The following is a 57,671-nucleotide window of genomic DNA, read 5'->3' on the forward strand; positions in this document are numbered from 1 at the left end:
ACGAACCAAATTTTCTATGACTTCCTTCTTTGAAGAGCGCTTCTGCTACTCGATCTCGAAACGATAAAATCACAATTCAGCGTACCACGTTCAACGCTGCACGTTGAACGTGGCGCGGATAGCTAGTTCCAGACATGCTGAATCGGCATAGGCTCAATCGTCAACACCAGATCCGGCGCAACCCCATTCAACTTCGACGCAAACTCCCGGGCCTGCACCTCCGTAAAGAACAACTTGCGCTCCTGCATCTGTCCGGCAAACCACTGCTCGCACTTCCAAACCATTGTGTCCGTCATAACCCCACCTCGCAATGCGTAACTACTGTTAATACAAACACCATTCCCAGAAAAGGACGCGGTATACAGAAGGGCGCTCCATCAAATCTCCGGAGCGCCCTTCCTTGCTACTTGCTACCGTCCAGCCAACTTACTCTTTGACGTCGACATACTCGGCATCGATTACGCCCTCGTCCTTCTTGGGCTCCTCATGATGCTCAGCCGAAGCCGCACCATCTGCCGGAGGAGTGGCCGCAGCCGCCTTGTACATCGCCTCCGCCAGCTTGTGGCTCGCCGCCGTCAGCTTCTCCTTCGAAGCATTCAGCTCAGCCGCACTCGGAGTGCCAACCAGGGTCGACTTCGCCTCGGCAAGCGCGCTCTCAACCTCAGACTTGTCACCCTCGGCAACCTTATCGCCCGAGTCCTTCAGCATCTTCTCGACGTTGTAGACCAGCGAGTCCAGACCGTTGCGCGCCTCAACCGCGTCGCGCTGCTCCTTGTCCTCGGAAGCATGGGCTTCGGCATCCTTCGCCATCCGCTCCACCTCTTCCTTGCTCAGACCTGAAGAGCTCGTAATCGTGATCTTCTGGTCCTTGCCCGTCGCATTGTCCTTCGCCGTCACGTTCAGAATGCCGTTCGCGTCGATGTCGAAGGTGACCTCGATCTGCGGTACGCCACGCGGTGCCGTCGGAATTCCCGAGAGCTTGAACTTGCCAAGCGTCCGGTTCTGCGCCGCCATCGGCCGCTCACCCTGCAACACATGCACCTCAACCTCGGTCTGGTTATCCGCCGCCGTCGAGAACGTCTCCGTCTTCTTCGTCGGAATCGTCGTGTTGCGCGTGATCATGCCCGTAGCTACTCCACCCATTGTTTCAATGGATAGGGTAAGCGGGGTCACATCGAGCAGCAGCAGGTCCTTCACCTCGCCAGCAAGTACGCCAGCCTGGACCGCAGCACCGATCGCCACAACCTCGTCCGGGTTCACACCCTTGTTAGGCTCCTTACCGAAAAGCTCCTTCACCAGCTGCTGGATCTTCGGCATACGCGTCTGACCACCAACCAGTACGACCTCGTCGATCTTGCTTGCATCGATCCCGGCATCCTTCAGCGCCTGCTTCGACGGTCCAATCGACCGCTGCAGCAGATCGTCCACGAGGCTCTCGAGCTTGGCCCGCGTCAGGTTGCGAACCAGGTGCTTCGGTCCGCTCGCATCGGCAGTAATGAAGGGAAGGTTGATCTCCGACTCCTGCGCCGTCGACAACTCGATCTTTGCCTTCTCAGCAGCATCCTTCAGCCGCTGCAGCGCCATCTCGTTACCCTTCGAATGGAGGTCCAGTCCGGTCTCGTTCTTGAACTCCGAGATCAGCCACTCCACAATTCGCTGGTCGAGATTGTCGCCGCCAAGGTGCGTATCGCCATTGGTCGACTTCACCTCGATCACGCCCTCACCCACCTCAAGAATCGAGATATCGAAGGTACCGCCGCCGAAGTCGTAGACCGCAATCGTCTCGTCCTTCTTCTTGTCGAGTCCGTAAGCCAGTGCAGCAGCCGTCGGCTCGTTCACAATACGCTTCACATCCAGACCGGCAATCTTGCCCGCATCCTTGGTCGCCTGGCGCTGAGCGTCGTTGAAGTACGCCGGAACCGTGATAACCGCCTCGGTCACCGACTGGCCGAGATAATCCTCAGCAGCCTTCTTCAGCTTCTGCAGGATCATCGCCGAAACCTCAGGCGCCGTGTACTCCTTGCCCTGCGCCATCACGCCAACGTTGTCGCCTTTGGCCACAACCTTGTACGGCACCATCTTCATCTCGTCGCCTACTTCATTCAAGCGACGGCCCATAAAGCGCTTTACCGAGAAAACAGTGTTCTCCGGATTTGTAATCGCCTGACGCTTCGCTACCTGACCCACCAGGCGTTCGCCGCTCTTCGTAAAGGCAACGATCGATGGCGTAGTCCGGCCACCCTCTTCATTCGCAATGACCTTCGGCTCGCCGCCTTCCATCACGGCTACGCACGAATTCGTCGTGCCGAGGTCAATTCCAATAATCTTACCCATGTGCTATCCCCTGTCCGGGTTCTTCCCGGGTCATACTCTTGACTCACTCATCATCACATGTGAGTGACTTACTGTCAACCTATCTGATGCACGAAACAACAATGACGATTCCTGTCTTGCCAATCGCCACCGTTGACATCGGATTGTCGCCTTCGTTACCCTGAACCTACCTTCTCGGCTGGACCGGATCGTCATCTCAGCACGATCGGGGAGATTCCTATTACGCAACCTGGAAGCGGCCGTCACCACACCAACGCTTCGGTCCTGCTCGATCTCATCCGGGCTCTCGCAGCCCTCGTCGTCCTCTTCGAGCATTGGCGGAACTTCTTTTTCGTCGACTTCCACGAGGTCGTCACCCATCGCCTGCTTCTCTTCGTCCCCTACGTACTTAGTGCTGCCGGACACCAGGCAGTCATTATCTTCTTTGTTCTCAGCGGTTATCTCGTCGGTGGCAGCGTCTTCCGCATGCTCGAACGCGGCACTTGGACATGGACCACGTATCTCACCCACCGCCTGATCCGCCTCTGGGTCGTTCTCCTTCCGGGGCTCCTTCTCTGTTATTTCTGGGACTCTTTTGGAGTCCACCTCCACCTCGCGCCCGCCCTCTACGCCGGGGACGTGCCCAACCACATGCTTCCCCACACTCCCACCATCAAGTCTTTCTTCGAGAACCTCTTCTTCCTGCAAGGCATTCTCGGACCCCAGTTCGGCTCTGACGGCGCCCTCTGGAGTCTCGCCAACGAATTCTGGTACTACATCCTCTTCCCGCTGGGAGCGTTGGTCGTCTACCGTTCCTCCAAGATCCGAACCAGCACGGTAATGCGCGCCTCTTTCGCACTTGCCTTCGTCGCCATTGCCTGGCTCTTACGCGACACAGTTCTCTCCGGCTTTCCGATCTGGATGACGGGAGCGCTGCTCTACCGCCTGCCCACCCTCAAGCTGAGCACGCGTTATCGGGTTCTGGCTGCTGTCGTCTATGTACCGATCTTCTTCGCCCTGGCACACGTCAGCTTCATCACCGGCATTTCCTCCGACTACCTTCTCACCGTATTCACCTTCTTCTTTTTCTGGATCATCCTTTCCGCCACCGGACCAGCTACCCCCTCCCTCGCGGAACGAGCCACGCGAACCGTCGCCGGCTTCTCCTACACGCTCTACGTCGTACACATGCCATTTCTCCTGATCCTCACCGCCCTCGCCGCAGGTACGCAACGATGGGTCCCGGACCCACGACATGTAGGGATCGCCTCCAGCTTCCTGGTCCTCGCAATGGTCTATGCCTACACCATCGCCACACTGACCGAATTCCGCACCGACACATGGCGGCGAAAGTTCGAAACCTGGCTGAAGCGCCCAGCCCACCCAGCTTCTTTGCCCAGCCAATCCAGCTCCCCCACAGGTACATCCCGACTCCCATAGGCTGCCTCTAAGAGGGAAGCCCCTCGAGAGAGCCCTCCTCATGCCCGCAACCGCAACCGCGCCACCCGACCAGACCGCCGAAGTCACCAAGGGTGTAAACCCCTGGCTCATCGCCGCCGCCGTCATGCTCGCCACCTTCATGGAGGTTCTCGACACCTCCATCGCCGCCGTAGCCCTCCCCTACATCGCCGGCTCGCTCTCCGCCTCAAACGACGAGGCCACCTGGGTCCTCACCTCATACCTCGTCTCCAACGCCATCGTCCTGCCCATGTCGAACTGGATGTCCCTCCGCTTCGGCCGCAAGAAATACCTGATGTCCTGCGTAGCGGTCTTTACCGTAGCCTCCTTCGCCTGCGGTGCGGCACCCACCCTCGCCTTCATGCTCCTCGCCCGCGTCATCCAGGGAGCAGGCGGCGGAGCCCTCCAGCCCATCTCGCAAGCCATCCTTTTAGAGTCCTTCCCACCCGCCAAACGCGGAGCCGCCATGGCCGTCTTCGCCCTCGGAGTCGTCGTCGCCCCCGTCCTCGGCCCCACCCTCGGCGGCTGGCTCACCGACACCTACTCCTGGCGCTACGCCTTCTACATCAACATTCCCATCGGGATCATGGCGCTCTTCATGATCAACACCTTCATCCACGATCCCGGCTACATCAAGAACGCCAAGGTGCCGAAGTTCGACAACATCGGCCTCGGCACCCTCGTCGTCTGGACCGGCTGCCTCCAGGTCGTTCTCGACAAAGGTCAGGAGGACGACTGGTTCGGAGCCGTCTGGATCCGTTGGGCCGTCTTCTTCCTCGTCACCAGCTTCATCTGGTTCGTCTATCACTCGTGGACCAAGAAAGACCCGCTCGTCGACCTCAAGGTCTTCAAAGACCGCAACTTCCTCGTCGGCGCGAGCCTTATCTTCCTCTTCGGCGTAGCCATCTACTCCACCACCACCGTCCTGCCCCTCTTCTACCAGGAACTCCTCGGCTATACCGCCTTCACCGCCGGCATCGCCGTAGCTCCCCGCGGCCTTGGAGCCATCTGCGGCATGCCCGTCATCGGCTTCCTGTCGAACAAAGTCGATCCCCGCTACCTCCTCACCTTTGGCTTCGGCCTCTTTGGCTTCACCACTCTTTACTTCGGCAACATCACCCTCAATATCTCCCCCACCACCCTCCTCCTGCCCATCCTCCTCACCGGCTTCGCCCTCTCCTTCGTCTTCGTTCCCATCAGCACCGCCGCCTACGGAACCCTCGACAACAAGCAGATCGGCAACGCCTCTGGCGTCTTCAACCTCATGCGCAACGTAGGTGGATCCATCGGCATCTCCATCGCCCAGACCCTCCTTACCCGCCGTGCCGCCGTCCACCAGAACGAGATCATCAACTCCGTCCCCGTCACCGGCCAGCAGTTCCAAAGCGCCCTCCAGGCCACCCAGCAATCCCTCGCCAGCTACTACGGCAAAGTCAACACCATGGCCCCAGCCCAGGGCTCCCTCTACCAGCAACTGGGCCGACAAGCCTCGAACTGGGCCTTCGTCGATGTCTTCCGCTGGCTCTCACTCCTCTGCTTCCTCTGCGTCGCCGTAGTCTGGGCCTTCAAGAAAGTAAAGCCCGGCAAAGCCCCCGAAGGCGCCCACTGAGCTGACTGCCCTCCGTTAGCCACCCGAAACGTCCGGGTGCCCCATCTCCCGACTCCGGGAGGTGGGAAGGTACAAAGCTGCCCGCCCGCCTTGCCGTTCTTTGCCCTGCACAAAAGGAACCCGCGTCTGCCGTAAGCCCTTCCCCAAATTTCTCAAGACAAACCCCACTCCATCCAGTACCGTATTCGCGAAGCAAATTCCGGAGGAACCACCATGGCAAACCCCTTCGTTCACCTCGAACTCAACACGCCCGACGCCCCCGCAGCCAAAGACTTCTACACTAAACTCTTCGGCTGGACCTTCCAGGAGCACAACATGGGCGACGGCATGACCTACAACTCCTTCTCCACCGACAAAGGACCCGGAGGAGGCATCTTCACCGTGCCCGAAGCCCCCACCGACTGGCTCCCCTACGTCGGTGTTGAAGACATTAAAGTCGCCACCGACAAAGCCGTCTCTCTCGGCGCAACCCTCATCAAAGGCCCCCATCAGGTCCCCAACATGGGTTGGTTCAGCATCCTCGCCGACCCCACAGGAGCCACCATCGCCATCTGGGAACCAACCTCCCAGGCCTGATCGAAAAAGGCCACCAGACTCGCCACCACCAAAGAGCACCCCACTCCCTTACCGTCTGACCGCGAAGGAGTGGGGCTCTCCGCAAGCCCCGCCGCTCTCCCTCGCCAATCCAGCACACTCTTTGAAAACAACGATGGCCGTCCCCCTCTTTGTAGCCCAGCTCGTCACCACTCTCTTTATGACCGGCCTTATCTGGTTCGTCCAGATCGTCCACTACCCCCTCTTCGCCGAGATAGGCCCCTACCAACTCACCCGCTACGAAAATCTGCACGCCACGCGAACCTCCTGGGTCGTCTTTCCACCCATGCTCATCGAACTCCTCACCACCTTCGCCGCCCTCTACCCTCCACTGCGCCCCGCTTTCCTCACCTCGCACCAGGCGATCGCCCTGGCCGCGCTCATCCTCATCATCTGGATCACCACCGCCATCGGCCATGTCCCCCTCCACACCAAAATAGGTCACTCCGAAGCCATCCGCTCCAGGCAATCCGATGTCCCGCTCATCAGCCTCCTCGTCCGCCTCAACTGGCTCCGCACCCTCGCCTGGACCACCCGCACCATCATCCTCACCACTGCCCTGCTGCATACGCTGTAAGCCAACCCCTTTCTTTGTCATTCCTAAAGGGAATCTGCGTTTTGCACGCCATCCATCAAACAACACCAGTAGCAAATCGCGCTGTCTTCAAATCCGTAGCATCCACCTGATCGGTGTTAAGCCTCCGTACTGCCCAGATCGGTGTCATCCGCACGGATCGGTGTTAAGCCTCTCCTCCAACCCGCCTCAACACCCCGCTACACTAACCTCATGCGCCTCCTCGGTCTCCTCCTGCTAGCCGTAACCGCCACCGCCCAGGCTCAATGGGATATCGAAGACCAGCCAACCACCGCCGACCTGCGCGGCGTCATCAACACCGGCGGCGGAGCCGTCTGGGCCAGCGGCACCCACGGCACCGTAGTCCGCTCCGAGGACGGCGGCTACCTCTGGCAAGCCTGCTCCATCCCACCCGGAGCCGAGAAACTCGACTTCCGCGGCATCCAGGCATGGGACGAGAACACCGCCATCGTCATGTCCTCCGGCAAAGGCGACCTCTCCCGCCTCTACAAAACCACCGACGGCTGCAAATCATGGAAGCTCGTCTTCACCAACCCAGACAAAGAAGGTTTTTGGGACGCCATCCTGAAGGTGACCAGCAAACAGCTATACCTTATGGGCGACCCAGTAGACGGAAAGTTTGCCATGTTCTACTCCGACGACACAGGAAACATCTGGTCCATCGCCGACGACCCCGGCCTCGACGCGCCCAAAGATGCCGGAGCCTTCGCCGCCAGCAACAGCTCCCTCACCATCTCAGTCCCCTACCTTTTCTTTGGAACCGGCGGCGCCGATGCACCCCGTGTCTTCCACAGCGCTGCAAAATGCACCGTCGGCCAGACCGATGGAAGCTGCCCCATAGCCTGGACCAGCACCCCTGTACCTCTCGCCTCAGGCAGTGCGGCCGCAGGTGTCTTCTCCCTCGCGACCCGCACCACCACCAACATGGCTGGTAAGAGCAAATCCATCATCATCGCCGTAGGAGGAATCTACGACAAACCTGACGCCACAGCTGGCACGTCCGCAACCTCAACTGACGGGGGCCTCACATGGATTCCGGCGACTACACCACCCCACGGCTACCGATCTGCCGTCGCCTACAACGCAAATCGCCAAATCCTCATCACCGTAGGCCCCAACGGCACCGACATCTCCACCGACGACGGCAAAAACTGGCGCCCCCTCAAACCCCTCCCCGGCCAGGAACCCGACTGCGACCAGCACTGGAACGCCCTCTCCTACCCCTTCGTCGTAGGCCCCAAAGGTCGCATAGGCCGACTCAACACCAACGCCCTCCCCAAGTAGCCCCGGCAACCCACCCATAATTGTCATCCTGAGCGAAGTCGAAGGACCTGCGACGGCACTTGCCTCTGCCTCTCTAACTCACATCCCCAAAAGAACCCGCATGCCTTTTCAGCCTAGGGAAACCCTGATTCAGTCCCGTCTCGTTAAGGGCACGGCTTCAGCCGTGCCACACGCTCAGTCATTAAAGCGCGGCTTTAGCCGCTGAGGTACGTCTTCCGTTCCCTATCCGAATGATCGCCAACCGCGTCTGGTCAGAACTTCGTAACCTCGAAAAATGCGGCGTCTCCCTGAGGGCCGCAGGCCCGCTCGATACTAGCCTGGGGGCAACTCCCCAAGTACCAGATTAGCAATCACGCAAGCACTGAAAGCCCGCTCCATAGAAACAGCCCAAGCATCCAGACGGCCCAAGAGAAAGTCGAACAATTTGACAATTTCGTACTCCCGGATGGATGCAAGTCAACGAATAACCCGAAGAGGTCCAGACTCCACCCAGACAAGTCCAGATCTAAGTACATTGTTTACAAGACTTTGGACTTGGAATGAAAAAATAAATGCAACTCTACACCGCCAGAGCCGCAAAATGTGAACCTCGCACGCTCTGCCAAAAACAAAAGTCGAACAACTTGACAATCTAAGACCTCACAGAGGCCCACTAACCCAAAAAGGTCTGGACCTGCGATAAGCAGGTCCAGACCTAAGTCCATTGTTTTGTTAGACCTTACACTCTAGACGAAAAAATCAAGCGACCACATCCGCCCCAAGCTGCTGCAAAATCCCCAACTGGTCCGAACTTCCCCACCGCTCCACAATCTTTCCATCCACAAAGCGAGCAATCTGCATGCCACGCGCCGAAATCTCCCGACCGGTAGGCGGAATTCCCATGAACACCCCGCGATGAGTCCCCGTTACCGTGTAGGCAATCGAGATATTATCCTCATCGGCAACAGCATGTTCAACATCGATCTTAAGGTCCGGAAAGGCCTCGCGGAACTCCGTAAAGAAGGCAATGAAACCCTCAGGTCCCGGCCCCTGCGTAGGGGCTGGATCGTGGTCAATCACATCCGCTGACATCAACTGCTTGATTGCACCCAGGTTGCCGCTGTTCACAGCTGCACCGAACTTCTCTTGCGTCTCCATATTCACTTGCTGGCTCATGTTCTCTCCTGGCCAGTAAGATGCGCTTACTGAGGCGTCGGAGTAGGCGTCGAGCTCCCAAAACTTCCCGGCCCGGACGAGCTCCCCGACCCAAATCCGGAGGTCGAACCAGCACCGGTCCCGTTGATTCCAGGCGTCGTCGACCCGCCAATCCCAGGACTCGTAGCACTCGACCCAAACCCCGAAGCGCTCGACGAAGCAGGCCCCCCACCCAGCAGACTGGCCTTGGCCTTCAAAGCCTCGATCCGAGGATCGTAGATGAACTCCCACGTTGGGTAGGTCGTCTGCTCATTCAAAGTCACGATCGAGGTCCCCGTAGCAGCACTGCCAACCCCCATGATCGGCGCTCCAGTCCCTGTAAAGCTTGTGGCCGACTGGCTGCTGATCCCGCTCGCCCCACCCGTCCCGGAACCAATCCCAGACCCCGTCCCACCCGTCCCCGACTGCCCCGAAGACCCAAACGAAGACGACCCGAACGAAGACCCCGAGGACCCTGAAGAAGATCCAAACGAGGATCCTGAACTCCCCGACGAGCCTCCAAACGAAGACCCGGAGCTTCCCGAAGAAGACCCGAACGACGAGCCCCCAAACGAAGAGCCCGATCCCGCAGTCGATCCAGCCGCCCCAGCCCCGACACTCCCGCTTGAAGCCATTCCAGCAGCGCTTCCCAACCCGCCGCTCGAACCAGCAAGCCCGCCCAGCGGCTGGCCGAAGAAGCCCTTCACCGTCGTCTTCGCCTCACCCACATGGATCAGCTTCCAGTCAGGCTTTCCAGTCATCGGATCGACAAAGCGCTGCCGGAGGAAGCGGACGTTATTCGACTTCTCAAGCTGCTCAATGGACCCCGGATAGTGTTGATTCTTCTTGTAATACCGGCGCACTGCCTGCACATATTCGTTCCCGCGATGGATCGACTCGACCTCCCGATCACGCCGCAACTGCTTCGCCATACGCGGTGCAGCAATGCCAAGCACCAGCAGGATGAGGAAGATCGCCACAATCAGGCCGACGAGCATAAAGCCCTCCTCCTGCTTTCGCGAACCCGACTTGATCATCATTACGGTCATAGAGACTCAGTTCATCTGAAGAGGAAGTGTCTGGCGATTACTGTTCGCTATGTCTTCAACCACAATCGAGCGAGCATCCATGCTGATCACCCGGTACTTCCGTTGCACAATGTCGCCCGGCGAGACAAGGAACACGTCCTCGCCATGCAGCAGAAAGGCAAGCTTGACACCCTTTGAATTCGTCTCGACCCCAAAGAACTTCAGGTCAATCGGCGCCGGGGGCGGAGGCCCAACAGGCCCCGTCCGAACCGGAGCGATCAGGTCAGGCGTCCTAACCTTCGCCAGCAGCTTCGCAGCCGCGACCGTGGGAGCCGAATTCGCCGAGAAGATATTGCGGCCATTTCCCGAATACACAAGCGACTCCGTCACCAGCATCGCCTCCATGTGCAAGGTCGGGTCGAGCTGAGCCTCTGTCGTTAGGGGAGCCTTGGACGAGACCCCAACCGTGTTGCCAGTCGAGGGTACCTTTCGGGCTGCCGCAGCACCCGTCACTGGCGCAGAGGTCGCTACGACCGGAGCAGCCGGTGCATTTGCCGGCACATCCGGCGTGCTCAATTGCGAGTACAGAAAGTATCCGGCAATCAGCACAAATACCGCAAGAATGCTGTAGTTCCGTCGATCCTGTGGACTGAGGTTCATTGCGGCACCTCGCTTCCATCAGTCACAGCGGCAGCAGCGTCGTCGATCGAAACCACCTTCGCACTGGTCTCATTTCCAACTGGAGCCCGCAAATACGTCGTCAGCTTGATACGCAGATTGACCGTCCCGCTTTGCTGCCCATTCAGCGTAACGCCGCTGATCAGAAAGAACAGGCGATCCCGCTCCAGGCTATTCATAAAGACGACCAGCGGGCGATACTCACCAACCAGGCTGGCATCGATGCGCCGCTGCGTCACGGCTCCCACAGCCCCAGCAAGCACCGGCGCTTCTCCGTATTGGACCCGGCTCAGCTTCACACCCTGCTTCTTGGCAAGCGCGCCAAGCTCTGCAATCACCTGCGAATCAGCGAAAGGCAACCGCTGCTGGTAGAAGCTGTCCGCATTTGCAGTAGCCCGCACAAGCTTTCCATCCAGACCACGAAGTGGTTGAGCAGCCTGTTCTGCCGTGTTCATCTGTTTAGTCTGCTGAGCAATCGCGGCAGCGTCCTGGGTGCGCGCCGACTGCCACGCGAACGCCATGTGCACCAGCAGGTAGAGATTGACCAGCGCCAGCAAAGCTACTCCGGCAAAGTGCAGGTTGAGAATGGTGACGAATGTCTGCATCCGCTTGGTCACACGCTGGTGCGTTCCCGCGATGGCCTGGCTCATCATCGCCCTCCCCTTCGCAGAGACGGGTTGGTCACAGCACTTCCGCGCGGGGTGGTCACCGTCCCCGCTACAGATCCTGGCTTTACGGTAGTCACAGCCAGAGTGGGCAGCGGGTTGTAGCCGCTGATGATGTCGAACTCGACGCCAGGAGGACCAACAGGTGCCGTCACGGTCGTCGCCACTCCTCGCGGGCCGCCAGCCAATCCGCCACCGGAATCCTGCGTCTGCGCCGCCTCGTTGCTCAACCGAGGTGCCAGGAAACGGTGCGAGGTTTCGAGATTTCTGACCAATTGAACGGCCCGGTCACGCTCGCCGCTCACACGAAGTCGAATCAGCACCTCGCCCTCCGGCGTAATCGAAGGGTCGATACTCGTGACCTGCACACCCGCTGGCAGAACCTTTTCGAGGTCCATCATCACCGCTGTCCAGCTAAAGCTCTTTTTTACGAACAACTCGTTCAAAAACTGTGACCGTTCCAGCACGGACATATTTTGAGGCTGGTGCATGCGTCCTTCGTTCGAGCGCCGCTCCTGCTCAAAAGCAGCGGTCCTCGCACGGAGCGCATCCATGCGAACCTGCGCGTCATGCGCTTTGGCGTTCAGCAGGTGCAGCCCTAGACCGAGTCCGACTGCAAGGAGAGCCAGCGCGCCCATTGCGAGTCGAAGCCGCGCAAAGAGCGGCCGAAGTTCCACAAAGGGACGTGTTGCAAGATTGATTGCTATCCGCATCAGCTCTTCAACGCTCCCCGAATGCCGGCGAGCCAGCCTCGCGGGACACTTCCCGTTACGGTTGAATCGATCATCTCCGGGCTGACTATCTCGCGCACGCGCATCTCCTGTCCGCCAAATCCAGCCTCACGCAACATATACCCAAGCCGCTCCGCATCTGTAACGCCGGCAGAGACGATGGTGCCCGGCGGTAGTCCAAGGGTGTCTTCAAAATAGGCAGCGGCTACACTGACCGCCTGTGTCACCTCGCGCGAACCAGAGGTGTGTGCCAACTCGCGAAGCTCCTCACGAACACCCTGCAGCACTGCATTCGATTCCGATTGCACCGCCTCGCGTGCCGCTTCGGCAGAAACACCCACGCCCACCGGCTGCTGCAATGCCCACTCCTCGATCGAATTGTCATGGTCAACCAGGGGAAGCGAAACCATCGGCTCGACATAAGTCTCTTCTGTCGTCATATCGACGGAGCGATGCAGCAACAACACGCCACCCTGAACGATCGCGGTCGTCACGCCCTTGGGCCCGGCATTGACGACCAGTGTTGCAGATTCAGAAACATCCAGGCCGGCCAGCACAGCAAGCGTGCTCGGAATCACAGCGCCAGGCTCAAATCCTGCTTCCCGGACAACTGCCTCATACTCGCGAAGGACCTCGCGAGGCATCGCCACCGCAACAACGCGGACGATGGCCTTGCCCGTAGACATAACCTGGTAGCTGATCGCAGCGTCTTCTGCGTCAAACGGCAGCATCTTCTTCAATCGAAAACGGACGACCGGTAAAGCCTCTGCAAGTTTGCCTGGAAGCGAGTCAAAGTCCAGAAGGAGAACCCGAACTGAGGCATCTGGAACGATGAGCGTTACCTCGCGCCCGCGGCCATTCGTCTTATCCGCCACAGCTTCAAGCGCCTTCCGGAGAGCCGCAGCCACCACACTGCTGCTGGCCACGTTGCCGGGCTTCAATCCTGCGACAATTGCCCCATCAGCGAAGTTGGCCCGTGACACGGCTAGAAGGATCGCGGCGGCATCAGCAGCGCGAGCCGCTACTACACCTTCCGCGCGAATCTCTACAGCGAGACGGGGGCGTGTCCCCAGGGTTGTCGGTAAAAATTCCATGCCGTCCTAGACTAACCGTTCCCCTTCATTTCCTATCGCCCAGCCTCGATGAATGTAACCTTGTTAATCTCTTTCAGGGTAGTCACGCCCTCGCGAACCCGGTCGATCGCAGAATCGCGCAGGAACGCCATGCCTTTGTCCTTTGCCTTCTTGCGGATCTCACTTCCAGGCTTTTTAGCCAGAAGCATCTCGCGGATCTCGTCGTCCAACTCCAACAATTCATGAATCGCCGATCTCCCCCGAAAGCCCGTTCCGCCGCACTCCATACAGCCGGTCCCCTCGCGAAAGGCAAAACCCTGCCACTCTGACGGGTCCAGCCCATTCAACTCCAACTCAGCATCGGTGTAGTGAACCTCGCGCACGCAAAACTCACATACCGTTCGAACCAGCCGCTGGGCAAGGATGCAATTCAAAGCGGAGACGAAGTTGTAGGGCTCGACACCCATGTTCAGGAAGCGGCCCAAAACGTCGACGACGTTATTGGCATGCACCGTGGTAAAGACCAGGTGGCCTGTGAGCGCGGAGTTGATGGCGATCTGTGCGGTCTCAGCGTCACGGATCTCACCGACGAGAATCTTGTCCGGGTCGTGGCGCAGAATTGAGCGCAAACCACGCGCGAAGGTCAGCCCTTTTTTTTCGTTTACGGGAATCTGGGTAATGCCGCGGATCTGGTATTCGACCGGATCCTCGATCGTGATGATCTTGTCTTCCTCGCTCTTTATCTCATTCAGCGCGGCGTAGAGGGTCGTCGTCTTGCCGGAGCCAGTCGGGCCTGTAACAAGCACCATCCCATAGGGCTCCTTGATGTAACGGCGGAAACGGACAAGGTCTTTTTCCGCGAAGCCAACCACATCAAGCGATAGCTTGGTGAACTTCTCCGACATTGACTCTTTATCAAGGACGCGGAGCACAGCGTTCTCCCCATGCACGGTAGGCATAATAGACACGCGGAAGTCGATCAGCCGGCCTTTGTAGCGAACACGGAAACGACCGTCCTGCGGGACTCGACGCTCGGCAATGTCGAGTTCGCTCATAACCTTGATGCGAGAGATGATCGTCTGATGATGCTCGCGGGCGATGGGTGCCATAGCCTGCTGGAGCACACCGTCGATGCGGTACTTGACCAGGAGCGAGTCGTCAAACGTTTCCAAATGAATATCCGACGCGCGACGCTCCAGAGCAGTAAAAATCGTCGTGTCCACGAGCCGGATGATTGGTGAAATGTCATCTTCGCCGGTGAGGCGCTCGATCGAGATGTTCTCATCTGGATTGTCTTCGCTCGAAAGCACGTCAAAGGCAAGCCCCTCGCTTGCCTCGTCCAAGACCCGCTGGGACTGTTCGGTCTTCTTCAGGAGGTCCGTAATTTGCGAGAGGGTCGCGACGCGCGTTACCAGTCGCTGGCCCAGCAGTCCCGATATCTCGTCCAACACCATTAGCTTCGAAGGATCTGAGACGGCGATCGCAAGCCGGCCTTCGAACTGTTCCAGTGGAACAAAGTTGTACCGGAACATCATGTCGACCGGAACGCTCTTGAAGAGATCGTGCTGAATTTTGAAGTTCTTCAAGTCGACAAACTCCGCATGGTAGCGTCGCGCTAATCCCTGCGCACGCTCAATCTCGTCCGTGCCCATTTCACTTAGCGGTATCGCCATCGGAACATTTGCCATGCCTGTAAGACTCCCCTCTTTCCAACTCGTCACAATGAAAATCCGGACACTTCCACGTCAAATCGAAACCAGGACACCGACCTTAGTTGTAGTCCATCAGCCAGCCATGCGGAGTGGAAAGCTTCCAATGTGCGGGAAACATTGCCCCAATGTGGTCATCATACTGTCAGGAGTTCTGGACGCCATCTGGGCAACGAATCTATTCTCCCGCCTATGAGAGCTACTTTGCTACCGCCGCACCTTCGATGCTGGTGGGAAGACGCCCAGCCCACTTCGACCGAGCCAACCTTCGTTCATTTATTCTGGCACCTGTTGGTGCCCTTTTTGAGAGGGACGACTCAAGTAGAGTGCGGTCATCCATGAGAGCGAAGGAGTTAAGTGCTGCGCTGGAAGGAGTGATGGTAGATCACTGGCTGGTTCCACCTGCACTCAGGCTGAAGATCGGCAGATACAAGGCAATCAGAATCGTGACCACCACGCCGCCCATAACGATGAGTATCAGCGGTTCGATGAGACTCATTGCGGCGGTGAGATTTGTCTGCACGTCCTCCTCAAAGAACTCCGCTACGGAGTTCAACATCTGCGGCAGGGCACCCGTGCTCTCGCCAACCTCAATCATTTCAATGGCTAGTTCTGGAAATACCTTTGTAGCCTGAAGGCTGACCGAAAGCCCTTTACCCTCGCGAACCGTTTCAACGGAGCGATAGACCGCATTGCTGATTTGTTTGGAATCAATCGATCGAGCCGCTGTTTCCAGTGAAGGAACCAGGGGAAGCCCGCCGGTCAGGAGTGTTGAGAGGGTTCGGGAAAAGAGTCCTACCTGATACTTGAGCCAGACATTTCCAAAGATCGGAAGCGCGATCCTGATGCGGTCCAGCGTGGTCGATCCTGCGTCCGTCTTCGACCAGCGGTATAACAGATACCCCGCGATGATAAGAACAATACCCACATAGATCCCATCTTTCTGCGCATAACGTCCCAGATCCAGCAGGAAGACGGTCAATCCAGGTAGCTTCGTCCCGAGCTGATCATAAAGCTGGGCAAATCGCGGCACTACGAACGTGATCAGGAAGATGAAGAGCGCGATCACCATTACGACCAGCAGTGCAGGGTAGATTAGGCTGGCTTTAAGTTTTTTCCTGAAGGTAAGTGAGACCCGTTGGAAGTCGAGGAAGCGCTGCAAAACCTCCTCGAGATTTCCTGACCGTTCCCCTGCGAGCAGAGTTGTCGTGTACACAACCGGGAAGCCCCCTTGCGCTTCAAAAGCTGAAGATATCGACTCTCCTGTCTTAACGCGAGAGCTGACATTCTCAAGTTGGGCACGAAATTCGGGCGCTTTTTGGCGCCGAGCCAGCAGTTCGAGCGAGCCAAGGATCGGCAACCCTGCGCGGATCAATGTCAGAAATTGCTGATTGAAGATAAGAAAATTCTCGAGTTTGACCTTCTTTTTACCCGTTCCTCCGAGAGATCCCTTGGATTTGACTGAATAGACGTAATAGCCAGCCTGAATAAATCGTGCCCGCAGTTCGTCTGCCGTCGCCGCGGCATGAGATTGCTCCTGAACTCGTCCACGTTCGTCCGCCAGCTTGATTACAAACTCTGCCATAGCTTCCTAGTCGATCGACTTCGCCCTGCTTCTGTTCATCTTAGACGTTTGTGCGTACATTTTGCCGCAGACGCAGAAACGCCCCGCGTACCCGCGGGGCGTCCTAACATCGATTCGGAATCTCGGACTATACGCTAAAAGACGAACCGCACCCACAGGTACTCTTAACCGCTGCATTTTCAAACTTGAAGCCCGCCGCTTCAAGTGTTTCCACGTAATCGACAGTGCAATTGCTGAGGTACATTGCGGATGTTGCGTCTACAAACACCTTGAGATCGTCAAACTTGATCACTTTATCCATCATGCCACTCTGATTCTCGAATGACATGGAGTACTGAAAGCCGGAGCATCCGCCGCCTACCACACCAATCCGAAGACCAGCCGGTTTGGGATCCTGTGTGGACATGATCTCCCTCACCTTGACGATCGCAGCAGGGGTGAGTGTCACTGGAGTCGAAGCTGAAGCGGCTGTCACGACTTCAGCAGTGGGGGTAACAGTGGCGGTGGCCATGGTAAATCTCCTTATCAACCGTGCTTTGTCTAGTGTATGCCCACCAAACGGTGACAGCAAGACCATTAGGGAATAGATGCGGTCCCCCACCCTCACGATGCAGCAGTTAACTTGAGACTGGTTACTCGATTCGGCCGCAAGCATGATGAAGGTAAAAAAATCCTAGTTATCGGCAGAAAATTCCAGCTTTAGTAACTTTATTTACCAAAAAGTTTGATCTTTGGTAACTTTTGGCATTAGAAACTTCTAATCTAATGCAACCCCATTTAGCTTTCTCGCATACACGTTTCCGCAAACTCGCTGCTCTCCAGTGAGTTGTGCGTGTAGCTAATTGGAGTTCGACATGACGATGCTTCCTATCCTCTACGCAGCTTGGGCTACATTCGCTGTACTGCTGTTCACGCTTCTCGTCTACCGCAGCACATTAACACGGTACGAAGACGATAAGTTGTTTCTGGATGGCCTCGATACGTACGGCCAAAACTTGCAAACTGAGATAGTCCGTAAAGTTAACCGCATGGCTCCTATCGTTCATACCATTGGCATCGCTACAGGGGCCGTAACCGTCGGCATTGTCGGCGTGCATGTATACAGAGCAATCCTCGTTTTGCAATCCTAGATCGGGCTTGCAAAGTTGTTCGACCTCCGGGGCGGCGAGTGACCTCAGCGCTCGCTGTCAAGATGTGCCATGGAATGCTTGTCATAGCGAGCGCCAGCAACCTGTTCTCCGGGAATTGCTGCTTCCAGCTTTTTCATTTCTTCAGGTGCCAGATGAATGGTCGCCGCCTCAATGGCTTCCGTTACCTGAGCTACCGTGCGGCAGCCGAGCACCGGTACGATGTCTGAACCTTGTGCGAGCACCCATGCGATCGCCATCTTCACTACAGTAGAACCGCGTTCTTCCGCTATCTCCCTCAATGCACTAACGAGAGCCTCATTTTTGCTGAGGTTGGTTCCGGTAAAACGTGGCAGAAACTTTCTGAAATCTCCTCTTGCTTGAGGTTTCGACCCGCTGAGCAGGCCGCGTGAGAGCACCCCGTAGGCGGTCACTCCGACGGCGAGTTCACGAAGACCTGGAAGGATCGATGCTTCGATACCACGTGTGGCAATGCCATACTCGATCTGCATGTCACAAATAGGAGTGACCCCCAAGGCGCGGCGCACTGTGGAAATGCTCACCTCAGAGAGTCCGACGTATCGGACGTACCCCTGCTTTACCATCTCTGCGATCGCGCCAACCGTATCTTCTATGGGGACAGAGTCGTCCAGCCGAGCGGGTCTATATATATCGATATGATCCACGCCGAGCTTACTTAAGCTTTGCGCCAGAGCGTTTTTGACCGTGATCGGACGGCAGTCCGCGCCAAGCCACGTACCATTTGGGGCGCGCATCGCTCCGAACTTGACGGACAGCTGCACCCTCTCGCGGCTCGATGGCGCCATCTCACTGAGAGCCCTCTGAAGAAGCAATTCGTTCTGGCCCATACCGTAGAAATCGCCTGTGTCGAAGAGCGTTATCCCAAAATCTACGGCAGCATGGATCGCTCGAATGCTTTCAGCCTCATCGCTCTCACCATAAAGTGCCGCCTTCCCCATACCCATGCAGCCAATCGCTAAGGGGAAGACCTTGAGCCCGGCACTGCCGAGTCGGCGATCTGGTATTCCGTTGATACTCTGAATGGTCATGGCACTCTCACCTGCCATCCTATTCTGCGAACACCCCAGGAAAGAAGCCGAGTAAGTGCCCTCGAGCCAGATTCCAATCGCGCCAACAATCTCAACCAGATTCGTTGATTCGAGTTGGATACCTGATCAAGTGCTCGAGCTAAGGTGCAACATGCCTCCGCCTGCGAAATGCATTGAGCACGGCATCAGTCGCTACACGCGATACGCTAAGAGTCACGACACAAGACAAGTGGGCATCGCTGCCGAACCGGCAGCGATGCCCACTGTCTGTCAATACTCTTCTTAGAACGTCAGTCTACCGCCAAGCTGTACGAGCCGCGGGAAGCCAAGCGTGCCGGTGATCTGGCCAGCACTCGAGCTGTCAACGGCCAGGTTAGGCCCATTGAACTGCGGTGTATTGAAGGCGTTCAGAGCCTCGGCCCGGAACTCGGCATTCACTCTCTCCGTCACTCTGAAGTTCTTGTTGAGGGATAGATCCGAGTTCAGGTAACCAGGTCCATAGCAGTTGACGGTACGTGGTGTGTTGCCATACGAGTACTGTGGAGTTGCCGTGAATGCTGCCGGATTGAAGTAAGGAGTGTTGCCGCTCCCGCCAAGGCGACTTTCAGGTGATCCGCTGTGGCAAGCGGAAGCTCCTGCAACGAGGGTTGGGCGAGTTGTAGCGTTGCCATAAGCCGAGTTGACGTTGGTCGACTGAGTAAGCGGGAGCGGGGCGCCATCCTGAATTACCATGATGTCGTTGAAGCGCCAGCCACCTACAGCAAGATCGAGCCAGCGGCTGGATCCACCAAGGAACTGCTTTCCATGACCGAAAGGCAACTCATAGGTTGCAGCAATGGTAGTCCGCTTGGGAATATCGTTGATCGCGCGTGAGTACTCAGTCTTCAGGTTGTAGCTGTCCTGTGGACCATTATTGCCGGGATTGAGCGTGCTGCCTGCGCCCCACAAATTGTCCCAATTGGAAGACCATGTGAAAGCAGCCAGCAAGGTGAACCCTTGGCTGAAACGCTTCTGTACCTTGATATCCAACGCGTTGTATTGCGTCTTGCCATCGCTCACAGAATCAGTGATTCCTTGGTACTGTGGGAACGGCCGGATCGTCTGGTTATAGGACTGTGTTCCCGTCCCCCAGAAGCCAAGACCCGCATACTTATTGGCTACCTTGGTGTCGAGTGCCGAAGCGCGCGCATAGTTGGCATCTGCAAGTTGGTTGATATTCAAACTATTTGGCTGATTCCGACCGTGTCCGCCTACATAGCCGAGCTTGACTGCGAAGCCGTAGGGTAGTTCTCTTTGGATATCAGCCGAGTAGGAGTCGTAGAACGGCGCCTTGCGGTTCTGGTCGATTACAGATAGCGTACTGCCGATGCTGGTGCTCAATCCAAACGTGTTTCCGGAAGCAGCGGTGCTCAAGGTCGGGAATGGATTGCTCAAACTAATTGAAGGGACTCCGCTCTGACCAGGGATGCTGTTAGTCACAACGTAACCCGGTGCAAGTGAAGCTGATCCGCTGTATACGAACGGTTGATAGAAGAGCCCGTAACCTCCGCGTATGACGGTCTTATCGTCAATGGCGTATGCAAAGCCGGCTCTTGGCGAATACTTGTTTGTCGTATTGCCGGTAGATGTGCGGTATCCGTTCTGACCAGCGAATTCAACACCACCCACCGCTCCGACCGAGCTGCCAAAAGCGTTGTAGCTTGCCGTCTGGTCAAAGCCGACTGCATAGTGATTGTTCCGCTCGTTTACACCAGGCTCATGCTCATAACGCATGCCAAGGTTGAGCGTCAGCTTTGGCATCACCCGCCAGTCGTCTTGCACAAAGACAGCGTTGTACTGCGTCGTGATCGCCAGCTTTGCCGGAATAATCAAAGTGCCCGATGTTGGATAGCCAAGCAACATATCCGCCGCTGTGGCACCAGTGCTTCCTGATGGATGAGCATCAGTTTTACCCGTACCTGAATTCGTCAGCGTACTGTCGAAGGTGAATGCACCGTCGGCACTGCTCAGACTGGTAAACGTGAGGCTAATCGCGCGAAAGACATAGCCTGCCTTGACATTGTGCTTGCCGAGGCTTTTTGAAACGCCAGCAACGAAATTACGTGAAAAATATACAGCCGGACCTGAGTTCGAAGTACCTTCGCTCGAAAGACCAGAATCACCTGTGATGGCTGGAAAGCCGGTTTTCGAAAGCGCGGAGAGATAGTTGCTCGGGAAGCCCAGCGTGCTCTGATTGAATCCTTTGCTGATGTCCTGAGTATCATTCGGGAAACGATTGAACCCAAAGCCGACAGTGACCACTGTCGTCGGGTTTACCGTAATCGTATTTTGAATACCTACTGCGTCGACCTTCCGGTAAAGCAAATAGGAAGATGAGCTTCCAGGTGCTGTCGTGAGCGAGTTGCCGCCGGGCTCCTTACTGCCGTAGTGCATGTAATAGAAGTCCGAGGCCCACTTGCTACCAAACTGATGGTCCAGCTTGCCGACGAACTCATCGGCGCGATCTCCAAGCGTATCTTGACCGGTGAAGTTAGGCGACCCATAAGCAGCCACAGCGCTGTTTGGCGCAGGGTAGTAGCTCAGAATTGCATAGCCAACCGGGTTGATCCTGCTTGCAGGAATTGTGTTGTTCGGGAAAGGTGTGCGGGCAGTTGCAGGAGAGAGTGGGTCGTAGATGCAGCGACCTGTAACGCACACGCCGCCCGCAACCGTACCTATATCGGAAAAGTTTCCAGCGGTACCAATTGAGGTGCCTCTCTGAAGCGCGGTCGGCACCTCATATGAGTTCGATGCAGTTAGCGGAGAACGCTGCCGATATCCTTCTTCCGTCAACCAGAAAAAGGTCTTATCTTTACCTCCGAGAACCTTGGGCAATGGTACTGGGCCGCCGATTGCGCCTACGTAGCTATAAAATTCAGCGGCACCGCGTGGTGTAGTCGGCTGCGTAATACCCGTTACGGGATCTTTATAAGCGGTGCGGTTGTTGAAGAATAGATTGGCTCCCCAATTGGTTTGCCGTGTTTCACCTTGAAGCACCCCATGCAACGAACTGGAACCGGAATGCAACGTCGTGTTGAACATTCCACCGCTCGTTCGCCCAATCTCAGCATCGTAGGTGTTGGCTTGAACCTTGACTTCTTGCACTGCTTCGATCGAAGGAATTATCACGGCACGATTGCTAAAGTCTGTGATCGGAATACCATCGACTGAATAATTATTCGAGCTTAGCGGTGCACCGGCAATCGAGATAGTTGAAGATCCGCTTTGGTCTTGAAAACGCACAAAACGCGGATCGCCCACGGCTGTCACGTTATTGTCCAACTTCGAGAACAGGAATGGATTGCGACCAGGATTAGGAAGATTCTGTAGTTTCTGTGAATCGATCAACTGGCCGTTATACGATGTTCCACTGTTGACCAGCGGTTCAGCCGCCGTAACTTCGACTGTCTGACTTGCAGAACCAATCTGAAGCGCAATGTCCACCGGAATAGTATTGCCCGAATCCACAACAATTCCACGGTGGCTTAGCTTACTGAATCCATCAGTTTCCGCAGAGATCGTATAAGTCCCTGGATCAACGGCGCTAAAGGTGTACTCACCTGAACCATTGCTGGTGGTCGTTCGTGTAATGTGCGTGGACTCTGAGGTCAATTCAACATTTGCCTTGGCGATAGAAGCGCCCTGAGAGTCAGCAACGATGCCGCGAATTGCACCGTAGTTAGACTGGGCCAGTCCCACAGGAACTATCAAGAGGGAGATTCCAAGAACAACGAGAAGCATATGAAACTTCTTCGACAAGATCACCAAGTAACGCCTCCAAATGTTGAACCATCGTTGTCAGCAAAACACGATTCCAAGCCACGCCTGCCCTAGATGCGAGAGGTCGCTGTCAAGATCGGAAATATTCTGTCTTCAGATACAGTTCTGCTGAAGCTGCTAATTGTGTCGCTACCGAACGGTAGATAGAGGTCAGCGTGTGCCGGTACAACTCTTCGGCTTCTACTACATTTGTGCGAGAAACTCTCCAGCGTAAAACATGCCGGAGGCACTACAGGTAAATTGACTTACTAGACTACTGGCACATAGAAAATCAATGTACCAATGCTGCGAGTTACCTGCTACGGAAGGAGCTAAATACACTTCGGGGTAAAGATCCTTAAGTAGAGGATCTACTGATGTGAGAGATAGCCTTTTGGTGATGTATTTGAGATTAGCGAACTACAATGAGGCTGTCAATAAAGAAAGTTAAACGTCTCACTTTCTGCAAGCTGCATTGACATTTACAACCTGGGACTTCACCACGACGACGTTCGAGGAGATCGCAACATAGATCGACGACGTACGTTACAGTAAGGAATCAAGATCCTGCAACGCTCCTACAGAAGCTTTCACCTTTGCACCAGAATCCGTCGCGAGACGACAGACATTGAGCAACTCTCTTTTATGAAAGGAAGCAAAGTGTCAAAGCTTCTTCGCACTGCATTCGCATTCAGCACACTATTGACGATATCTCTCACTGCCCAGCGGCCCCGAACAACTCACATCACCGATGCTGAGGTCGCGCGCATCACGAGCGAAGCCATATTGATCGACACCCATGATGACATTACTTCCAAGACAGTCGCGGGGTACGACATTGCCACGGCTAACAAGAGCGGTCAGACCGACCTGCCTCGCATGAAAGGTTTTCTAGGCGCCGAGTTCTTCGCTGTCTATGTAGGTGCGGAGTACACAAAAGACAATCATTCAGCTAATCGTGCACTCCAAATGATCGATACGGTTCGCACGGATGTCATCGCTGCTCATCCTAATGAATTCGTGTACGCAACTACCGCGGACGACATTATCCGCGCTCATGCGCAGCATAAAATTGCTGCCTTGATGGGTATTGAAGGCGGTCACGCAATCGAGGATTCACTCCGCCTCCTCCGGGATTACTATGCGCTCGGCGTGCGTTACATGACGCTTACTCACTTCAACACCAACAATTGGGCTGATTCACAAGGCGACTTTGATGACCCCAAGGTTACACACCATAACGGCCTGACACCCTTCGGCAAAGATGTAGTCCGTGAGATGAATCGACTGGGCATGATGGTCGACATCTCTCATACTGCTGACAAGACGTTTTTCGATGCACTGGAAGTGTCGACCGCACCCATCATCGCCTCACACTCGAGCTGCCGTGCTGTCTCAGATCACACTCGCAACATGACTGACGAGATGATCAAGGCGCTAGCAGCAAAGGGGGGCACCATGCAGATCAACTTCGACTGCGCCTATCTCTCTCAGCGTTACTCGGATGCTTCAAAACCCATCATGGCTGAGCTACGCCCCCGCTTTATGGAAGCCCAGAAGATTGAGGATCCCGTCGCACGCGAGGCTGCCATAGAGAAGCTTGAAGAAGAATCGACAGCGAAGCTGCCACCAGCGACCCTCGATGACGTAGTCGCTCAGATCGATCACGCAGTCAAAATAGGCGGTATCGATCATGTCGGAATCGGCACTGACTTTGATGGGGTTGGGTGCGTTCCTGCTGAACTCAGTTCCTACGATAAGTTCCCTGCCCTGACCCGGGCATTACTTGAGAAAGGTTATACAGCCACCGACATCAAGAAGATTTACGGCGGAAATCTCATCCGCGTCATGCGCGCAGTCGAGCAACGTGCCCGAGAACTAAAAACAACTCCGGCTCTTGAAACAACCATCGCAACCGCGAAGTAGTCGCCGCGATCGCGAGGCAAGAGGGGCTCACGGGGAGCCCCTCTTGCTGGATCAAAGATCTACTTGCCTCGTACGGCAATCACTTCAATTTCTAACAAAGCCCAAGGGGCCGCCAAGGCGGCAACCTGGAAAGCGGAACGAGCTACCTTGTTTGGCTGCTCCTTGGTGCCGAAGTATTTGACATACTCCGATTGCATCCCAGCAAAGTCCAGCTTGCCTGTCTTGGGATCAGGTCCCAGAAAGACGGTCATCTTTACGACGTCCTTCATATCAAGTCCCTGTTCCTTTAGGAGCGTCTGAATTTTTGAGAAGATACTCGCCGCTTGTGCTTTTGTGTCTCCATAATCAGCGGCAGTACCCTTAGCCGTGTCCGCTGCTGTGATGGGCGACGCAAGCTGTCCGCTCAAATAATAGGTATCACCAGCCCAGACGCCAGTCGCGATCGGCGATTTATCCGTTTGGATGTGCTTCACGATAACTTGCGCCTGCACTATGCCTGAGAACATCACCAGTGCAGCAGTCATTAAGATGTATTTACGTTTCATTCAAATCTCCATTTCAGCAAAACTACCAGGTTAGGTAAGTGCATCTACTTCTAAACTTCAAGCTGAAATTACCGAGGGCAGGCCCGCGAGCTTTGCGGATTTCACCTTCTCGCTGATCATCGATACGGCTCTTCGACCGCTCAGAGCCGCACCCTCCTGCCAGCCAACTATGTGGCTGATGGTATCCCCCGCGAAGTAGATTGGCCCATCCGCTTGGATCACGACATCATAGCCGCTTAGGCCGCCGCCGTAGCTCCGAATCCACGAGCCTTCGTTCCACTCGATGTGCTTCCAGCCACAGAAGATCGGGTTCGTCAGTTCCTTGCCATGGCCAGGATGCAGCTTCTCGATGGTGCCGCGGCTCGCGGCGAACTTCTCCTGCATCGTCATCTTCAAGAAGGCCGGATCTGCTCCCTCATCGGTATAACCAGCCACTACGATACCGGTCGGGTGCATCAGCCGCGAGCTTGGATACCAGACTGGACTTGGCCCCTGCGACACGAAGGATAGACCCCCGTAAATGTTATAGTCCTGCTCCCAGAAACGCCGTGATTCCCAAGCAACCTTATAGCTGCTCGCCATGGTGCTTTCGTCAATTACCTTTGCGAATGCTGGAGAGAAGTCATGTGGAATCTTCTTGATCATCGAGAACGGCATAGCACAGACACAGTAAGCTGCCTCCAGTTGCTTCGCAGATCCGTTTTGCGTGTAGGAAATCTGCACACCTTTTGCCGTCTTTTTAATAGCAGTTACAGGTGAGCTGAATTGAATTACCGGGCCTAAAGCAGCAGCAAACGCAAACGCAATTCTGTCCATGCCGCCAACTGGCTGCATCATTGTTGCCTGCCAGTCCCACGTCTCTTCATACAGCATGCTGTTCCAGAAATTCTCATCGAGCAGCATGTGCATATCCATCGGATCATCAACAACGGGAAGCTGCGAACCGGCTCCGGGAGGCGTTTTCAGCCCCGCCCGATCTGATCCAATATATTTGCCTGTTTTATCCAGCGGTCCATAGACCTTCAGAAACGCCGTCATGCGATCACGATCTTCCTTCGTAATCTCCGAATCAAGAGCGCCCTGCGCGATACACTTCGACAGCAACTCAGACACATGGCCGCGCGTATCGTTGATCGCCTTCCGCTGGGGCACCGCCGCTCCGCCGTTCGCCTTATCGTTCTGGAGGAGCGACGATCGCGAGGTGTTTATCTCTACTTCCATCGGGACCTTCAACTCGCGCGCGTACCCGAGCATCGTCCAGTGGGTGCTCGGAAGTCGTGCCGGCCCTAGATTCTGATAGTTCCCGTCCTCCCACGCAATGGTCTGCTCCGTGCCATCAACAAACTTGACCTTGGCGCCCTTGCGGCCCGTCCAGGCACGCCCACCCGGACGTTCCCGCGCTTCAAGCAGCGTTACATCGTACCCAAGCTTCTTCAACTCGTATGCAGAGACCAGGCCTCCAATCCCCCCGCCCAGTACCACTACCTTCACGCCCTTGCCAACCCCTGCCGGAGCGGCGATCTCCTGTGCCTGTATACCTTTCATTGGCATCAGCCCGAGAGACTGCATGGTTGCAAACGCAGCGCTGTACCCACCAGCCTGCCCGACTCGCATCAAAAAATCACGCCTGGAAATTCCCATACGATAGATCACCTTGTCTTTACAAAATTCACATAACCACTAGAAATGCAGAAAATGGAAGTCTGAATCGAGCTGCGGGATAACGAATGATGGAGTGCTTCCCGGGACATCGCAGGACGAATCCTGCAAGCCGGGGGCGAAGGTGAAAGAGGCACCCATATTGAATCGTGATAACTACACTTTATCGCAAATCGTGAGAATCCGCGCAAGAGACCAGTAGCAGGCGCTATGTTGTGTCAAGGCCAGATTGCGTTCGTCTTGAAAGTGGAAGCCTCCTCCAGCGAAGATTGAGGCTGAAGAAGACTCTTACGGGGAGGCAACGAATGCTACTTTGTTGCTTTGTTAGCATCTCCCAGATGGTCGTAGTTCATGATCGCGTTGAAGACAAGTGGGTAGGTGCCGACAGTTTCTCCGCGGTAAACGGGATTGTTCGCAAATAGGAGAACATTTCCCTTACCTAAGTGAGCATTGACCACGATAGCTCGTTCAGCGATCGAAGCCTGCTTATCGAGCAGACCCGAGAGAAGCATGGTCTTAGAGTCACTAAAGCGCAGAATCACCTCAGGTCTGTACTCCTTGGGAATGACCAGCAAATTGTTTCGCATCTGGTCTTCGTTGAGGACCTTGGCTTCCCATGGCTGTTGTTTGATAAGTGGTTCAGGGTCTATGTTGTTCTTCCGCCCTTGTGGAGCGTCACTATCGTCGACCGTCCCCCTACCGGTAGGCCTTTGCGTATAAGGATCCATAAGAACGCGACCGTTGGCGCGACCGAGGGTGTTGCTGATATTGAAGGCAAGACCGTTTGCGCTCATCACAGGGACAGTGGGTCCAAAGCCAGATGCGACGGGGCTACCGACCGAAACGAAGATGCTGTCGAGCACCGTTCCGGTAACCCGGGCATCGCCGCGTGGAACGACACTGACGCCGGGCGCAAGGCCAGTATCGATGGCAAACTCCGCAGTGTCCTCACACGTGATTAAGAGACCACCCTTCTCTATAAACGTTCGAAGATGCTGAAGGCCGCTATAGCCCATCCCTGGTCTGGTGTCAGGCGTCGAATCGAGCAGGCCTAAGTTGGGCGTAAGTTCCGTCTTCTGCCACGGAAGAGCATTGCCGTACATGGGACTTCCATCAATGATGTCGTGAGTTGAAGCGCGGCCGATGGGAGCGAAGACAATCACATCGTACTTACCGCGGAGATCGTCCATGCCGGTGATCGTCTGGGTGCTGATGTAGTCGAAGGGAACGCCAGCTTTATCGAAGGCGTACCGCCACCAACCTTCCGTCTGGGTCGCCTGCCAGGAGTGCATGAAAGCGATGCGAGGCGCTGCTGCAGGGTGAGTCGAGATGGTCGGCTTGGCGCTCAATCTAGATCCATCCAGTGACAGTTCCTTCAGGATCGGCGTGACAGCCGATTCTAAAGCGTCTTCAATGAGCAGGGATCCTGCAGGGAAATGCTGTCCTTCGGAATCAAAGGCTTTCTGGGTGACGGAGATATGGGCATTCTTCAGTTTATAAAGCAGCGCCAGCAAGGAACTCTGACCTGTGTTCGCTACGGCGAAGACTGTTCCACCGCCATTGAGTTTGCCTAAAGCGGTGGAAAGATCTGTCGCTAGAGTCATAGTCGCGTTGAGGAAAGCCGGATCGGTCACGCGCAAGACTTTGACATTGAAGAGTTGGCTGAAGGACCATCCGGTGTCGTCGTACGGGTGCTTCTGCGGATCGTCCGGCGCCCAGTACTGTCGATCGAGCAGCGCGTCAGCTACGCGGGAGTACGGCTGATCGAGTCGAACAACAAAACTTCCCGCAGGAATGATCTCCTGCGTCGGCTTGTCGCCTCGCTTGGCCGCGGGAATCGAGGTAGTGACCGCGCTAGAAAGTTGGCTGATTTCGAGATGTTGCCGTTTCAGCACTTCGAGCAATTGGACCTGACGATTAGCTTCCGACTCGTTCACTGGAAAAACGTAAGCCGCCGGACCATCGGTCGAAGGCTTCTGTTCGGCGCGCTTGCTCTTGATGTAATAGTTCTCAAGGAAGTGATGCGCATGCTGTGAAAAATAAGAGAGCGTCGTCAGCAGTGCCGTCTCTTCATAATTATTGTTATCTCGTTGCGACCAGGTGACGACCGGCAAGGGAGGGTTTTGGCGATACCAAGTGCGAGAGTATTCTTCAGGCTGCAGAATGCGCTTTTCCGTATCGGCGCCACCGTTCCCGAAGGTCTCGTACAGGCGACTGATGCCGTTGTGCAATCCTGCAAGAAACATTAGATAGCCGGGACTCCATGTGTCGAAGTCACCATGAGTAAACACCCCGGGCATCTTCAAGCCCTGCATCTGCGCGACGTTGTTCCAGCCAAGCTCAGCCCATTCATCGGCAAGCGTCGGATCTATCCATGCATTGTAAGGACCGTCCCCGACGGTATTGTCATAAAGGAATGGCACAGATTCGTGTAGATCATGAAGTACCTGGGCATGAAAATCAAGATAGGTATTGAGGACGTTCTGTGTGAGGTTCAGCGTCATGCCCATGGCGTCACGATTGTTGTCATGGGCAACGTAGTGGCCCCAGTATGTCAGTCTGGGCCACTGCTTTCCAGGGTTAGCTTTGTGCCACTTATAGATGTCAACCATGCGATCCCGACCGTCTACCTCGACTACAGGTGTGATCAGAACGATCATGTGCGAACGGATGTACTTGATGTATGGAGAGTCATCTACAGCAAGCCTGTAGGCGAGTTCCATCAGAGCGGTAGGTGCCCCGGTTTCGGGTGAATGAATAGTTCCCGTGATGTAGTAGACCGGATAAGAAGCGTCTACAAGGGTTCGGGCCTTGGCGTCATCCATGCCGATGCTTCGCGGGTCGGCGAGTTTGGCCAGCCTTTCCTTGTTTTCGCTCATGTTCTTGAGCAGGTTCTCGTCAGCAATGGCAGCAGCGATCATCTCGCGCCCCTCTTCAGTGTGGCCGATGGTATAGACCTTCACGCGCGGGGAGCTTGAGGCAAGAAGACGGAAATATTTGTAAACATCCTCTGCATAGGGCAGCATATCCGGAGCACCTGCGACATCGCCAAGGATCTTCATTGGGGTCGGCACGGTCTTTGATGCAGGAAGATAATCGACCAGCGGCGAAGTGAACGAAGGATCTGTCGTATATTGCTGCATGTGTTTCGCATACTCTTCGTCAGCCAGTTGCTTCGGGTCACGGGCGAAGTCGCCGTTCAGCGCCTGTGCTGCGAGGGACATGTTGACGGACAGTAGGGCGAAGACCGTCATCAGAGATGCCGCATTACGAAGATTCATGTTCCATATATAAATGCTTTACAGAATGCAGATCGAGAATTCTTCGAGACTGCTGCAAAGCTTACTTACAACCGCCTACTTCTGCAGCGGCGTGTAGTTTCTGTCCGCTGATACTTGTATCGGCTTTCCCAATCAAGCCAGATTGTCCGTTGCTCACATCGCCGGCAATAAAGCTTAACGCCAAAGTTACCGCCATACCTCTGTGAGACCCTGCGGGCCTAAGGTGTGCTTAGCTCCAGCTATGGCGCCAATTGCACGCTAGACAAAAGCGCCGAGCTATCAAGTTAAGATAATATGACTTACGTTTTGTTGCGTTTCAACTACATGCTGGTTCGGTTACCTCATCTCATTAGCGAGCTTTCAAAGTTGCCATTGCTCCTTAATAGTTCATCTTGTCCAAGCGGTGATCCAATTTCACAATCACGATTGCTGTTTCGGTGCCCGCAATGCCACTCCTATACTGTGCGCAACCAATCAGAGTAAAAAGCCAAGGAATGCAAAGGAACATATGAAACAGGAATTACGAGGAGCAGGGTCAACCACCGCGGTTGACAAGTTCGTCGATATGGTGAGTGCCACTGCGGAGGTAGACCTGCGGCTGAGCGATTTTAAGCCCCTTTCGGCATTGCGATCACCCGTACATCTACCCGAGCGCGGACGCTTCCCGGTCATCGACTATCACAACCACCTCGATTCCATGCAACCTGCAGAGGTCCTAAAGGTCATGGATCAGTGCGGTGTAGAACATATCGTCAACATCACGATGCAGGTTGGCCAAAAAGCACTCGAGATCATGGATAATTTTCGCCGGTATGCGCCGGATCGTTTCTCATCGATTGGGTGGATGGATTGGAGCGGAGTAGAGCGGCACGACTTTGTGCAGGTGACAACGGATCGCCTGCGCAGAATGATTGATCACGGCGCCTGCGGGATCAAGTTCTGGAAAGATCTTGGCCTCACCCTTAGAGATACTGATGGTTCCCTGCTGCGCATCGACGACGAACGCTTCAGCCCGATTTTTGAAGTATGCAGCACTTTGGGTTTGCCCGTCATGTTTCACACCTCTGATCCAAGCGCTTTCTTCGATCCGATCGACGCCCATAACGAACGTTATGAAGAGCTAGCCGCACACCCGGACTGGGGTTTTCATGGGCTTCCGGTGACAAAACGCGATCTCCTCGAACAGCGCAATCGAGTGATCGCCCGGCATGCTAAAACGACCTTCGTCGGGGCGCATTGTGCTGAAAGTGGCGAAGATCTCGCATATCTCGCTCAACAACTGGACGCCCTGCCGAATCTTCAGATCGATATAAGCGCTCGAACTCCGGAGTTAGGGCGGCAACCTTATACTTCTCGCGCCTTCTTTTTAAAGTATGCGGATCGCATCATCTTCGGTACCGACCTACTGCCCGAAGTAGATATGTACCGCCTCTACTATCGCTTTTTAGAGACAGCGGACGAGTACTTCGAATATCCGTCCCATGCCTCTCGACAAGGGCGCTGGAATATCTACGGTATATTCCTGCCTGACGACGTTCTAAAAAAAATCTATCGCGACAACGCGCTCCGGTTGCTCCCTCGCTTGCGTCAGCCTTGATCTGATCGTGCTGTGGCGGTCAGCTGGGTGCCGGAAGAATCGCCAGGCATGGAACCTGCATCCACTTGTCGATCTTCATCTCGGACTGGCCAATGATGTGGTTCTACAAGGAGAACAATTTAGTTACGGCGGCTCGAGAGCCGCTTCAAGCGATCGTCCTTTCAAGTTTGGAACCGCTTAAGGAAGCTCTCTCTCATTGCAGCATCCCGAAACGCTTCGGTGCCTCCAGGGGCAAGCGTCGACAGAGCACCCGTAATATTACCCATGTGTGCAGCCTGCGTCGGGGATGCCCCGCGCAGATATGCACTCAGAAATCCGGCGTTGAAACTGTCGCCCGCTCCGATCGTGTCTACAGGAGTTACCGCGATTCCAGGCACAAGTTCGCTGACCCCATGATGATGCACAAGTGCTCCGCGCGGTCCGCACTTCACGACGATGAGGGGCACAGCTCTGCCGAGAATACCCAGTGCCTCGTTGAGCGTCGAGGTTTTGGTCATTCGCATGGCTTCGTCTTCGCTTGGCAGGAGAATATCCACCAGGGGTAAAAGTTCTCCAACCAAGGCCCACTTATCTTCTGGATCATCATTCGTGTCGAGCGAGATGGTCAGTCCCGCCGCTCGAAGCTCGCGTAGTAGTGTCGGCAAGCCTGGGTGCAATGCAAGTTGAAGAAAGAGCGAGGAAAGATGGAAGTGCCGCGAGGATGAGAGATACTTTAGCGGAAGATCCTCAGCAGCCATCTCCGCCATCGTACCGAGGTAGGTGAGAATATGCCGCTCCTTTCCATGTGGCATTAAGATTGTGACACCCGTGCCAGCGCTCCCTCTACCGGCCTGCACCTCTGAAAGATCGACACCTGATTCCGCCAGGCGCGCGAGTGCTAGCTTCCCGAGATCGTCTGAACCCGTTCGCGTCACAAAACCCACTTTCATCCCGAGCGATGCGAGGTTGTGAGCAACGATGGCAGACGAACTTCCAAGCGTCACCTCGAATCCTGAAGCCAAAAGCTCACGTTCTACAGGCATCTGCTGCGGAAGTCCGTATAGGATCAGATCGAGATTGATCTCTCCGGCTATCGTCACATCAAAGCGGCGTTCCATGGTCTCTCTCCAAACGGCGTCTATTGTTTGCCTTCGTACTCACATCAATATGTTACTATTTCTTGTGTTTCATTTCTTTTAATAGCAGTTTAGATGATCGAGGATAATCTATCGTGTGCGCTTTACTTAACCTGCTCGATCTATCAATCACCGAGCAAGAGACACGCGGCTTACTGTTCACGCCACGGGAGATCGCTCAACAACCACATACCTGGCAGAAGACAGCTCTCCTCTTCGAAGAGACTCAAGAGCAGATCCGCAGCTTCCTGGTAAATGTAGGTGTTACTAGCGCTCTCGAAATGCGCCCCGTGGTGATGCTTGTGGGTGCAGGTACCTCCGACTATATCGGCGAATCGCTTGCCCTGCTATTCCGTCAACGATGGGGCTGTGAGGCGAGTGCAGTTGCGAGCACCGATCTGCTGCCGAGCATGGCGGAATACATCGTGCCAGGGAGACGCTACCTTTGGATCTCCTTCTCGCGTTCGGGCGACTCTCCGGAAGGTGTCAACGTGATTGAGCAGGCGTTGGAGGTCTATCCCGACATCTCTCATCTCATCGTCACCTGCAATCCACGCTCCCGCATGGCCGCTCTTGTCGCTGGTCACGCTCAGTCTTACACCGCAGTCCTTGATGACGCCGTTAATGATCGTAGTCTGGCGATGACAAGTTCCTTCACAAACATGGTCGTCTTTGGCCAGTGCCTCGCTCATGCGTGGAGCTTTGACGAATACAAGCCTGTTCTCTCGGCAATGATTATCGCCGCACATACCTTTCTCGAAGATTCCGCCGAATTAGCTGAAAAACTTGCAACACGCACACAGCGTCGCCTGTGCATGATTGGTTCAGGTGTACTGTCAGCTGTTGCCAATGAATCTGCGCTCAAGGTGCTTGAGATGTCCGGCGGTCAGGTTTCGACCATGTCTCAAACCTCACTTGGCCTGCGACATGGCCCTATGGCCGCTCTGAATGCAGATACAGACCTCATTTGCTTTCTCTCTTCCGATCGGACGCGTCTTCCCTACGAGGCCGACTTGATCCGCGAGATCCGGTCCAAGAAGATTACGGCTGCTCTTATTGTCGTTGGCCTGAAGTGCTGCGAAGCTGAGATTGCCCCCTTTTGTGATACCTATCATTCCATTCATGGTAATTTCGGGGACGCCTACCGCGCTCCGGTTGACGTCATCTTTGGTCAACTTCTTGGCCTCTACTATTCAATAGCTCTGGGGATGCGTCCCGATACTCCCAGCCCGGCAGGAGTTATCAACAGGGTTGTAAGTAGCTTCACAATCTATCGCTGATCATGACCACCACGCTACAAGAGCATCTTTTACAACAGTCAGACATGCCGCAGCCTGGTATCTGCTCGGTATGCTCTGCCCATCCTTTGGTGATCCGAGCAGCTGCCGAGCTATCAGTCGAAAACGGCACCCTCCTATTGGTCGAAGCGACTAGCAACCAAGTCAACCAAATGGGTGGGTATACTGGAATGCTTCCCGCAGATTTCCGCGCCTTCGCGGAGCACATCGCCACGAAAGCAGGACTTGCTCCCGAGAAACTCTTGCTAGGTGGCGACCACCTCGGCCCCAATCCTTGGCGCAGTCTCCCAGCCGAGCAAGCCATGCAGCACGCCGAAACCCTCGTTACTGCGTATGTCTCTGCTGGCTTCGCAAAAATCCATCTTGATACGAGTATGTCCTGCTTTGGCGACCCTCCCGCTCTTAGCGATGAGGATGTCGCGGCTCGGAGCGTACGCCTTTGTCGTGCTGCCGAAGAAGCTCATAGAAAGTCTCCCGTACAGGGCCAAAGACCTGTCTACATCATTGGCACAGAAGTTCCAACGCCAGGGGGTGCCACGCATCCATTGGATGGCCTAGCGATCACCCCTCCGCAGGCCGCTGCTCGTACGCTGGCCGTACACCGGGCAGCCTTCCTTTCAAATGATCTCGGTGATGCCTGGACGCGCGTGATCGGATTGGTGGTTCAACCCGGCGTTGAGTTTGAACACGATAGTGTAGTTCACTATCAGCGTTCGAAAGCACGAGAGCTCATCGAGTGGCGACGCCTTCAGTCAGAGAAGATTGTCTTTGAAGCCCACTCCACCGATTACCAGAAGGCGCAAGCCTACATCGAACTCGTCGAGGACGGATTCGGAATTCTCAAGGTAGGACCAGCATTGACCTTCGCCCTACGCGAAGCGCTCGACTGCCTCGAGTCAATTGAAGCGTTGCTCATCGATCCCGGGGAACAGTCTTTCCTCAGCCAAGTCATCGAACGGACCATGCTGGCTCATCCAGAGGCTTGGCAACCATACTACGCCGGAGACGCCCTACAGCAGGCGCTTCTGCGGCGCTTCAGTTACAGCGATCGGGTGCGGTACTACTGGCATTACCCAGATATAGCATCTGCTGTAGAGCGTCTGTTCAGCAATCTTGTTAAAAACGTCATTCCGGAGAGCATGTTGAGCCTCTACCTGCCGGCCCAATATACTCGTGTTCGCACCGGCCTCATCGCCGGTGATCCGGTTTCACTCGTCGTCGACAAGGTGAAGGACGTATTGCGCATGTACTCTAATGCATGTCGTAATTAGGCGAATCGCAGGCATCTTTCTCTAGATAGCACGTACAGGCTAGCCGATTCGCCTCGTTCTGCTCCGCTTCAAGAAGGTGGAGAAACTGACGTAGATTGGGCAACTGTGTCATCAGATCGGTCCCCGCATCATTCTCGTTCGTTTAAAGGACACGTGCCCACCGCACCACCAGGGAGAGCTTCAACTCCCACTGCCAGCACCGTGCGAACATTATTTCAGGAGCCGTCCGCTTGACCGTGTGCTAGCGTTGGTCGGTGCCGCTCGTGGTACCTACTTCGGCTCCTTCATCTGCGGAATACGTAACGGCTGTCATGAAGTGCGCACCTACGCTGCACCTCGCGAAGCTGATCGGCAGCAACAACGAGCGGCTTGAACCAGGGGCAATATTACCCAAAGGCAACGGCAGCGGAAGCTCCACCTTCGGCGTGCAGGGTTTACCTGCTGTCTGTAGAAAGGTGACACTATTAAGCCGCGCATCAGCTGCGGTACCTAATCCTGTATTGTTGACGCGGAATAGCCACAATTGCTGACCTCCGAATGCGACCTTGCCGGTCAACTGTCCACCTAAGGACGCTGAAGCAAGAGTTGGTGCAACCACGATGCGATCGATATCCGGCGCAGGTCCGTTCGGATTGTTCAGCACGATCGTGTTTACTCCAGCATTCAGCTGTACTGGGATGGAGGTAGTTGCGGGCTGACTGAAGGTAGTTCCGTTCAGGTCGAGCTCTGTTTGCGTGCCACCATTTACGCCCACGAATAGAGACCGTACTCCCTGCGTCTGATAGTCGATCTCCAGCTGGTAAATTCCATCTTGCAGTACAGTTACGTTCGGAAACGTCACAGTGCCAAGGCCTCCTACGTTGCCCGCCTTCGCCAGACCGGAGGAGTAGTTGCTAAACGTCGGGCTCGTCCCTCCGCTTAGCGTGGCAAGCTCTGCCTCGTAGGTCTGCGTAGTAACATCGGGCGCCGTGCCGTTGCCGCGGATTACTATCCGATCCAAATCCGGCGGATAGCTGTACGGGTTTAGGAACTCTATAGAGTTGGTTCCATGCTCAAGATGAACGATTACCGTGGCGGTGGCTGGCTGATCAAAGCTACCACCACCCGAATCCAGCGTGCGTGGCAACCCTCCGTTGACGCTATAAAGCACCGAGCGCAGACCCTGCGTCATGGAATTGATTTGCATGTAGTAGTTGCCATCGCGTGGCGCCTGAACATTGTTAAACGTCACCACATTGGTAGCGCTCAGGCCATAGTTGCCGACCTTCGCCCCACCAGAGCACGCATCGCAGGAGCCTGCGGAAGCCGATCCGCCAAGCGTCGCGGCCTCGGCCTCGTAGCTTGTGCCTTCTAATGTCGGAGCATTGCCCACCGCGGACACTTTGAACATGCGCGTTCCGTGGCCGACAACGGTTGTTGTTAGTTCTTGAAGCTCGGCACCGAGGTCAAGATGGCTCCATAGGTCGCGCACCGCCGTCGCATTGCGAAAGCCGAGCAGCGTCCATGGCACGGAAATTTTAACCGGCACACTCAACATGTTCGAGACAGAGACGTAGTAACTGCCATCATCGTTGTGAATTGACCATACTTGAGTGTCACCGCCAAGCACTTGGATCGCAGGCTTTCCAGTCTGCTGCACCGCGTTGACCTCATCATTGGTCGCAAGCCGTTTTCCGGTGTCGTCCAACTTGCTCAAATCGCCGCCGAGGGATAACGGGGCATTGGCCATCGCCCAGATGGAGTACGCTGTCTGCTTCTCATCATCACTCAGACCGTCTTGCGCGCCGTTGATCACGTCGAGCGAGTCTAGATCGTTCCAACCCACGGTCGGCCCCGCTGCAAACTGCCATGCTGAAAGCTCCCGAAATCTCTGATAAATGCGTGACCAGTCGGTCGTAGTTCCGCAATTACCCTCGCACTCTACATCATCCTCAATGCGCCTGGCATTGGCCCACTTCTGCCAAACAGGAAGGTAGTCAGAATCAAGAGCCCACGAAATGGTGAACCAGATGGGTCGGCCCGTCTTGGCAATTGCCTTCGACCACGCTTCGACGTCGAGACGGTTGTCGATACTAAGATTGTCGTTGTACGAACCCGGCGTCACACCATCTATCTTGATGAAGTCAATGCCCCAGGACGCAAACAATGCCACAACAGAGTCCATATACTCCTGTGCGCCTGGTTTGGTGAAATCTATTTTGTAAAAGCCGAAGGCATTGCCGGCCGTCAGCGGCTGGGCCAGGATGTCCTGTAGATGGTTGGGTGTGCCGAGAATCGGGTAGTTCGCCTGCGCATCGCCCTGCTGTACGCCCGTGATCCAGTAAATCCCAAGCTTCTGGCCGTTCGAGTGAACGTGATCCGCAAGCGCTTTGATGTTCGGAAATGTTGTGGTGTTCGGAACGGGACGACCATACGCATCGTAGCCGCCCATCCAACCCGAATCCATGTTGATGTACTGATACCCATGCGCAGTCAGGCCTGCCGACGCCATGGCATCGGACTGAGCCTGCATGTTGGCCTGTGTGAGAAAGCCGCTGGCGATCGTCTGCTGACTGAAGGAACTCCAGCCAAGGTAGGGCTTGTCTCCGGCGCCGTTTACCTGTGCGAAGGCAGCTATACCGAGGCTGAGCAGCGCAACTCCACAAGCTAGGGACCCTACAAATGGTCTGAGAAGGCTGGGCAGACGAAGCATGCAACTGGCGAGGCAACGACGGAGGTTTCGCATAGTTTGAGAGTCCATCTCAGAGCAGAGTATGGCCAGAAGCAATCGTTCACCAGATTAGCTACTCACTGGTGAAAAGGTAGTTTCATTAGCCGAAAGAAAGCTAGCCGGATTGCATTGCACTTGTCAAGCAGAATAGACGCGGCTGGAACGACTAGCCTGCACGTTGAGGCGTGCTGTGGATAATCAGATCAAGGCATGGATCGATTCCGAGTGCACTTCTCACCGAAAGGATTCTTTGAAGGCTGAGTGGTATCTCGATGCTGATAACCCCTAGTGCATCTCCCTCATCTGGATTAATTCAGGATGAGGTGCGGCACCGCCACCTCGCACTAGCACGTTGTTTTTGGCCACTGCCGGCAGGCGTTCATCGATGCCCGAGTTGGTTCCCTTTTCGAATCTCTGCGCGAAAGCAGCGACCGCTGGTTCTTATCTCCGACAGAGAAACTATAGAAAGTTTCATCTCCCCGATAGCTAAACAACTCGATCCGCGCTTTGTAGTCTGGTTGGACGATTGTCCGCAGCGGCCATTAGCGAGCACCAATCGATCATTTTCTATTCCTGCACGCTACACCTGTGTTGCGATCGTTGACACCGTTCGTTGCTTCCACTTGCCTCGAGTGAAATCAGGAAAGTCGATGGGCGCACTGCCCTTACTCACCGATGCGACGCTCAGCGGAGTCACCGCAGACCAGGTCGCCGCGTCGTATACGTCCATATCGGGTGGCAGACCCTCCCGCACACACTCGAGCAGGCGATACAGCATGATGAAGTCCATGCCTCCGTGGCCACCGACCTTCTTGGCCAATTCCCCTTCTTTTTTCCAGAGTGGATGCTGGAACTGTTTGTAGTTGTCAATAGAGCCAAACGATTCATCCTTGTTCATTCCATCGAGATAGATACGTGGTGGATAGTCCTCAAAGATGCCCTTCGTTCCGGCTATAAGGTTGATGCGGTCGTACGGGTGTGGTGTTGAAACTGTATGTTTCACCGTAATCGTAAGTCCATTTGCAGTCTTGATTAGCGATGTGTTCATATCGCCGGTCAAATAATTTTCAGCCATGCGCGGATCGCTCGGCTTAAGATGTTCTTTGCGATAGGCATCCAGCCCACGCTGCGGTGAACTCATGGAAACAATATGTCCGAAGCGATCGCCACGCTGAATGCCCATGTAATTAGCGACTGGCCCCAGACCATGCGAAGGGTAAAGATTGCCGTCCCGCTTCGTATGTTCCGCACGTCGCCATAGTCCTTCTCCGGCATTAGAAAAAAGCTCTTCGCGCAGGTCGTGGAGGTAGGCTCCCTCACCATAAAGTAATTCGCCGAACTCTCCCGCATGAACCATCCGCAGGATCAGGGTCTCGTTATACCCATAGCAGCAGTTCTCGAGAATAATGCAGTGCTTCCGCGTCTCTTCCGAGGTGTTCACAATCTTCCAACAATCCTCAATGGTGCAAACACCCGGCACCTCGATCGCAACATCTTTTCCATGCTTCATGGATGACACAGCCATCTCTGCATGCCACAGCCAGGGCGTAGCAACCACGACGAGGTCTATATCCTCCTTCGCCAACATTGCTTCGAACGCGTGATCACCATCGGTGTAGAGCGCCGGCTTCTTCTGTCCAGCCGCGACCACCAACGAAGCGGCATGCTCCGCCTTTGACTTGACAACGTCGCATAGCGCGACCACCTGCCCATCCGCAGCCAACAGGTTACCGAGCAAAGATGTACCTCGCCCTCCTGTTCCAATAAAAGCTACCCGCGGATTCCGCCGTGCAAACGGAACATCGATCATCGTGTTGGCGCTGCTGGCCTCGTCTGCATGCGCTACGCTGCTGAGACTGGCGCTCATCGCTGTGGCAGCACTAAGCTGCACAAATCTGCGGCGAGACCACGCCCCTGATCCTGATCCAGAAATCTGCTCGTCGTTACCACTCATCGGATCCTCCTTAACAACTACAACGCAGAACTGTTTTCCGACGATCTCTCCGATAACCAATACAACTGCAGAGCCAACGGAACCAGACTCAAACTTACCTCTCACACCAGATACGCAAGCAATCGTAACAAATCAGTGTTTCGAATGAGACTATGTTTTTCTCGATACTTTGTCAAAACCTTACCAGGCGATGACTATGAAGACATTCGAAAGATAACGAAGCTTGCTCGTGCTAGAATCACCTACACCATTGAACCTGTCAAACGCTCGGAGCAAGCTCGGAGCGCGACTACAAACGAGGCCTTCGCATGAGCGATCAGGTAGCAACCGTAGCCATCCCCCAGCAGCGGAATATCGCAGTCGACGCCTACCGTGGGCTTGTCATGCTCTTGATGATGGGTGAGGTTCTGAACTTCGAGCACGTTGCTCTCTCTTACCCTGGTAGCACCTTCTGGCGCATTCTTTCCTTCAATCAAACTCACGTGCAATGGACTGGCATGGGCCTTCACGACATGATCCAGCCATCCTTTACGTTCTTGGTCGGCGTCGCACTACCCTACTCACTCCGAAGTCGCCAGAAGAAGGGCGAGCCGTTCAAGCGGATGCTCGGCCATACAATCTGGCGCAGCTTTCTGCTGGTCGCACTTGGCATTTTCCTTCGCTCCATCCATAGTCAAATTACGAACTACACCTTTGAAGACACCCTAACTCAGATTGGCCTCGGCTATACCTTCGCTTTCCTGCTCACCTTTGTACGACCTCGCTGGCAATGGCTAGCATTCGGCGGACTTCTCGTCGGCTATTGGCTTGCGTGGGCACTTTACCCCATCCCTGCAGCTAACTTCGACTATGCCGCCGTAGGTGTACCGGCCCAATGGCACCAGCACCTCTTCCACGGTTTTGCCGCTCATTGGAACAAGAACAGCAATCTCGGTCAGGCCTTCGACGTCTGGTTCCTGAATCTCTTTCCCCGCACCAGTCCCTTTCTCTTCAATGAGGGTGGGTACCTTACACTGAGCTTTATCCCGACGCTCGCTACCATGCTACTGGGCCTTGCTGCTGGCCGTTGGCTGATCGCAGCTTCACCCCGCGTCCCCCTGCGGAAGTTCATCCTCGCCGCCTGCGTGTTGCTGACTGGTGCACTTTTACTTCACTTCACAGGTATCTGCCCCATCGTCAAACGCATCTGGACGCCATCGTGGACGCTTTTTAGCGGCGGCGTCTGCTTCCTCTTTCTTGCTGCATTCTCCTGGATCATCGACGTGAAGCAGAACAAGCGACTCGCCTTTCCGCTTGTCGTCGTTGGTATGAACTCAATCGCCGCCTACCTGATGGCGCACCTCTTTGAAGACTTTGTCGAGAGCAGCTTTCGGATCAACCTTGGCATGTCCGTCTTGAACATCTTCGGCACCGCACTGGAGCCCGTGTTCCTTGGTCTTCTCACCCTCACCATCTACTGGATCATGCTTTACTGGATGTTCAAGAACAAGGTTTTCCTTCGCATCTGAACCGCAGGCACCAACTTCTCATCAAATACGTGCAGCGCGATCCCTGCCTGTGACCTGTACTATTTCTTGGGACGCAGGTGATCCGAGAAACCTGTTCGACAATCTCGCGGCACGTATGTGGAGTAGATGATGAAGAAGGAACTTGCAGAGAAGGTTGCCATGCCCCCGGCTCGCATTGAAGAACCGGTTCACGACGGAATGATGGCTGAAGAGCGCCGCATGCAGATTCTTCAGATACTGCGTTCAGAGGGCCGGGCCAAAGTCAATGAGCTTGTCCGTCGTTTCAACACGTCGGCGGTCACCATTCGCAACGATCTCAATGAACTCGACCAACGCGGCCTCGTCCAGCGCTCACACGGCGGTGCCGTCATCCAGGACACTGTCTTTCGCGAGTCGCCAGTCCACGAGCGTATCAAGAGTCAATCCAAAGAGAAGCAGCGCATCGGCGCTATGGCCGCCACCTTGATCCGCGAAGGCGAGACCATCATTCTTGACTCCGGCACGACCACGCTTGAGATCGCGCGAAATTTGAAAAGCATCCCTCATGTTCAAGTCATCACCAACGGGGTCAACATTGCGGTGGAGTTGCTCGGCTCGCGACATACTCAGACCATCATCATGGGTGGGAGCGTGCGCAATGATTCCGCCTCCATCGTAGGCCGGTCCACAGAAGACATGCTCGAGCAATTCTCTGCTGACAAGCTCTTCATGGGCGGAGCCGGATGCGATCCGGACTTTGGCGTCAGTGGCACCAACCTCGAAGAAACGATGGCCAATCGTGCCATGCTCCGTGCCGCACGGGAGATCATTGTGGTCGCAGACGCCAGCAAGTTCCTCAAGCGCAGTATGAGCCTCATTGCCTCATTCTCCGAGGTAGACATCGTCGTCAGTGACGTCAGCATGTCGCAGGAGATCCAGGACCGCATCCGTTCTTTTGGCTGCAAACTTATCCTCGTCTAGCCACGCAGGTGGAGCGCAGCAAAGCTGACTCTGATCTACAAACAAAAGCTAGTAATACAGCTTCAATCCAATCTGGACAAGCCTCGGATCCCTGGCCGCCGTAACGACTCCGAAGTTCGAAGAACCAAAAGTAGTCGCGTTATTTGAGTTCTGCGGGCCGGCAGCAGCAAACAGAAAGTTTGGATGGTTCAGAGCGTTATAGAACTCTCCGCGTAGCTCGAAGCGTCGAGCGTCGCCAACCGGGATCGCATCCTGCAGAAAGAGCCCGTATACCTTACGGTTGTAATCAACGTTATTGATATTGTTGATTGCACCCCCGGCTGGCTGTCCCGTCAGTAGCGTAGCCAACCCGCTTCCACCGGTACCCTGACTTCCAGGATTATCCGTAAATTGTGTGCCAAAGGTCAGGGTGCCACGCGGAGCAGCGGGTTGAAAGATCGTGAACTCTTCCGGCCGAACCTCTCCACCAAACTTGATGCTGTGGTCATGAACGATCAGGGTGAACGTATCAGATACCGAATACGTGTTCTGGATTTCGTTCGACGGCAGGTACGTCGGGCTACCGAGCGTAGCCACATCATTGAAGAACATCTGTGGCAGGCCGCCATTGTCAGTGCCCGCCTGATACGGAACGCCCGGAAAACCGATCGTACCCGAGACGTCAGTACCCGAGTTGAACTGGAAGCGATTCGTATGCAGCCGGTTGTAGCCGAGCCGTACTTCATTGACCCGGTTCGGAGTAAACACATGCGTCTCACTGATCGCGATCGAGTAAGCCCGATTGTCCCCTACACCTGAAAAGAAACCACCGCCATCCGCCAGCCCCGGAAAGGGTGCCGGAATCGTCGACGGAGCCCGACTCATGCTGTAGCGATAGAAAATGTTGTCGCTATGCGTCAACACTTGATCGACACGCACATCACCCTGGTTCGAAGTCCTCAACAACTTAGGATTCGACACGTAGTTATACCCTGCACCGTTAGCATTCGGAAGAGGATAGAGGGCTGCGAGCTTTAATCCCAGCGCATCGATGCTCGCTCTTGGGATCACGTTCGAAGGTGTTCCGTCCGCCGCATATCCAAACGGCACCCCACAGTATCCCGTCGGGCTCGCTGCAGAAACCTGCGTCTGCTTTGTATCGAATAATTCACCGGCATAGGTCGCTCGACCGTTGCAATCCGCCACTCCAGTATTCGAGGTCAAATCGAGTTGGCTGGAGAAATCACCGGCTCTCTGCAGCGCTGTTGGTACGAGTGAAGTATCCGTCTGTCCCTGCGATACCCGCAGCCCTTCGTAATCTGCGAAGAGAAACACCTTGTTGTGCACGATGGGCAAACCGACTGTCGCACCAAACTGATTCTGGTGATAAGGCGGCTTCGTCTGGTCGAAGTAGTTCTGCGCGTCGAACGTCTGGTTACGAAGGAACTCGTAGACTACGCCGTGAACATGATTCGACCCACTCTTCGTTGTTGCATTTACGACCGCACCCGTCGCCCGCCCAAACTCCGCCGAATACGAATCTGTCTCAACACGAAACTCTTGCAGCGCATCGACTGACGGCATCACTACGTAGTTAGCCTCGTTCAACAGGTCGGGCAGGTTCGAATTGTTATCGACGCCGTCCAGAAGAAAATTGTTTTGTAGCGATCTAGCCCCGTTTGCACTGAATCCAAAACCCTGCTCGTCACGAGCACCGGGTTCGCTGATCGTTACCCCTGCTGTCAACTGTGCAAGTTGCACTGGATTGCGGCCATTCAAAGGCAGCGTCCGCATCGTCTCGCTATCAATCAACTGGCTGCGCTCTGAAGTTGCCGTCTCTAGCATTGGCGCACTATCGGTTACCTCGACTGAAGAACTCACAGCACCAGTGCGCAACGTCAAATCTAGCTGCTGCCGTTGCTGCACACTAAGTGTGAACGGTCCCGCAAGCGCCTGGTTGAAGCCTGATGCACTTACCGCCAGCCGATAGGTACCGATGTGCACCGGACTGATAGTCCATTCACCATTGGCCGAACTCTTGGCATGGTAAACGAAGTTAGTATCGACGTTGGTCACAGTAATTTCAGCCTGTGAAATCGTTGCACCTGTTGGATCAGTAACACGACCGGCGACCGTGGCAGTATCGATCTGCGCCAGGAGCATTGAGCTTCCGGCGAAGAGGAGAGCAAAAAAACAAAGATTCGCGATCTTCATATTCTTCTTCACCAGCAAAAGGCTAAATTTGCCTTCTGAAATTTTCGTTTGTTTACGTATGCTTTGGATTTTCATGCACATCGTGCATATTGTCAATCAATCGATTCCTATAAACCTCGTTCGCTTCTCTTGAAGGAGGTGCACTTGCTCAATAGTGCGGAGGACCGCTGAAGACGCTCATTCGTCTTTCGCTGGCTTCCACTCACACAAGAGCTTCCCATAGACATCCGAGTGGAGTACATTTCTCTCGAGTAGTCATTCGAGGGAACGACATGGGACCAAAGAAAGCAGCAGCCGGTGACATTCTCCAGGGAACTCTAGACATGCTCATTCTTCGCACCCTCGTCACAGGCCCGGCTCACGGACACACTATTGCTCAGGTCATTGAGCGTACCTCCGAGAACGCTTTGGAGGTCGAGCAAGGCTCTCTCTATCCTGCACTCCATCGCCTCGAAGATCGTAGCCTCCTTGAATCCGAGTGGGGCATCAGCGACAACAATCGTAAGGCGAAGTTCTATCGCCTTACCCCACAAGGCCGCAAGGAACTTATCGCCGTCACCGGCCGCTGGCGTCACATGATCCGCGCGATCAGCCTTATTCTCGGTGAGGCGAGCGAGTAACAAAGGGGAAGCCACATGCATCTGCAGCGTTTCATGCACCGCCGAAGGAAAGACGCCGACCTCGCTGAAGAAATGAGCGCTCACCTCGCCTTTGAAGAGGACGCCAACACCGCCCGCGGTCTTCAGCCCAAAGAAGCTCACCGTCAGGCTCGCCTTAGGTTCGGTAATCCCCAGACCACGCGCGAACAGGTCTGGCGCTATCGCTCAATACCTTGGCTCGACGACATCGCGAGAGACCTCCGCTTCGTCATTCGCTCCCTCGCCAAAACTCCCGGCTTCAGCATCATCGCCATCCTCGTCATCGCCGTAGGCATAGGGGTCAACACCGCTGTCTTTTCCGTCATCAACACCGTCCTGCTCAAACCCCTCAGCTATCCTGATCCACAAGCGCTTGTGCAACTCATGAACTCCGGACCGCGAGGCTCCTTTCCCGGCGCGAATGTTCCCAAGTACAACATCTGGCGTAAACAGACCAGCGTCTTCCAGCAAGTAGCCGGATACGACTTTGGCGGAGCTGGCCTCAATCTCACAGGTGGCGATCATCCCCAGCAGGTACAGGGCATTCACGTCACATCCGATTATTTCGCCATGTTTGGCGCACCTCTCATCATCGGCCGCTCCTTCACCGCCGCTGAAGATAGCCCCAACGGTGGCCGCAACGTCGTGCTCAGCTACAGCCTCTGGAAGTCGCGCTTCGGCGGAAACCCCAACATCGTCGGCACCCCGATTCAGATCGACAACCAGCCGTACCTCGTCGTCGGTGTTGTCGGACGTAGTTTCGTCACCGATCCCGTCGGCGATCTCTGGCTCCCGTTCCAGTTCGATCCGAACTCCCACGACATGGCTCATTACTTCACCGTAGCTGCGCGGCTCAAATCTGGTATCACCATTCAGCAGGCGAACGCCCAACTCAAACTCACAGCCGAACAGTATCAGCGCGAATACGGCGGAGCGCCTGCTTCCCAGGAAGGCTTCTCCGTGATCTCCCTGCAAGAGTCGATCATCGGTGACACCCGCTACTCGCTCTTCATCCTCTTCGGTGCCGTCATCTTCGTTCTCCTCATAGCGTGTGCCAACGTGGCAAACCTTCTGCTCGCCCGCGCCTCGGTGCGCAAGCGCGAGTTCGCCACACGCGCCGCCCTGGGTGCCGGACGCGCCCAGATCATCCGCCAACTCCTCACCGAAAGCCTTGCTCTCTCACTTACAGGCGGTCTGCTCGGCCTGATCGTCGGCTTCGTCGGCCTTCGCCTGCTACTCAACGTCAGCCCCGGAGGCATCCCGCGGCTCGGCGAAGATGGCTCCGCTGTTACCCTCGATGCCCACATCCTCATCTTCACCCTTGGCATCTCCGTACTCACCGGCATCCTCTTCGGCCTTGTTCCCGCCATCAGCGCCTCCCGCACCAACCTCGCCGCCACCCTCAACGAGAGCAGCAGCCGTTCCGGCCTCGGTCTCCGTAGCGGCAAGATTCGGTCGGGCCTGGTCGTTACCGAGATGGCCCTTGCTCTCATTCTCGTCATCGGCGCAGGCCTCCTCATCCGCACCTACCTCAAGCTCCAGGCAGTCGACCCCGGCTTCGAGACGCACAACGTCCTCACCATGGCCATGTCGATAAGCGGCGACCGCTTCCAGAAGTCTGCCAACGTCGACCAGATCATTCGCGATGGTACCGACCGCCTCAAAGCTCTCCCTGGGGTAGCCAACGCCGCCGCAGGATGCTGCCTGCCGCTCGTCGGCGGCTTCGGCGTTCCCTTCGACATTGTTGGTCGCCCCAAGGGGGCCAACCGCTCCACCGGTGGGGCGGGCTACTACTCCGTATCCGGCAACTACTTCGATGTCTTCAGAATTCCTGTCCTTCGCGGCCGCGTCTTCACCGACCGCGACAACGCCGCCTCACCCAACGTCGTCATGATCAACGAGACCATGGCGAAGCAGTACTGGCCCAACGGTGATCCCCTCAAGGATCGCCTCCTCACCGGCGTCGGCATGGGTCCTATCTTCGCTGAGCCTGCTCGACAGATCATTGGCATCGTCGGCGACACCCATGATGGCGCCCTTAATGAGACCCCCCGCCCAACCATGTACTTTCCCGTAGCCCAGATGCCCGATGCCGAGACCGCCCTCAACTCCCGCGTCGCCCCGCTCTGGTGGGCTATACGCACCAAGGGTGACCCGCACGACGTAGTGGCTTCCATCACTGCCGCTCTTCGCGACGCCACCGGAGGCCTTCCCGTAGCCCACGTCCTGACAATGGATGAGATCGTCCTCCATACCACCGCCCGCCAGCGGTTCAACATGCTCCTCCTCATCATCTTCGGAGCCTCCGGTCTTCTCATGGCCGCCATCGGCGTCTACGGCCTCATGGCCTACTCCGTTCAGCAGCGCACGCAGGAGATAGGCATCCGCATGGCGCTCGGCGCACAGGCCTCCTCCCTTCGCAACATGGTCATCCGCCAGGGCATGACGCTGGCCCTTCTCGGCGTAGCGGTCGGCATCGCCGGAGCATTCTGGCTTACCCGCCTTCTCGCCAGCCTTCTCTTCGGCGTTACGGCTTGGGACCCTGCTGCTTTCCTTGCCACACCATTTCTTCTAACTGCCGTCGCTCTTCTCGCCATCTGGATACCCGCCCGCCTCGCGACTGATATCGACCCCATGACTGCCCTACGCTCCGAGTAGATGCGTGCGCAGGAACATCATTGCAGCGCCTCTTCCTTGAGAAGGATGCGACCAAGAAGGCCTGAGGATATAGGTTCTACCTTGTCGAGATCCTGCATTTGAAAGCGGTCGCCATACCTGGCGATCAGCGGCTTGTAGTCATGTGCTGGCAGACCAGACCAGGAGTTGAGCGCGGTGTTGTAGACACGAATTTCGATGTGGTTGAGGCCGCGCACGAGGAGCTTTGAAACTTCGATACGATACGGTGGATGCCAGAGGGCACCTGCCGCCTTGCCATTGATGAAGACCAACGCAGCTTCATGAAGAGGCGGGTCGTAGTAGGCATGCATGCCGGGCCCCGGTTTGGTTAGCAATGGATCAGGAATGCCGTTCGCACCCAACACCGCCGGCTCTGCTTGAGAGTTCGGACTACCGGGGAGAGCGACACCCCCTTCGACCTCGAGATAGACCGCCTCGACAGGCTTTGACTCAAGTGTGAAATCCCGCGTATAAGCGGCCTCCCCTGAGTAATGAAGCGTAGCGCGATCAGCAATCCAGTCAGTTAAACTGTGCTCCGTCACCGTCTTGCCGTCACCGCTGAACCTGACCTGCCAGTCGGAACTAAGATCTGCCAAATTCCGAACGGAAACAACTTTCGCTGGGCCCGTCCGCAAATTCGAGAAGATAAAAATTCGCGACTCGTAAGGTGCCAGATGGATACTTTGGCGTACAGCTAAGACAGATGAAACCATTGCGCTCTCTGGGTCGATAGTGACGCCAGCACGATAGACGCTCCCGAAAGTAGCGAACATAGCAAGTGCCTGATTTCCTGTATTGGCGACAAAGTAGATATCTGCATCCGGAAGCTTACGTCGAATGAAGCCAACGCTACGTCGTAACTCATCTTCGGTTGATGACATCTCTAGGGTCTTGCGGACGGCTTCAATACGAAGGTCCGGTGCCACGGTTCGGTGAAGAGCTTCTGCAAGATCCGCAATCGTGGCAGCCCGAGCCCCACCGTCCAGAACCTCGGACGATATCCGAAGAAGATCCGCATCAGGGTTCCCGCTTTCATCAACAAACTTCTGCTTCCCTACTACCATCACCTTGCCTCCCGCGGCGGTATATTCCCGAAGCTTCTTCATCGTCGCCAGCGGCACACGTTTCGTCGGCGGGATAATTACCACCGGATAGCTGATGCCAAGACGCTCGATCGCATCGGCATCAATAAAATCGACGTTATAACCAGCCGCGAGAATCGCAGACATAAGTTCAGGATTGATGAGCTTCGTCATCGCTCCCGACACGGATACCTTCCCCGGCGAGAAGCTCGCCCAGGCATCATCTGTAGGCAGCAGGATGGCGACTTGGTTGGCGGGTTTACCTTGGCGAAGAAGATAGCTGATGCGGGCGATATAGTCATTGACCGCGGGCATGACCGGATGCCACGGGTTGCGGTCGTTAAAGACAGCAGCAGCGTAGAGGCTCCAACCCGGCTCACCGTTAGCGCTTGCCTGGGGTGGTGAATAGGGCCAACCATGGAAGATCAGTTGGTTTTCGCCCATGATGAAATCAATGTCAGCTTCGGCTTTCATATCCAGTGGAGTAGCCCGGAAGACGGGCGAATGCAGCCAGGTAAATGTTTCGCCAGAGGAGACCTTGTTCCCGAAGACGTGGTTGGCTGAAGTCGCCCACCGGAGAGTAGAAAAAGCACGCCACTGAGGGCCTTCTCCTTCAGGCAGTGCAGCTAGCCGCTGGCTGGAAAAGCTGACGGCCGGCTCACCATATGTCTGCGACCGGAATTTCGTGCCATGCGTTTCAGCCCAGCCGTTGATCTGCGTGAGGTAGTTTTCGTCCACTAACTCCGTCAAGGTCCGACCGTAATCGTGACGTACTTTGTCAGCGGCAATCGATCCCCCAGCAGCAAACTCAGGAAGGTGCGGGATGAGGTCATAGCCTCGACGCTTTTTAAACTCATCAGGCAGACGGGGAGTCCAATCGGCCCCGTAAGCCTCAAGAGAGTCCGAGAAGATTGCGTAAGGCGGTGTAGCACTAAACGCCTTCAGGAGGGGCTCCCCGACTGATCTCAAATGACTTGCCACGGCTTCATGGCTGAAGGGGTCCAGGACAAATCCCTCCGCTCCCACCGCCGCTCGCTTGACCTGCTGACCAGTGTGGCTGGCCATAAAGAAAAGCGCCACTTGCGGAGTGTTCGATGTGACGGCATAGTCCTTTCGGAGGGGCTTGGCAGAGGAAGGATCCCAGTGCTTCGGCTCACCGGAAACAAGGAAGGCTGCGATGAGTGTTTCGCCCTCAGCCAGCCGCGGAGAGACTCCCGAAGTGGCCTTCGACGGAACCGGCATCTCCACAATGCGAAGCCGACCGGCGGCCTCGGTAAGCGTGGTGGCAGGGCCGCCATAGGGCCAGCCACTACAGAGTGTTAGATCGATCCGGAGATCAAGCTTACGTGCTTCAGCCTGAGCGTACGTAACCGCAGCGAGCATCTCCTGTCCCAGAAACGGCAGGTTCTTCAGATTGAGCGCGGGGTCATCCAAAACCTCGGGATAGACGAAAGCAAGCTCCGCGCCTCCTATCCCATCCGCCTTCATCTGCCGCAGCTCTCGAAGAATCTCAGGCTTCTCCACAGCCGCTCCGAACCACCACCACCGGACCATGGGTCGGCTTTCGTTGGGTGGTGTCATAAAGGTCTTCTCGATGCTCGCGATCGACGGAGCCATCTGCGCTTCAATAGAGACGACACCAGACGCGAAGAGCAGGACAATAGGAATCAGGAACGCAATCGGCAACTCCATTGCAATTTGTTTGCAGGTCTCCAAACGATCCATCCCGTTCCTCTGAGTCAAGTTATCGGGCAAGTCTATTCCATTTGACCAGGGAGCGCCCTACGGCTTCATCTGCACGGTCAAACTCAGCCGCCATGCTATCGGCATCGATGCCTCTCACGAGCGACGACCAAACCGTGCAGTCCCATCGGCCAAGCGACGAATCGCATCATTCGGTTCGCTTCGTCGTCCGGGAGAATAATGGAAATAGTGCGGTTTCTGAGCAATCCGGTATACATCAACCTATAACCAGCCACTATTCTGTCCCTTCGCCGATGGAAGGATATTCTTGAATGGTCAGGGCAGTTGAGAAACTCGTAAGCACATCAAGAGAGCAGTCACATGTCGATGCCGTACAAACTCCTTTCACTAATTGCCTCTTCCTGCATCCTCTTTGCTCCTCTCGCTCGATCGCAGCAGGAGAAGCAACTACCAGCCTCTCGCCCCGAGGAGATTGAATGGACTTGGGAAGTACGCCCGGCACATGTCAATCCAACTCTGCCCAACGTGCTGCTCGTCGGCGATTCAATCACCAGGAACTACTACCCAGAAGTCCAGCGGGAGCTTAGCCAGGCGGCGAATGTCTACCTCTTTGCCACATCTACCTCTGTAGGAGATCCTCGCCTTCCTCATCAGCTAGCCGAGTTCGCCTCGCTGCAACACATCGACTTCCAAATAGTCCACTTCAACAACGGGATGCACGGATGGACCTACTCCGAAGCTGAGTACAAACAAGCGTTCCCGTCATTCCTCTTCGCACTGCGGGGCATCGCACCACAGGCACACCTCATCTGGGCAAGCATTACTCCCGTGAAATCCGAAACACAGCCCGGCCCAACAAACATCCGCATCGAAGTTCGAAATGACATAGCGGGAAGCCTGATCAAGGCCGCTGGCATTCCGATTGACGATCAGCACGAACTCATGACTCATCACACGGACCAGTATGAGGATAGCGTGCACTTCAACACCACTGGAGCCATCGTTCAAGGTCAGCAGGTCACGAAAACAATCCGTCTTTACCTCATGAAACCCTGAGGACTCGCTGGGTTCCTGCCTGACTGTGTCGACCTGTCACCGCGTCAGCACCAGGTGCAAGTAAAATCAGTTTGAAGTTGGAGACGAGACCTTGCCGAACGGACCCGCAAAGAGCACCGCAGCAGTACCAGAATCAAGCTCCTGGCTTATAGGGTTGACCAGTTTCCTCTTCATCCTCCTGCAAAGCGCCTGCACTGCAGTGATGGCAATTAGTGGCGTCCGCGTAGTCATTGGCTTTAGCGCTCTTGCGGCTGCAGCAGGGTTGAATCGTCCAGCCAGCGGCTATCATGCCGACGCTATACGCATCCCCATGATGATCATCGCGATCCTCGGTTCCGTGATCAACCTCTATGTCCTTTGGCGCATCCGTTCGCTCAGAGCACGTCCGTCCGCACAGTGGCGAACAAAGCCTGTCACCTCAAAGCAAAAACGAGCGGAGTTTGTGCAAATAGCCTTGGCCATCGTGACCCTCATTCTCGTCACCGCAGAATGGATCACCCATCGTATCGTTCACAATGCTCCCTAGCTCCTCCGTTTCTCAGGATGATCTCCGGTCCGCTCGTTCATCTCCTCGTCCAATCGCGCATGCAGACGCTCACTGAACCCAACAGGTAATTCAAACACTCGCTCGTCCGCAGTGAGAATCAAAATATTGCGTGTTGAATCGAGAATCGCCGAGCATATCTCGCAATGCTCCAGATGCCGTTGCACCAGCTCCTTCGTCTCCTCCGGCAGTGTGTCATCCAGATAGTCAGAGATGTAGTCCCAAACATGCTTACACTCTATAACCATGGGATCCATCTCCTCTTTGGATTGATACTCTTCAGCTGCGGCGTCAACTGTTTCTGCAGCATCATGCGTGCGCGGTGTAATCGAACTTTCACCGTTCCTATACTGATCGTCAATGCTTCGGCCGTCTCCTTCACGCTGAGTTCTTCAACATCGCGCAGCAGGAAGACCTGACGATAGATCTCCGGCAAAGTCGTCACTGCCGTTTTCAGAATCTCCCGAACTTCCTTACGCTCCAGCGCCTCCGACGGAACCTCGTGCCAATCGCGCAGCAGCGCCGGAGAGACGTGGCCGCCATTCTCCGGTGTCTCGTCCAGCGATTCAACGCGGATGGAACCCTGACGACGCAGTCGACTGCGAGCCTCATTGAGCGTAATGCTAATCAGCCACGTGCTGAATTTGGCCTCTGCGCGAAAGCTTGCCAGGTTGCGATACGCCTTGAGAAACGCCTCCTGAGCAACATCTTCCGCATCCGCGTCGTTCTTCATAAATGAGAGCGCCATCATGTAAACGCTGCGCTCATAAGGGCGGATAAGTTCGTGATACAGCTCCGTACTCCCATCCAGAATGGAAGCTATCAATTGCTCCTCGTTCCTGTTCCCGGGCTCCGCAATCACAGGTTTGCTCCGTCATAAAAACGGGTTGCAAGACGAGCTATGACCACTGAAATGTCAACCGAGAAGAGAATCTTCAAACCCCAAACTGAAATGTCTGCGTGAACCGCATGCAACTAGCCGCAATTAAACCAACAGAGCCCGTTACTCCAAGTTAGAGTGAATGCCAGCTGAATAGTTACAACAGAAGGCACACCCTTACGCCAGACGTTCTGACTTCCATTAGAGGCTGAACGTAAACAACGTTACGCCTCGCTACGAAGTTGCTGGTTCTTGTAGAGCAACTCCAGCACAAGCCGTTGCAGGCGAGCGTTCTCACGCTGCAACTCCTGCAGAAGAGTGGCAAGTGTCATCGAGGACTCGGGCGAAGATTCATGTGAAGGCGTTAGCGTCATCTGAGCTACTCCTGAGATCTTGGAGAAGATTAAACCGCAGTCTGTTCGGAACCGGGCTCTACTGGGCCAAACCCGCAACCCCGTCCACGCATCCCCGATCGAAATCGTTCGCGCTGTTCCGGAGTCATAGTCGCAAAGCGTTCGTCCATATGCCGCTTCCATCTGCGACCGCCAGAATGCCGATGAAAGCCCCCGAAGAGAATCTTTGTCAGCAGCAGCAGACCGAGAGCCTGCGCAAAGCTGAGCGTTCTCAGGCCAAAGAGCGCAGGCATCAGCCAGTTCCAAAGACGCATCACTATCTCGCCGAAAACCACCACTGCGACAAGAACCATCGCGACAATTCGTAAACCTTTTACAACACGATACTTGTTCATACCTACTCCTTATTCACTTACAAAATCACGATTGAGTTGCTGCAGGCGTCGCCTCAAATGCAACACGGCGTAACGCTTACGTGAGAGAAGCGTGTTCACACTCACACCGCTCTCCTCCGAAAGTTCCTTGAAGCTTCGGCCAAGCAACTCGTGTGCAATAAACACCTCACGCTGTTCACTCGGCAGTTCCTCGAGAGCCTCATCGAGCGCTTCGAAGATCAGGTTGCGCGCGTAGATAGCATCCGGCCCACCATCCTCCGAGGGCAGCAGATCCAGAAGAGTGTCAGAGTCCGGACCGCCAGAGAGTGAAGCATCGAGTGAATCCGAACTCTGCCGGCGGAAGAGATCAGTAATCCGATTCCGTGCGACGCGAAACAACCAGGCTGTCACCTGCTCGACTGGCTTCAGCAGCCGATAGCTCTGGATCAATTCATAGAAAACATCCTGAAGCACATCCTCGGCGTCCCCCGCGTCAAAGACCCGTTTGCCGATGAAGCTCCGGAGCCGCGGTTCATCGCGCTTCAGTGCCTCAGCAATAAAATGGTCCTGCTCGGCGATCGTCCAATCCTGGCTCAACATCGGCTCCCGTGCGTCGCCCGGCAACGATCTCTGCAGGGCTTCTACAAGTGTTAACGGGTGAACTCGAAAAATATTGTAAAGAAGTTTTAAAACATACAGACCGCTACAACTCTCCAAAGATGGACGATGGTGATTCAGTAGTCTCACGGAAGTTACTTAGCCCCACACCCACAAGACGGAATCGCTGCATCGCCGCAACATTAACACGCTCTCGCAGCAAAAGAGCGATTGCAGCAAGCTCTTCCCAAGTCTCTGGCGGAACAAGCGGTGTGAGACTGCGCGTCAGCGTCTTGAACTCACTCGTCTTCAACTTCAGCACAACTGTCTTCGCCACACGCATGTCCCTGCGCGAAGCCGCCCATACCTTCTCTGCAAGCCGCAGAATGACCTCATCCATCTCAGTAAGCGGAATGTCCCGCTCGAACGTATCCTCAGCTGATATCGATTTAGCGGTTCTATCGGGAACCACGGGATGATGATCCACACCGCGTGCAAGCTCGTACAGCCTTCTTCCATACCGTCCGAAATGCTCTTCAAGAGCGGCTTGATCGCGAACCAGCAAATCCCCTACCGTCGCAATCCCAATTGTCTTCAGCCGAGCCTCTGTGACCTTCCCTACCCCCGGTATCCGGCCCACCAGCAACGGTGCAAGAAACACCTCGATCTCCTGCGGCTGAATCACAAACAATCCATCCGGTTTCCGCCAGTCAGAAGCAATCTTCGCAAGGAACTTGTTCGGCGCCACCCCTGCGGACGCGGTCAAGTGAAGTTCCTCACGTATCTGTTCCCGAATCGTTTTGGCGACCCGCGTCGCCGTAGGCAGCCCCGTCTTGTTCTCCGTCACATCCAGGTAAGCCTCATCAAGCGATAGCGGCTCAACAAGGTCAGTATGCCGCAGAAATATCTCCCGAACCGCGCGGGAGACAGCCTTGTAGCGCGTAAAGTCCGGCGGAACGAAAACGGCCTCGGGGCACAGCCGTTCCGCTGTGATTGCAGGCATTGCCGATCGCACCCCAAACTTGCGCGCCTCGTACGAAGCCGCGCAGACCACCGACCGATTGCCCCGCCATGCCACCACGACCGGCCGTCCCCGCAATCCGGGATTATCCCGCTGCTCGACCGACGCATAGAACGCATCCATGTCGACGTGGACGATCTTCCGCATCGCCACGCTCTCTGTCGATCCAGTCCCTATCTCAGTCTCAGAGAGCATTGCATCCTCGATCGGCCCAGATAGCAGCCATACTCGATACCGGAGAGCACACACCCATCATAAGCGAAGAAATAGCGAAGTCCGATGCAAAAGCACACAGCATCACGAAAACTCAAATTCCAGTCTGAGTTCCAGTTGGCGCGAGGAGCACCCGCTCCTCGCGCCGACCTTTACTGTGCCGTCACCTTCACAAACTCGTCCGTCTTCTCCCACTTAATGTGCAGCTCCGTCGAAGCACCAGAAGTGTTCTCAAAGCTAAGCGACATCACCTCCTGAGGGGAGCTAAGCGCCTTGCCCGTCAGCGGCGTTCGTCCAAGATCCTGCCCCTCGCTGTACTCCGTACCCCACTGGCCGGTCTGCTTGTTCACGATCAACAGCCACTTGTCCGCGTTCGGCAAGGAGTAGATGGTGTAAGTCCCCGCCGGAACATCAAGCGTACCGATCTTCAGGTTTGTAGAAGTCTTTAAAGTAGTCGCTGGATTGGCACCCGTCCGCCAAACCTGTCCGTACGGCACCAGGCCGCCGACGATCTTGCGCCCGCGCATATGAGGAGTGTTGTAATCGATCGTAACGGACTTGCCATTTAACATCACGGAAGCCTTCGCAGGAGGGCTCGGCATTGGCTTGGCGGGGTCGGCTTTCATCTCACCCATCTGGGCGACACACGCGGTGGTCACAAGGAGACTACAGGCAAAGGAGGCGAACGAGCGGAGGAGCATAAGCGATCTCTCTTTCAATATCGAATCAGGTGTGGTCATGCTACGCTTAACTTACGCGCCTGTAGCTCAGCTGGATAGAGCGGCAGCCTCCGAAGCTGTAGGTCGCAGGTTCGACTCCTGCCGGGCGCACCACATCTCCTTCAACTAGGACCGACACCCTCACCAAATAATTCCCCTCCTCAAAAGCAAACGGCTCCGGATAACCGGAGCCGTTTGCAGGTTAGCAGTGCTGATTAGAAGAACAGCTTTGCCGAGACCTGCAGTTGACGTGGTCCATACAGGGTATTGTTCGTGCCCGAAGCAGCGTCGAACGCCGCGGTTCCCGTGCCGGTAAAGGGGGTGATGCATCCCTGTACAGGAGATCCCGCTGGAGCGGCAGCCGTCGTCTTGCAGGTGGTGGACGTCGCAGTCGCAGGGACATACGTGGAGTAAGTCGAATTCACGCTTGTGATGATGCGATGGTTGGCAAGGTTGAATGCCTCTCCAATGAACTGAAGTTTAATGCTGTCGTGGATCGGGATATCGCGCGAGACACGAAAATCCAGATTGTTGAACCCGGGGCCAACGATGCTGTTACGTCCGATCTGGGGAGGCCGACCGGTCGTTGCGGCGCCAGATCCGGAACTGATCGCACCGCCATAGATACCGCCTGCCGAACCGTAGCTGCTTGCGCTGCCGTTATACACGGTGCCGCTCATGCCGGCGACGATCGGCTGACCCGCAGAAGCGGTCTCCGTACCCGAGAAGACGAACCCATCAATGATGTTCTTCGCCCACTTATTGTCATGGAAAAGCTGCGGCTGATAGACCAGGCTCAGCACGAAGCGATTGCGAACATCGATGTCCGAAAGACCATTCTCCGCCCGTACATTGTTCGGATCGAGAACGGTGTTACCACCGTAGAACGTTCCGAACGCTCCCTGTACCTGGTCGGTGTCCGTTGCCCGCGCCCAAGTGTAGTTACCAAGAACTTCCAGCCCGTTGGCAAAGGGACGCCGTACCGTCACAGCAAGCGAGTTGTACCAGGCATTAGCCACACTGAAGCCGGTGTTATAGGACTGGAGTCGTGAGTCACGGCGATCCGAAAGAATATAGACCGGAACCGTGATCTGCTTGACGAGATTGTTCGATGCATCAAGCACGTTGTAGCTGCGCGAACCATGCGGTGTCTGCCCAATCAGGTTGGCATCGAGAAACACCGGGAGCCGCAGCGACCGCGAACCAACATATCCTACGCCCAGCGAAATCTTGCCGGGAAGCGCCTGCTCCATCCCGAACTCCGCCTCATGGGAGAGCGGCGGAACGAAGTTGGGATCGAGCCCATG

The 57,671-nt window shown here is 55.6% G+C and carries 46 protein-coding genes and 1 tRNA gene (2 of these 47 only partly in view); 17 read left to right on the plus strand and 30 right to left on the minus strand.

Annotated features, from left to right (window positions below):
- From OHL20_RS03285 to dnaK, 3 genes are all read right to left on the minus strand, one after another.
- Positions 1-73: the beginning of a type II toxin-antitoxin system RelE/ParE family toxin gene (locus tag OHL20_RS03285; RefSeq protein WP_263381787.1), read on the minus strand. 206 nt of this gene lie to the left of the window's left edge; 73 of the gene's 279 nt are visible here — the first part of the coding sequence; its start codon is at positions 71-73; its stop codon lies beyond the left edge, outside the window.
- A 49-nt stretch (positions 74-122) separates the two neighbouring features.
- On the minus strand, positions 123-296 hold the full coding sequence (locus OHL20_RS03290; protein WP_263381788.1) for a hypothetical protein: 174 nt from the start codon (positions 294-296) through the stop codon (positions 123-125).
- Positions 297-426: 130 nt separating this feature from the next.
- The gene (dnaK, locus tag OHL20_RS03295) at positions 427-2,334 is read right to left on the minus strand and encodes a molecular chaperone DnaK (RefSeq protein WP_263381789.1); all 1,908 of its coding nucleotides are present in this window, start codon (positions 2,332-2,334) and stop codon (positions 427-429) included.
- Between the two features lie 132 nt (positions 2,335-2,466).
- Here dnaK and OHL20_RS03300 point away from each other — a divergent pair, with 132 nt between their 5' ends.
- From OHL20_RS03300 to OHL20_RS03320, 5 genes are all read left to right on the plus strand, one after another.
- The gene (locus OHL20_RS03300; protein WP_263381790.1) at positions 2,467-3,753 is read left to right on the plus strand and encodes an acyltransferase family protein; all 1,287 of its coding nucleotides are present in this window, start codon (positions 2,467-2,469) and stop codon (positions 3,751-3,753) included.
- A 40-nt stretch (positions 3,754-3,793) separates the two neighbouring features.
- Entirely contained in the window at positions 3,794-5,380 is a 1,587-nt protein-coding gene (locus OHL20_RS03305; RefSeq protein WP_263381791.1) for a DHA2 family efflux MFS transporter permease subunit, read from the plus strand.
- 213 nt (positions 5,381-5,593) lie between these two features.
- Complete coding sequence (locus OHL20_RS03310; protein WP_263381792.1) at positions 5,594-5,956, plus strand: VOC family protein; 363 nt, start codon at positions 5,594-5,596, stop codon at positions 5,954-5,956.
- Between the two features lie 133 nt (positions 5,957-6,089).
- Positions 6,090-6,551: a hypothetical protein gene (locus OHL20_RS03315; RefSeq protein ID WP_263381793.1), complete on the plus strand. Its 462-nt coding sequence runs from the start codon at positions 6,090-6,092 to the stop codon at positions 6,549-6,551.
- Positions 6,552-6,692: 141 nt separating this feature from the next.
- Complete coding sequence (locus OHL20_RS03320) at positions 6,693-7,853, plus strand: beta propeller repeat protein (RefSeq protein WP_263381794.1); 1,161 nt, start codon at positions 6,693-6,695, stop codon at positions 7,851-7,853.
- 738 nt (positions 7,854-8,591) lie between these two features.
- Here the strand turns inward: OHL20_RS03320 and OHL20_RS03325 are convergent.
- From OHL20_RS03325 to OHL20_RS03365, 9 genes are all read right to left on the minus strand, one after another.
- Entirely contained in the window at positions 8,592-9,008 is a 417-nt protein-coding gene (locus tag OHL20_RS03325) for an ester cyclase (RefSeq protein ID WP_263381795.1), read from the minus strand.
- 26 nt (positions 9,009-9,034) lie between these two features.
- Positions 9,035-10,075, minus strand: coding sequence for a type II secretion system protein (locus OHL20_RS03330; RefSeq protein ID WP_263381796.1), 1,041 nt, complete (start codon positions 10,073-10,075; stop codon positions 9,035-9,037).
- A gap of 6 nt (positions 10,076-10,081) precedes the next feature.
- Complete coding sequence (locus OHL20_RS03335) at positions 10,082-10,714, minus strand: hypothetical protein (RefSeq protein WP_263381797.1); 633 nt, start codon at positions 10,712-10,714, stop codon at positions 10,082-10,084.
- Positions 10,711-11,385 (minus strand): hypothetical protein, encoded by a 675-nt coding sequence (locus tag OHL20_RS03340; protein WP_263381798.1) that lies wholly within the window; start codon positions 11,383-11,385, stop codon positions 10,711-10,713. Before OHL20_RS03340 ends, OHL20_RS03335 begins: the two co-directional genes overlap by 4 nt.
- Complete coding sequence (locus OHL20_RS03345) at positions 11,382-12,110, minus strand: PilN domain-containing protein (protein ID WP_263381799.1); 729 nt, start codon at positions 12,108-12,110, stop codon at positions 11,382-11,384. The genes OHL20_RS03340 and OHL20_RS03345 overlap by 4 nt, the downstream gene beginning before the upstream one ends.
- On the minus strand, positions 12,110-13,222 hold the full coding sequence (locus tag OHL20_RS03350; protein WP_263381800.1) for a type IV pilus biogenesis protein PilM: 1,113 nt from the start codon (positions 13,220-13,222) through the stop codon (positions 12,110-12,112). Before OHL20_RS03350 ends, OHL20_RS03345 begins: the two co-directional genes overlap by 1 nt.
- A 32-nt stretch (positions 13,223-13,254) precedes the next feature.
- Positions 13,255-14,889 (minus strand): GspE/PulE family protein, encoded by a 1,635-nt coding sequence (locus OHL20_RS03355; RefSeq protein WP_263381801.1) that lies wholly within the window; start codon positions 14,887-14,889, stop codon positions 13,255-13,257.
- A gap of 406 nt (positions 14,890-15,295) precedes the next feature.
- Positions 15,296-16,495, minus strand: coding sequence for a type II secretion system F family protein (locus OHL20_RS03360; protein WP_263381802.1), 1,200 nt, complete (start codon positions 16,493-16,495; stop codon positions 15,296-15,298).
- Positions 16,496-16,622: 127 nt separating this feature from the next.
- The gene (locus tag OHL20_RS03365; protein ID WP_263381803.1) at positions 16,623-17,006 is read right to left on the minus strand and encodes a HesB/IscA family protein; all 384 of its coding nucleotides are present in this window, start codon (positions 17,004-17,006) and stop codon (positions 16,623-16,625) included.
- Positions 17,007-17,349: 343 nt separating this feature from the next.
- Between OHL20_RS03365 and OHL20_RS03370 the strand changes: the two genes are divergently transcribed.
- Positions 17,350-17,625 (plus strand): hypothetical protein, encoded by a 276-nt coding sequence (locus OHL20_RS03370; RefSeq protein WP_263381804.1) that lies wholly within the window; start codon positions 17,350-17,352, stop codon positions 17,623-17,625.
- A gap of 44 nt (positions 17,626-17,669) precedes the next feature.
- On the opposite strand, the gene OHL20_RS03375 is transcribed toward OHL20_RS03370, so the two are convergent.
- Complete coding sequence (locus tag OHL20_RS03375) at positions 17,670-18,692, minus strand: aldo/keto reductase (RefSeq protein WP_263381805.1); 1,023 nt, start codon at positions 18,690-18,692, stop codon at positions 17,670-17,672.
- A 282-nt stretch (positions 18,693-18,974) separates the two neighbouring features.
- The gene (locus tag OHL20_RS03380) at positions 18,975-22,472 is read right to left on the minus strand and encodes a carboxypeptidase-like regulatory domain-containing protein (protein ID WP_263381806.1); all 3,498 of its coding nucleotides are present in this window, start codon (positions 22,470-22,472) and stop codon (positions 18,975-18,977) included.
- A 678-nt stretch (positions 22,473-23,150) separates the two neighbouring features.
- Here OHL20_RS03380 and OHL20_RS03385 point away from each other — a divergent pair.
- Positions 23,151-24,416 (plus strand): dipeptidase, encoded by a 1,266-nt coding sequence (locus tag OHL20_RS03385; RefSeq protein WP_263381807.1) that lies wholly within the window; start codon positions 23,151-23,153, stop codon positions 24,414-24,416.
- Positions 24,417-24,475: 59 nt separating this feature from the next.
- On the opposite strand, the gene OHL20_RS03390 is transcribed toward OHL20_RS03385, so the two are convergent.
- From OHL20_RS03390 to OHL20_RS03400, 3 genes are all read right to left on the minus strand, one after another.
- Positions 24,476-24,961 carry a Rid family hydrolase gene (locus OHL20_RS03390; protein ID WP_263381808.1) on the minus strand — a complete coding sequence of 162 codons (486 nt, stop codon included), beginning with the start codon at positions 24,959-24,961 and terminating at the stop codon, positions 24,476-24,478.
- A 57-nt stretch (positions 24,962-25,018) separates the two neighbouring features.
- Positions 25,019-26,602 carry a flavin monoamine oxidase family protein gene (locus OHL20_RS03395; RefSeq protein WP_263381809.1) on the minus strand — a complete coding sequence of 528 codons (1,584 nt, stop codon included), beginning with the start codon at positions 26,600-26,602 and terminating at the stop codon, positions 25,019-25,021.
- 326 nt (positions 26,603-26,928) lie between these two features.
- Positions 26,929-29,901 carry a M14 family zinc carboxypeptidase gene (locus OHL20_RS03400; protein ID WP_263381810.1) on the minus strand — a complete coding sequence of 991 codons (2,973 nt, stop codon included), beginning with the start codon at positions 29,899-29,901 and terminating at the stop codon, positions 26,929-26,931.
- A 508-nt stretch (positions 29,902-30,409) separates the two neighbouring features.
- Here OHL20_RS03400 and OHL20_RS03405 point away from each other — a divergent pair.
- The gene (locus OHL20_RS03405) at positions 30,410-31,498 is read left to right on the plus strand and encodes an amidohydrolase family protein (RefSeq protein WP_263381811.1); all 1,089 of its coding nucleotides are present in this window, start codon (positions 30,410-30,412) and stop codon (positions 31,496-31,498) included.
- A gap of 161 nt (positions 31,499-31,659) precedes the next feature.
- Here the strand turns inward: OHL20_RS03405 and OHL20_RS03410 are convergent, their stop codons facing one another.
- Positions 31,660-32,595 (minus strand): carbohydrate kinase family protein, encoded by a 936-nt coding sequence (locus OHL20_RS03410; RefSeq protein ID WP_263381812.1) that lies wholly within the window; start codon positions 32,593-32,595, stop codon positions 31,660-31,662.
- A 113-nt stretch (positions 32,596-32,708) separates the two neighbouring features.
- Between OHL20_RS03410 and OHL20_RS03415 the strand changes: the two genes are divergently transcribed.
- Together OHL20_RS03415 and OHL20_RS03420 are read left to right on the plus strand one after the other, a co-directional pair.
- Positions 32,709-33,893, plus strand: coding sequence for an SIS domain-containing protein (locus OHL20_RS03415; protein WP_263381813.1), 1,185 nt, complete (start codon positions 32,709-32,711; stop codon positions 33,891-33,893).
- Between the two features lie 2 nt (positions 33,894-33,895).
- A complete protein-coding gene (locus OHL20_RS03420) occupies positions 33,896-35,182 on the plus strand; it encodes a D-tagatose-bisphosphate aldolase, class II, non-catalytic subunit (protein ID WP_263381814.1) in 1,287 nt (428 codons plus the stop codon).
- A gap of 241 nt (positions 35,183-35,423) precedes the next feature.
- On the opposite strand, the gene OHL20_RS03425 is transcribed toward OHL20_RS03420, so the two are convergent.
- A complete protein-coding gene (locus tag OHL20_RS03425) occupies positions 35,424-37,874 on the minus strand; it encodes an alpha-galactosidase D (protein WP_263381815.1) in 2,451 nt (816 codons plus the stop codon).
- A 598-nt stretch (positions 37,875-38,472) separates the two neighbouring features.
- On the minus strand, positions 38,473-39,846 hold the full coding sequence (locus tag OHL20_RS03430) for a Gfo/Idh/MocA family protein (protein ID WP_263381816.1): 1,374 nt from the start codon (positions 39,844-39,846) through the stop codon (positions 38,473-38,475).
- 308 nt (positions 39,847-40,154) lie between these two features.
- Here OHL20_RS03430 and OHL20_RS03435 point away from each other — a divergent pair, with 308 nt between their 5' ends.
- Positions 40,155-41,354: an acyltransferase family protein gene (locus OHL20_RS03435; protein ID WP_263381817.1), complete on the plus strand. Its 1,200-nt coding sequence runs from the start codon at positions 40,155-40,157 to the stop codon at positions 41,352-41,354.
- Between the two features lie 126 nt (positions 41,355-41,480).
- Complete coding sequence (locus OHL20_RS03440; RefSeq protein WP_263381818.1) at positions 41,481-42,314, plus strand: DeoR/GlpR family DNA-binding transcription regulator; 834 nt, start codon at positions 41,481-41,483, stop codon at positions 42,312-42,314.
- Positions 42,315-42,362: 48 nt separating this feature from the next.
- Here OHL20_RS03440 and OHL20_RS03445 read toward each other — a convergent pair whose 3' ends face one another.
- Positions 42,363-44,507 carry a TonB-dependent receptor gene (locus tag OHL20_RS03445; RefSeq protein WP_263381819.1) on the minus strand — a complete coding sequence of 715 codons (2,145 nt, stop codon included), beginning with the start codon at positions 44,505-44,507 and terminating at the stop codon, positions 42,363-42,365.
- Positions 44,508-44,779: 272 nt separating this feature from the next.
- On the opposite strand from OHL20_RS03445, the gene OHL20_RS03450 reads away from it, so the two are divergent.
- Together OHL20_RS03450 and OHL20_RS03455 are read left to right on the plus strand one after the other, a co-directional pair.
- Positions 44,780-45,127, plus strand: a complete 348-nt coding sequence (locus OHL20_RS03450; RefSeq protein WP_263381820.1) for a PadR family transcriptional regulator — start codon at positions 44,780-44,782, stop codon at positions 45,125-45,127.
- A 15-nt stretch (positions 45,128-45,142) separates the two neighbouring features.
- Positions 45,143-47,803, plus strand: a complete 2,661-nt coding sequence (locus OHL20_RS03455; RefSeq protein ID WP_263381821.1) for an ABC transporter permease — start codon at positions 45,143-45,145, stop codon at positions 47,801-47,803.
- A 17-nt stretch (positions 47,804-47,820) separates the two neighbouring features.
- Here the strand turns inward: OHL20_RS03455 and OHL20_RS03460 are convergent, their stop codons facing one another.
- Positions 47,821-50,628 (minus strand): glycosyl hydrolase, encoded by a 2,808-nt coding sequence (locus OHL20_RS03460; RefSeq protein WP_263381822.1) that lies wholly within the window; start codon positions 50,626-50,628, stop codon positions 47,821-47,823.
- Between the two features lie 339 nt (positions 50,629-50,967).
- On the opposite strand from OHL20_RS03460, the gene OHL20_RS03465 reads away from it, so the two are divergent.
- Both OHL20_RS03465 and OHL20_RS03470 read left to right on the plus strand, forming a co-directional pair.
- Complete coding sequence (locus OHL20_RS03465) at positions 50,968-51,663, plus strand: SGNH/GDSL hydrolase family protein (protein ID WP_263381823.1); 696 nt, start codon at positions 50,968-50,970, stop codon at positions 51,661-51,663.
- 91 nt (positions 51,664-51,754) lie between these two features.
- Positions 51,755-52,189, plus strand: coding sequence for a hypothetical protein (locus OHL20_RS03470; protein ID WP_263381824.1), 435 nt, complete (start codon positions 51,755-51,757; stop codon positions 52,187-52,189).
- Here OHL20_RS03470 and OHL20_RS03475 read toward each other — a convergent pair.
- The 7 genes from OHL20_RS03475 to OHL20_RS03505 all read right to left on the minus strand — a co-directional run bounded on the left by OHL20_RS03475 (position 52,186) and on the right by OHL20_RS03505 (position 56,346).
- Positions 52,186-52,455, minus strand: coding sequence for an anti-sigma factor family protein (locus OHL20_RS03475; RefSeq protein WP_263381825.1), 270 nt, complete (start codon positions 52,453-52,455; stop codon positions 52,186-52,188). The two genes, OHL20_RS03470 and OHL20_RS03475, sit on opposite strands and share 4 nt — an antisense overlap.
- On the minus strand, positions 52,446-53,033 hold the full coding sequence (locus OHL20_RS03480) for a sigma-70 family RNA polymerase sigma factor (RefSeq protein WP_263381826.1): 588 nt from the start codon (positions 53,031-53,033) through the stop codon (positions 52,446-52,448). Before OHL20_RS03480 ends, OHL20_RS03475 begins: the two co-directional genes overlap by 10 nt.
- Positions 53,034-53,311: 278 nt before the next feature.
- Positions 53,312-53,461, minus strand: coding sequence for a hypothetical protein (locus OHL20_RS03485; protein ID WP_263381827.1), 150 nt, complete (start codon positions 53,459-53,461; stop codon positions 53,312-53,314).
- A gap of 29 nt (positions 53,462-53,490) precedes the next feature.
- Positions 53,491-53,835 (minus strand): DUF3106 domain-containing protein, encoded by a 345-nt coding sequence (locus OHL20_RS03490; RefSeq protein WP_263381828.1) that lies wholly within the window; start codon positions 53,833-53,835, stop codon positions 53,491-53,493.
- A 9-nt stretch (positions 53,836-53,844) separates the two neighbouring features.
- A complete protein-coding gene (locus tag OHL20_RS03495; RefSeq protein ID WP_263381829.1) occupies positions 53,845-54,438 on the minus strand; it encodes an RNA polymerase sigma factor in 594 nt (197 codons plus the stop codon).
- Positions 54,439-54,517: 79 nt separating this feature from the next.
- Positions 54,518-55,627, minus strand: a complete 1,110-nt coding sequence (dinB, locus tag OHL20_RS03500) for a DNA polymerase IV (protein WP_263381830.1) — start codon at positions 55,625-55,627, stop codon at positions 54,518-54,520.
- Positions 55,628-55,797: 170 nt separating this feature from the next.
- Positions 55,798-56,346, minus strand: coding sequence for a DUF2911 domain-containing protein (locus OHL20_RS03505; protein ID WP_263381831.1), 549 nt, complete (start codon positions 56,344-56,346; stop codon positions 55,798-55,800).
- A gap of 55 nt (positions 56,347-56,401) precedes the next feature.
- On the opposite strand from OHL20_RS03505, the gene OHL20_RS03510 reads away from it, so the two are divergent.
- Positions 56,402-56,478: transfer RNA gene (locus OHL20_RS03510), tRNA-Arg, on the plus strand.
- A 101-nt stretch (positions 56,479-56,579) separates the two neighbouring features.
- On the opposite strand, the gene OHL20_RS03515 is transcribed toward OHL20_RS03510, so the two are convergent.
- Positions 56,580-57,671, minus strand: the end of a protein-coding gene (locus tag OHL20_RS03515) for a TonB-dependent receptor (RefSeq protein WP_263381832.1). Its footprint extends 2,280 nt past the window's final position; only the last 1,092 of its 3,372 coding nucleotides appear in the window; its start codon lies beyond the right edge, outside the window; it ends in the stop codon at positions 56,580-56,582.

Origin of the sequence: Granulicella arctica, assembly GCF_025685605.1 — a bacterium.
Lineage (GTDB): Bacteria > Acidobacteriota > Terriglobia > Terriglobales > Acidobacteriaceae > Edaphobacter > Edaphobacter arcticus.

Bases quoted from the DNA above. Each gene is read 5' to 3' on its own strand.
- OHL20_RS03290 (WP_263381788.1), bottom strand. From the start codon at position 296: ATGACGGACACAATGGTTTGGAAGTGCGAGCAGTGGTTTGCCGGACAG.
- dnaK (WP_263381789.1), bottom strand. From the start codon at position 2,334: ATGGGTAAGATTATTGGAATTGACCTCGGCACGACGAATTCGTGCGTA.
- OHL20_RS03305 (WP_263381791.1), top strand. From the start codon at position 3,794: ATGCCCGCAACCGCAACCGCGCCACCCGACCAGACCGCCGAAGTCACC.
- OHL20_RS03310 (WP_263381792.1), top strand. From the start codon at position 5,594: ATGGCAAACCCCTTCGTTCACCTCGAACTCAACACGCCCGACGCCCCC.
- OHL20_RS03315 (WP_263381793.1), top strand. From the start codon at position 6,090: ATGGCCGTCCCCCTCTTTGTAGCCCAGCTCGTCACCACTCTCTTTATG.
- OHL20_RS03325 (WP_263381795.1), bottom strand. From the start codon at position 9,008: ATGAGCCAGCAAGTGAATATGGAGACGCAAGAGAAGTTCGGTGCAGCT.
- OHL20_RS03330 (WP_263381796.1), bottom strand. From the start codon at position 10,075: ATGACCGTAATGATGATCAAGTCGGGTTCGCGAAAGCAGGAGGAGGGC.
- OHL20_RS03335 (WP_263381797.1), bottom strand. From the start codon at position 10,714: ATGAACCTCAGTCCACAGGATCGACGGAACTACAGCATTCTTGCGGTA.
- OHL20_RS03340 (WP_263381798.1), bottom strand. From the start codon at position 11,385: ATGATGAGCCAGGCCATCGCGGGAACGCACCAGCGTGTGACCAAGCGG.
- OHL20_RS03345 (WP_263381799.1), bottom strand. From the start codon at position 12,110: ATGCGGATAGCAATCAATCTTGCAACACGTCCCTTTGTGGAACTTCGG.
- OHL20_RS03350 (WP_263381800.1), bottom strand. From the start codon at position 13,222: ATGGAATTTTTACCGACAACCCTGGGGACACGCCCCCGTCTCGCTGTA.
- OHL20_RS03355 (WP_263381801.1), bottom strand. From the start codon at position 14,889: ATGGCAAATGTTCCGATGGCGATACCGCTAAGTGAAATGGGCACGGAC.
- OHL20_RS03360 (WP_263381802.1), bottom strand. From the start codon at position 16,495: ATGGCAGAGTTTGTAATCAAGCTGGCGGACGAACGTGGACGAGTTCAG.
- OHL20_RS03365 (WP_263381803.1), bottom strand. From the start codon at position 17,006: ATGGCCACCGCCACTGTTACCCCCACTGCTGAAGTCGTGACAGCCGCT.
- OHL20_RS03370 (WP_263381804.1), top strand. From the start codon at position 17,350: ATGACGATGCTTCCTATCCTCTACGCAGCTTGGGCTACATTCGCTGTA.
- OHL20_RS03375 (WP_263381805.1), bottom strand. From the start codon at position 18,692: ATGACCATTCAGAGTATCAACGGAATACCAGATCGCCGACTCGGCAGT.
- OHL20_RS03380 (WP_263381806.1), bottom strand. From the start codon at position 22,472: ATGCTTCTCGTTGTTCTTGGAATCTCCCTCTTGATAGTTCCTGTGGGA.
- OHL20_RS03390 (WP_263381808.1), bottom strand. From the start codon at position 24,961: ATGAAACGTAAATACATCTTAATGACTGCTGCACTGGTGATGTTCTCA.
- OHL20_RS03395 (WP_263381809.1), bottom strand. From the start codon at position 26,602: ATGGGAATTTCCAGGCGTGATTTTTTGATGCGAGTCGGGCAGGCTGGT.
- OHL20_RS03400 (WP_263381810.1), bottom strand. From the start codon at position 29,901: ATGAATCTTCGTAATGCGGCATCTCTGATGACGGTCTTCGCCCTACTG.
- OHL20_RS03405 (WP_263381811.1), top strand. From the start codon at position 30,410: ATGAAACAGGAATTACGAGGAGCAGGGTCAACCACCGCGGTTGACAAG.
- OHL20_RS03410 (WP_263381812.1), bottom strand. From the start codon at position 32,595: ATGGAACGCCGCTTTGATGTGACGATAGCCGGAGAGATCAATCTCGAT.
- OHL20_RS03420 (WP_263381814.1), top strand. From the start codon at position 33,896: ATGACCACCACGCTACAAGAGCATCTTTTACAACAGTCAGACATGCCG.
- OHL20_RS03425 (WP_263381815.1), bottom strand. From the start codon at position 37,874: ATGCTTCGTCTGCCCAGCCTTCTCAGACCATTTGTAGGGTCCCTAGCT.
- OHL20_RS03430 (WP_263381816.1), bottom strand. From the start codon at position 39,846: ATGAGTGGTAACGACGAGCAGATTTCTGGATCAGGATCAGGGGCGTGG.
- OHL20_RS03435 (WP_263381817.1), top strand. From the start codon at position 40,155: ATGAGCGATCAGGTAGCAACCGTAGCCATCCCCCAGCAGCGGAATATC.
- OHL20_RS03440 (WP_263381818.1), top strand. From the start codon at position 41,481: ATGATGAAGAAGGAACTTGCAGAGAAGGTTGCCATGCCCCCGGCTCGC.
- OHL20_RS03445 (WP_263381819.1), bottom strand. From the start codon at position 44,507: ATGAAGATCGCGAATCTTTGTTTTTTTGCTCTCCTCTTCGCCGGAAGC.
- OHL20_RS03450 (WP_263381820.1), top strand. From the start codon at position 44,780: ATGGGACCAAAGAAAGCAGCAGCCGGTGACATTCTCCAGGGAACTCTA.
- OHL20_RS03455 (WP_263381821.1), top strand. From the start codon at position 45,143: ATGCATCTGCAGCGTTTCATGCACCGCCGAAGGAAAGACGCCGACCTC.
- OHL20_RS03460 (WP_263381822.1), bottom strand. From the start codon at position 50,628: ATGGATCGTTTGGAGACCTGCAAACAAATTGCAATGGAGTTGCCGATT.
- OHL20_RS03465 (WP_263381823.1), top strand. From the start codon at position 50,968: ATGTCGATGCCGTACAAACTCCTTTCACTAATTGCCTCTTCCTGCATC.
- OHL20_RS03475 (WP_263381825.1), bottom strand. From the start codon at position 52,455: ATGGTTATAGAGTGTAAGCATGTTTGGGACTACATCTCTGACTATCTG.
- OHL20_RS03485 (WP_263381827.1), bottom strand. From the start codon at position 53,461: ATGACGCTAACGCCTTCACATGAATCTTCGCCCGAGTCCTCGATGACA.
- OHL20_RS03490 (WP_263381828.1), bottom strand. From the start codon at position 53,835: ATGAACAAGTATCGTGTTGTAAAAGGTTTACGAATTGTCGCGATGGTT.
- dinB (WP_263381830.1), bottom strand. From the start codon at position 55,627: ATGCTCTCTGAGACTGAGATAGGGACTGGATCGACAGAGAGCGTGGCG.
- OHL20_RS03505 (WP_263381831.1), bottom strand. From the start codon at position 56,346: ATGCTCCTCCGCTCGTTCGCCTCCTTTGCCTGTAGTCTCCTTGTGACC.